Here is a 57,671-nt window from a genome sequence, read left to right on the forward strand (position 1 = left end):
GCGCTCCAATGGCTGCTTGCTCAGCGGAGCCATTGGTAAGTGAATGAGAATTTCGCGCCCTTGATTATGGGCTTTGACCGCCATTTCTCTGGCGTAGGGGGCATTAGGTAAAATTGCCACTGAAATAGGCAATGGCATCTGTAATATCTTGTTTTCGTTCTGGGGACGATAACCAAAGTCATCAATAACAATCGAAAGTTTGCCCGCCTGTGCGGCATTGGCGATGAGTAGGCTGCTTACTATGATAAACCGACGGGTATTGAAATAGCGCAAATCGTATTCCCTAACGTTGTTTCTATCTTCCTAACCAAGGTTGCGGATTAACAGCTTGCCCCTGACGGCGGATTTCGAAATAAAGTGATGGCTCGCCCTGACCGCCACTGGTGCCAACAAGAGCAATCGGCTGACCTGCTTTCACCTGCGCACCCACATTGACCAGCGCGCTTTGGTTGTAGCCATATAAACTCATATCCCCTTTGCCGTGCTCGACGACCACCACTAAGCCGTAGCCCTGTAGCCAGTCGGCCAACAGCACCCGCCCATCCGCAATAGCTTTAACTTCACTGCCTTCTGGCGCGGAAATAACCATACCTTTCCAGCGCAATTCACCTTGTAAAGCTTCGCCAAATCTATGGGTGACATTGCCACGGACAGGCCAGACAGCTTGCCCCCCCGGGCGACCCAGACCACCGGTTCTGGCCATCAGTGAGCGCTCACCCTCACTTGGTTTATAACTGGAACCGGTTTTCTTCGCTTGTTGTTCTTTGGCTTTGACTTGTTCGCGTACCCGGGCAGCTTCTTTGGCCTCCCGTTCCGCACGGGCTTTGGCTTCCCGCTCGGCTTTGGCGATTTGATCACGCAGACGCGATTCATTTAATTTTAACTCAGCCAGACCTTGCTGGTCTTTCTCCAGCGAGGCCTCCAACGACGTCAGGGTTTGCTTGCGTGCTGTACGTGCTTGCTCCAGCTTTTGCTGTTGCGTTTTCTGCTCATCTAACAACGTTTTTTGCTGATTTTTCTTTTGTTCCAGCGTTTTTTTCTCAGCAGACAGGTGGGTACGCGTCTGTTCTAAATCTTTAATAGATTGTTGGCGAGCTTCATTGAGATAACTGAAATAGGCCAAAATACGCTCACTGCGCTGGCTCTCTTCACCACTTAAAATCAGCGCTAACCCACTGTGCTGGCCTTGTTTAAAGGCGGCATCAAGTTGTTGTGACAGCATATCTTGCTGCTGAGATTGTTTGCTTTGTAGCTTTGTAATAGAGGCGGTGAGGCTGGAAATATCTTTGTCTAACTCAGTCAGAGTCCCTTGGGTTTCGCGCAGGCTGCGGCTGGCCTGAGCAATGGTATTCTCTTGTTGTTTGAGCTGATCGAGTAAAGAACTGCGTTGTTGTTTTTGTTGCTGAACACTTTTTTCTTTTTCGGCGATATCCTGCTGAAGTGTTTTCAGCTGGGTTTTATTCTCTGCCGTTTTCACGGCCGCCGGGGCATCAGCTGCATTGCTAACTAATGGGCACAGCAGGACGCCAGCGCAAAAAACGCTGGCGTACAGTGCTGACCACGGGCGACGCACCATTTGACCCGACAACTCAGAAAGAGCGTCTTTGTTGTCGGCGATGGTATGTTCCGTAACCATTGATATTGCAAATGATGCCTTTTCCTTCATAACGAAGGATTATTCCACGATGAACAGCGGCTTACCAGTCATCTCTTGCGGGATTTCCATTTCCATCAGTGACAGCATGGTTGGCGCGATGTCTGAAAGCTTGCCGCCTTCAACGGCTTTAACGTCTTTATTGCCGATGTAAATCAGCGGGACTGGCAGGCTGGTATGGGCTGTATGTGCTTGACCGGTAGCCGGGTCGCGCATCTGCTCAGCATTGCCGTGGTCGGCGGTGATGAGCAATTGGCCATCAACGGCTTTCACCGCGGCAACCACTTGTTCAATGCAATTATCCAGTGTTTCTACTGCTTTCACGGCAGCATCATAATCACCGGTATGGCCGACCATATCGCCATTCGGATAGTTACAAATGATCACATCATATTTACCGCTAGCTATCGCCCCGACCAATTTTTCAGTCAGTTCTGCGGAGCTCATTTCTGGTTGCAGGTCATAGGTCGCAACTTTTGGTGAGTTAATCAGAATGCGATCTTCACCTTTAAATGGCTCTTCAACGCCGCCGTTATAGAAGAAAGTGACGTGGGCATATTTTTCAGTTTCCGAAATGCGCAACTGAGTTTTGTCATGCTTCATTAACCACTCACCGAAGGTATTTTCCAGTGATGCGGGTGGGTAAGCACAAGCCACTTTGATATCCGCAGCATATTCAGTCAACATCACGAAATCGCCGAAGTTAACCACTTTATCGCGTTTGAATCCGTCAAAATCGGTACTAACAAAGGTGCGGGTGATTTGACGGGCGCGGTCAGCACGGAAGTTCATGAAGATTAATGCATCGCCGTCGTTCATCGCTGCATCGGGTTCGCCAGCCGCTTTAATGACAGTCGGTCTAACGAATTCATCATTTTCATTACGGGCATAAGCCGCTTGCAGACCAGCAACTGCGTTATCGACAGTGAACTCGCCTTTTGCCTGAGTCAGCAAATCGTAGGCCAGCTGTACACGATCCCAGCGGTTATCACGATCCATCGCGTAGTAGCGGCCAATAATAGAGGCAATGCGGCCTTTACCCAGCTCGGCAAATTTATCAGTGAATCGTTTCAGTGATGATTCAGCACTGCGCGGCGGGGTGTCACGTCCATCAAGGAATGCATGCAGATAAATAGCAGTCGCACCGCGTTTGGCGGCCAACTCAACCATCGCCATAATGTGGTCTTCGTGGCTGTGAACACCACCGGCAGACAACAGGCCCATAATATGAACCGCTTTGCCTGCTTTTACGGCGTTATCAATGGCGGCAGTCAGTGTTGGGTTCGTGAAAAAGTCGCCGTCTTTGATTTCTTTGTCGAGGCGGGTCAAATCCTGATAAACAATACGGCCAGCACCCAAATTGACGTGACCGACTTCAGAATTACCCATCTGGCCATCAGGCAGGCCGACCGCCAGACCTGAAGCGGCAATTAAGGTGTGAGGCTGTTGCTGCCATAAACGGTCCATAACGGGCGTTTTGGCATTCAGAATGGCGTTATCCTGCTGTTCTTCGCGGTGACCGTAGCCATCCAGAATAGTCAGAACCAGTGGTTTTTTCGTGCTCGACATTGCATAACCTCTTTCTTATATAAATCGAAGTGTCAAATAGCCACGAACATCAAATTGGATATGCGCGGCTATCGACACTCAAATATGTACTGCCCCGGTACAAAGGCGGTAATTTACTACAAAACCGGTTAAAAATAGCCCAAAGAGATCAACATTGGTGCGGGGTTTTGCGTAAAAATCATCAAAGCGGTGATAAAACTTCCCGAGATTGCTCGCAGTTTCTGCAATAGCGCTTGCATATTGGCTGTATTTGCCGCAACGCGCAGGTATACTCTGTGACCTTGAATATTATCCCCTAACTAACGGGAGTTTTTACCCCCATGTTGCAAGAAATTATGCAATTCATTAGCCTGCATCCAGTGTTGAGTCTGGCTTGGGTGGCGTTGTTCGTCGCCGTAATTTTCACCAGCTTTAAAGCGACACTGTCAAAAGTGAAAGAGATTACCCGTGGCGAAGCGACACGTTTGATTAATAAAGAAGATGCGGTTGTGGTTGATATCCGCACTCGTGATGATTACCGCAAGGGCCATATTGCCAGTTCTATCAATTTGCTGCCGGCCGACATTAAAAACGGCAGTTTGACTGAGTTGGAAAAGCATAAAGCGCAGCCTATTATTGTAGTTTGTGCCACAGGGACAACCTCTCGCGCCTCTGCCGAGTTGCTAAACAAAGCCGGTTTTGAGCGAGTGTATACCTTGAAAGACGGTATTGCGGGTTGGAGTGGTGAAAATCTGCCACTGGCACGCGGCAAGTAAGTTTTATAAAAACTAGTCATATCAATAGATTACTAATTTAACTGAGGTGCAATATGGCGAAGATTGAAATTTATACCAAAGCAACCTGCCCATTCTGTCATCGTGCTAAAGCACTGTTGAACAGCAAAGGCGCTGCTTTCCATGAGATCGCCATTGATAATGACCCGAACAAACGTGAAGAGATGATTGCTCGTAGCGGGCGGACGACAGTGCCTCAGGTATTTATTGATGGGCAGCATATCGGTGGCTGTGATGATTTACACGCCCTGGATGCGCGCGGTGGGCTTGACCCACTGCTTTAACTCGTTAGTGGGCCCATTATATTAATGGAAAGAACCCACGGCGGCTGTGCTGTTTAATAAAGGACGTCTAACTTTAGGGTATCTAGACACATGTCAGAACAAAATAACACCGAGATGGCTTTCCAGATCCAACGTATCTATACCAAAGATATCTCCTTCGAAGCACCAAAAGCTCCGCAGGTTTTCCAGCAGGATTGGCAACCAGAAGTTAAACTTGATCTTGATACTGCTTCAAGCCAACTGGCTGATGATGTGTATGAAGTGGTACTGCGTGTGACGGTAACGGCCTCTTTGGGCGAAGAAATTGCATTCCTGTGTGAAGTACAGCAAGGCGGCATCTTCTCCATCGCGGGTATTGACGGCACCCAATTGGCGCATTGTTTAGGTGCATATTGCCCGAACATTCTGTTCCCGTATGCCCGTGAATGCATCACCAGCTTGGTTTCTCGCGGTACTTTCCCGCAGTTGAATCTGGCACCGGTTAACTTTGATGCTCTGTTCATGAACTACTTGCAACAGCAGGCTGAAGGCGAAGGTGCTGAACAACGTCAGGATGCCTGATGAACACCACCCATGCTTCAATGACTGTAATCGGTGCCGGATCTTACGGCACCGCATTAGCCATTACGCTGGCGCGTAATGGCCATCAAGTTGTGTTATGGGGTCATGACCCCAAACATATCCAGATTTTACAACAAGATCGCTGTAACCAAGCTTTCCTGCCCGATGTACCTTTCCCGGATACTCTGCTACTGGAAACTGACCTGGCACGTGCGCTGGCAGCCAGCCGTGATGTGCTGGTGGTCGTGCCCAGCCATGTCTTTGGGGCGGTTTTAAATCAGTTAAAACCTCATTTACGCCCCGATGCCCGCATTGTCTGGGCGACTAAAGGGCTTGAGGCAGAAACCGGCCGATTGCTGGCGGATGTGGCGCGAGAAGTGCTCGGAGAAAGTATCCCACTGGCGGTGGTTTCCGGCCCAACCTTTGCCAAAGAGCTGGCCGCCGGTCTACCCACTGCGATTGCCCTGGCATCAACTGATGCGCAATTTAGTGAAGACCTGCAACAGTTATTGCACTGTGATAAAAGTTTTAGGGTTTACAGCAATCCTGATTTTATCGGGGTACAACTGGGCGGCGCGGTTAAAAACGTGATTGCGATTGGTGCTGGCATGTCCGATGGCATTGGCTTTGGCGCAAATGCCCGTACGGCCTTGATAACCCGTGGTTTGGCAGAAATGACCCGCTTGGGTGCTGCATTAGGCGCTGAACCCTCCACCTTTATGGGCATGGCGGGGTTAGGCGATTTGGTGCTAACCTGCACCGATAACCAGTCCCGTAACCGCCGGTTTGGTATCATGTTAGGTCAGGGATTAGGCGTACAAGAAGCACAGGACAAAATTGGTCAAGTGGTTGAAGGTTACCGCAATACCAAGGAAGTTTTGGCTTTAGCACAGCGCTATGGTGTCGAGATGCCAATAACCGAACAAATTTATCAGGTGCTGTATTGTCATAAAAATGCCCGCGAAGCGGCACTGACTTTGCTGGGTCGCAGCAAAAAAGATGAAAAAAGCGGCATTTGATCGGTTAGGTTGGTTGGCTGCAATAAAATAATAATGATATATCCAACGTCATAGGAGTTGCGATTCTATTGACGAGGGTATGAGTTGCTTCGGCCGTTCCCCGAGGTGGCTTGTTTATGGGCAGGAGTAGGTAATGTCGTCAGAAGAGTTAGAGCTGGTCTGGAGTAGCATTAAATCTGAAGCCAGAGCACTGGCAGAGTGTGAACCAATGTTAGCGAGTTTTTTTCACGCGACATTATTGAAGCATGAAAATTTAGGCAGTGCGCTGAGCTATATTCTGGCAAATAAGTTAGCTAATCCCATCATGCCAGCTATTGCAATCCGTGAGGTGGTAGAAGATGCCTATCGTATGGATGCACAGATGATAGTCTCCGCAGCGCGCGATATTTTGGCTGTGCGACTACGCGACCCTGCTGTTGATAAATATTCTACGCCATTGCTGTACCTGAAAGGTTTTCATGCTTTGCAGGCTTACCGCATTGGCCATTGGTTGTGGGCGCAAGATAGAAAAGCACTCGCAATTTACCTGCAAAATCAAGTATCTGTCGCTTTTGGTGTGGATATCCACCCCGCAGCGACCATTGGTTGCGGCATCATGCTAGACCACGCCACCGGTATTGTTATTGGTGAAACCGCAGTGGTCGAAAATGACGTATCCATCCTGCAATCCGTGACACTGGGCGGCACAGGCAAAACCAGTGGCGATCGCCACCCGAAAATCCGTGAAGGTGTCATGATTGGTGCCGGGGCGAAAATTCTGGGGAACATTGAAGTCGGGCGTGGCGCTAAAATTGGTGCTGGCTCCGTAGTATTACAGGCCGTCCCACCCCACACAACTGCCGCCGGAGTTCCCGCTCGCATTGTCGGCAAACCCGAAAGTGACAAGCCGTCATTGGATATGGATCAGCATTTTAATGGGGTTAGCCATGGGTTTGAGTACGGCGACGGTATCTAATTATACCCGTCGTCCTTGACGCCGCAGCGGTGTTAGCTGCCTTGCTGCAGCGCCAATGCCTTTGGGTATTGTAGGTATAAACCGCTTATATGGGGCAGCAAATCTGTTGCCACCGCCATTTATTCGCTATTCTTTCAGTAATGCACCTGGATAACCTAATTGCCGCCAGGCCTCATACACCACCACTGACACTGCATTTGACAGGTTCATACTGCGGCTATCGGCTTGCATTGGAATTCTAATTTTCTGTTGAGCAGGTAATGCATCCAGAACATTTGGCGGTAAGCCGCGGGTTTCAGGGCCAAACAACAAATAATCATTTATCTGATAGCTAACAGCACTGTGGGCGGGTGTCCCTTTAGTTGTCAGGGCAAATAAACGGGCAGATTCTGTACCCGTGGATTCGTTACTCACTGATTGCGCGCCATCGAGATTTTCACTATCCAGAAAAGCTTGATAATCATGGTGATGCTTAATGTTAGCAAACTCATGGTAATCAAGACCCGCGCGGCGTAAGCGTTTGTCATCCCAGGTGAAACCCAAAGGTTTAATCAGATGGAGCTGGCAGCCGGTATTCGCACACAACCGGATGATATTACCGGTGTTCGGCGGGATTTCGGGTTCAAATAAAACGATATTAAGCATATGTCCCCCAATAATAAGGGGCGCAGGATATCAGAAAGCCTCTCCCGGTGCAGCGGTTGACAACCCGTGAGGTCAAACAAAGATTCAATAGCAAGGAGCGGAGAGTAACCCTCGCGGCGATTTTATAGACTGCTTACCATCGTCAGTATTAATGGGGCATTCATCATGAAACCAGATAAAAATTTGTTAGACATGGCGCAAGACCCGCGTTGGGTGGCGATGAGAAATCGCGATAAAACGGCAGACGGCCAATTTGTTTATGCGGTGAAAACCACTGGCGTGTATTGCCGGCCATCTTGCGCCTCCCGCCAGGCCAGAGCAGAAAATATTGAAATTTTTGCTGATAACCACGCGGCTGAATTGGCTGGTTTTCGGCCTTGTCAGCGCTGTCGGCCGACTGAGTTGCCCCAAGGGCGACTGAATGCAGAAAAAATCAGTCAGGCGTGCCGTTTAATTGAACAAGCCGAAACACCTTTTAAGCTCAGTGAGTTAGCGGAAAAATTCAATCTCAGTGCTTTTCATTTCCACCGGTTATTTAAAGCGCTCACTGGGTTAACTCCGAAGGCTTATGCCACTGCCATCCGCAGTGCGCGGGTTCGCGCCCAACTGGCTGGGCCTTGCTCGGTGACCGACGCCATTTTTGAGGCCGGTTTTAACGCCAATGGCCGTTTTTATGAGCAATCTAACCAGTTATTGGGGATGACACCGACCCGCTATCGCCAAGGTGGGCGTGATGTCATATTACATTTTGCCGTGGGGGAAAGCTCTCTCGGGGCCATTTTGATGGCAAAAAGTGCACTGGGAATTTGTGCCATTTTATTGGGCGACTCACCCGCGCTGTTAGTGCAGCAATTGCAGGATATGTTTCCTCGGGCGCAGTTGATTGGGGGGGATTGTGAAGTAGAACAATGGTTCGCCCAGGTCGTCGGGTTCGTTGAGGCCCCAAAACTCGGGCTTGATTTGCCGCTGGATATTCGTGGCACTGCTTTTCAGCAGCGGGTTTGGCAGGCGTTACAGGAAATCCCTGTCGGGGAAACGGCCAGTTATGCCGATATCGCTGTTAAGCTGGGCTCACCCAACGCGGTGCGTGCTGTGGCTGGTGCTTGTGCTGCGAATATATTGGCGGTAGCCATTCCTTGTCACCGAGTCATTCGTCAGGATGGGGCATTATCCGGTTATCGTTGGGGTGTTGAGCGCAAAAAACGGTTATTGGAACAAGAAGCAGGGCGATTGGAAAACAGAGTCAGAGAGACGCCAAAAGATAACAGCCAGGATCTGCCCGATCAAGAGTGATCGGGCAGAAGGCGGTAAGCAGATAACCCTGTAATGGCGAAGGGCAATTACCCTTTAAGGGGGTGCAGGGGTAACCAAATCACCAAACGCAACCCACCTAATGGGCTATCTTCAGCCTTAACCCATCCACGATGCTGATTAACGGCAGTTTCGACAATCGCCAGCCCCAAGCCTGTCCCGCCAGACTCGCGGTCACGCGCTTCATCTGTACGGTAGAATGGCCGGAATATCTGTTCACGGTCATCCGGACTGACACCCGGCCCATCATCATCAACAATGATAGTAACACCCTGATTATCAGCGCTGAATGCCACGGCAATGTGATGGTGAGAATACCGCAGTGCATTACGCACGATATTCTCCAGCGCACTGTCCAGGGCTGCTGGATTGCCAAATAACGTCCACGGCCCCGGCGGTGCGGTGACTTCCAGCACTTTGCCCATTTGCTCTGCTTCAAACTGGGCGTTTTCCAGTACATCAGACCATAAATCATTTGCTTTAATCGGCTCGCGATGTAACTCATTTTTATGCTGACTACGAGATAACACCAGCAAGTCATTGATCATGCTGTCTAACCGCTGCGCTTCCATCTCAATACGTTCCAGTTCTTTCCCTTCTCCGTGGCGGCGGCGCATCAGCGCGGTAGCCAATTGCAGGCGGGTAAGTGGTGTCCGTAACTCATGAGAGATATCGGAAATCAGCCGCTGTTGGGCGACGACCATCCTGTCTAGCGCACTGATCATCTGGTTGAAACTGGCCCCGGTGGCTAAAAATTCTTGTGGCCCAGATTCCAGCTCAGGGTGCTGTTTCAGATTGCCTCGCGCCACGTCATCAGCTGCGTTTTTCAGCTTGCGCGCCGGTTTCGCTAAGCTCCAGGCCAGCCATAACAGCAGGGGAGCACTGATAAGCATGGTGGCAATCAACAGTAACAGCGGCCGGTCAAAGACCAGATTAATAACATCGGATTGCGGGCTATTGGCCGGGCGTAGCAAATAGAGCTGATAGTTGTCTTCCCCATCACGGATGGAGAAGGGGCCGAGCATCTCGATACGGCCATATTTTTTCTTTTTCGGCTGATCGGCGTTATCAGATTGCCCGATAAAATTACGGACAATTTGCATTTCTTGCCGTTGGGCACCAATGACTCGCCCCTCGGAGGTGACCAGCACTAAATGCTGACCCGGCGGCGCCCATTTCTCAATAGCGCGATATAGCCGCCGCCACCACATAAGGTCATTGGCCGGATCACTGGTGAGCTCCGCTTCGATATGTTGCTCCAGCATTGTTCCCTGACGCAATTCGCTATCGAGCAACGTGGTCATTTGGCGTGAATCGAGCTTGGGAACCATCAGCACCAGCATTAATACCAGTGCTAACGTAAACCAAAAAATCGCAAAAATTCGCGCCGTTAAGCTGTTAATCATGTTTCAGAGACCATCAGATACCCACGACCACGCAAGGTTTTAAACCAAGGTAGCCCGTCTTTGCGATCCGGCAATTTACGGCGCAGGTTCGAAATGTGCATATCAATCGCGCGGTCAAAAGGTGTTAATCGTTTACCCAGCACTTCCTGGCTGAGGTGTTCCCGCGAGACGACCTGACCGAGATGCTGGGCCAGCAGGTAGAGTAAGGTAAATTCAGTACCAGTTAACTCCAGCGATTGGCCTTCAAAGGTGGCTTCTTGACGACCCGGATTCAATTGCAGGCAATCCACGTCCAGTATTGGTGCGCCTTGATCGACATTTTGTTGCTGCTCACTCCAATTAGAGCGGCGCAAAATAGCGCGGATTCGTGCCACAAGTTCGCGGTCATTAAACGGTTTTGCCAGATAATCATCTGCGCCTAGTTCCAGTCCAAGTACCCGATCCAGCTCGCTGCCACGGGCAGTCAGCATAATCACCGGGGTCTGGTGGTGTTGGCGCAACTCTTTCAGTGTCTCGATACCATTTTTACGCGGCATCATAATATCAAGTAATAACAAGTCGATAGAGCTGTCCAGTAGGTTTAATGCCTGCTCACCATCATGAGCAACAACAACATTGAAGCCTTCCATTTCCAGTAATTCTTTCAACAGTGACGTCAGTTCGCGATCATCATCAACTAATAGGATTTTATGCATGATTGTTTCTCCTCTTGACGCAAAATACGTTATCAATTGCCGGTATTCCATGACTTTACTTAGCTTTACATGCTCTGACTCCAGTTTTACATCCACTGACGCTTGTTTGCAGCCAGGCCGATAGAATGCTTCTCATTGAATCGCATAGCAGTGAACCGCTTAGCAGATAAACCCAGGAGTTAATAATGCGCAAAGTAAATAAAGTAACAACGTTAATCATGGCGTCAATGCTAGTTCTCGGCTCTCAAGCCGCCTTCGCTGGCGATAAAACCGGGGCAACAGATAGCTGGTGCTACGGTGACGGCCCAATGATGAATAAGAAAGATGGTCGCGGCCACCATAACATGTTTGATGGCGTCAATCTGACTGAACAGCAACGCCAGCAAATGCGTGACCTGATGCGCCAGTCTCGCCAGAGCCAACCTCGCCTTGATATTGCTGACCGTGAAGCAATGCACAAGCTGGTCACCGCCGATAAATTTGACGAAGCCGCGGTAAGAGCACAAGCCGAGAAAATGTCCAAAGACAATATTGAACGTCAGGTCGAAATGGCCAAAGTACGTAACCAAATGTATAACTTGCTCACCCCAGAGCAAAAGACTGCCTTGAGTCAAAAGCACCAGCAGCGCATGGAAAAAATGCAGCAGGCGCCAGCAGCACAACCCTCTTCTGCCCAGAAGTAAGTAGTACCCAGTAACACCCTGTTTTCCTTGCTATAGACACCATCCCTGTCTTTTGCCCTCCATGATGGAGGGCTTTTTTTTGTCTCTTAAAAAATTATCCATTAAAAACAGTTTGTTGTAAAACTTACAACGTTCAGTAACGTTTTCAAATTTTGCCCAATGTGGACAGTTTGTGGACACTCTTAAGCCGCTAATCCGCCCTTCAATGGATTGAGTATAACGGCGTTTTGCAGATAATCTGGTGACAGGTTTGCATAAGCCATTGTTTGCTGGATATTGGCGTGTCCAAGTATCTGTTGTAGGGCGATAATATTCCCGCCGTTCATCATAAAATGGCTGGCAAAAGTGTGCCGTAATACATGGGTAGCCTGACCGCGCGGCAGGTCTGGTTTTGCCATTCGCAGCGTTTCACAGAATTTCCCGTAATCCACTTTGAAAAGCTTCCCACTGGCATTTGTCTTCACTTCTTCCTCCAACTCTGCGGATAACCCCGGCGAAACGGGCAAGGATTCCGCAAATACGGTTAGAGCTGGCGCAGCACGGTATCACGCCGGAGCGATGGGAGTTGCGGGCGTTGGTGCGTGGCGTGGCGGTGAATTATGACGGGCAAACATTCTCATATCCGCCGCAGGATGAATGGCCGGGTTTCTGCCAATAATTGCCATCAGCTAATAATGCTTTGCTATTATGCTCATGGCAATTACACACGTTAAATGCATGATAATTAGTTTATTAGAGGGATTATTTTGGAAAGATTAATTGTATTTGTATCACTTGCCTCGGCGCTGGCGTTTTTCATAGGTTTGATAAAGCCTCAATGGGTACGCATGCCCAGCAGGATGGGGTCTAGTGTTATTTATGGCATCATTTTTATTTGCGCATCAATGTTAGGGGCTGCTTTATATCCGGCAGAACAAAAAAACTCAGTAGTTGAGAGCGAGCCTAAAGTCGAAGCTCCGAAAGCCCCGGCGGTGTTTGAGCATGCGGATTTAAAACTTGTTGAGTACCGTCGGAAACCGCAAGCAGACCGTCACGAAATCGTCAGCGATTACGTTAAGTTTAAGGGGATACCGGCGAGCGATGGCGATGGATTCTACGCCTGCTTAAGTGAGTACAGCATCACTAAGTCAGAGGAGTTACCGCTCGGCGAAGTTCTTGGATGGTGTGATGCCGGTTATCAAAAAGACCCTAAATCGATGGCTGAATATACCAACCTTGACGCGTTTCAGAAGAATTTTAGTGGTTGGGATGGCTCGTATCGCCCGCTTGAGAAGTTGATTAAGAAAAGTATGAACGATGACTCATCGTATAAGCATGTCGAAACGATGTCGCGTCTTGTCCTTGGAAAAGACCCTCACGCAGTGGTTAAAACCAGATTTAAAGGGAAAAATGCCTATGGTGGTGTTGTTACCCAAACGGTGAGCGCGCGTGTGGATATTAAGACCGGTGATATTGTTAATATCATCGAAGAGTGAGTAATGCGGTAGAGGTAAAAAACGAGTAAATCTGTCTGCATTCTCGTGCATCATTCTGTATTTAATTTTCGAGTGTTGAAAGTGAGAGCCGCGCCAGTACTGACGCGGCTCTCACCGTTTCAGGCAACTGCATTAAAAACGACCCATGAAGCGGGCAGGCGTGGCGGGGATAGCATTGCGCGCAAGCCTGTATTTAATTATCAGAATTGACGGCGTCAGCGCGTTGCGGACAAAGACCCTTGCGGCCTTCTCTACGTCACCCACTGACCCGACGTTCTCCGGCTTACCGCTCATCAGTTGATATGCACCGGTGACGGCCGGGGGTAGCAAGTCTTTTGTCGATAACAGCGTCAACAACTTCCACGTCGGCAGTAACCATCCCGGCGGTGTCAGCGGGGCAGAAACCAAGCGGATGTTGCTGGAGGTGGTGGAAGAACGGGAGCGTAAACGCCGCGCGGCGCAGCGTTCAAATATGGCGACGGATTAAGGGATGTGCTGATGATGTTAATTCTCGGGCTGTTTGTGTTTCAGTTGCAGACGGTGCCCTATCAAACGCTGGCGCGCTCGGTGGATTATCGCTGGCCGTCGAACAGCCGGGTTGTCGGCGACCTAACTGCAACTCCAATTATTTAGGGTATATACTAACGGTCCTTAAATATCATTTGGGATGAGTTATGGATCCGCAATATGCGCGACTGGTTAAAGCTGCTGCGCTCTGTGCCACAGGGCTGGCATCAACCTTACTGATTATTAAAATTTTTGCCTGGTGGCATACCGGATCGGTGAGTTTGTTAGCGGCGCTAGTTGACTCGCTGGTGGATTTGGCAGCCTCACTGACCAACCTTTTTGTTATTCGCTATTCCCTACAACCTGCCGATGAAGAACATACTTTTGGCCATGGTAAAGCTGAATCACTGGCTGCATTGGCACAAAGCATGTTTATTTCTGGCTCGGCGTTATTCTTGTTCTTGACGGGTTTCCAGCATTTAGCTTCACCGGAGCCGCTGCAAGATCCTAGTATAGGTATCTGGGTAACGTTAGTCGCATTATTCAGTACACTGATATTAGTCACATTTCAGCGCTGGGTAGTAAAAAAAACTCACAGCCAGGCCATTCGTGCCGATATGTTGCACTATCAATCTGACGTCATGATGAATGGTGCTATTCTTATTGCATTGGCATTAAGTTGGTATGGCTTCCACCGCGCAGATGCATTATTTGCATTGGGCATAGGTGTTTATATTCTTTATAGCGCATTGCGTATGGGATATGAGGCGGTACAAGCCTTGTTGGATCGCGCCTTGCCTGATGTAGAGCGGCAGGAGATTATTGAAATTGTGATGTCATGGCCGGGTGTGATTGGTGCCCATGACTTACGCACCCGTCAATCAGGGCCGACACGGTTTATTCAACTTCATCTTGAAATGGAAGATATGCTGCCATTGATGGAAGCGCATGTTTTAGCGGAACAAGTTGAGCGGGCATTATTGCATCGTTTCCCAGGTGCAGATGTTCTTATCCATCAAGATCCCAGTTCGGTGGTGCCAAAAGATCGCCATGCGCATTGGGAGTTATAATTTCTTCATCAATCATTGCTACATTAGATAAGTAAAATCTGGTGACATAATGGATTGGTTATGAGGAAAATACCGCCAAATGGCATGACTTGAATCAATTCAGCTTGGTGTTTTTGCTATAATATTCGATATTAAGCTTATAAAGCTGATTTTCTGTACTGTTCACCTGTGCAAGTCATAATCGGCAAATAAAGAATTCTAAAAAATCGCATCTACAAGTTCAGAGGTAGTCATGGTCAAGAAAATCGGTGTACTCACAAGCGGCGGTGACGCGCCAGGTATGAACGCAGCCATTCGTGGGGTTGTTCGTGCAGCTTTGTCAGCAGGATTAGAAGTTTACGGTATTGAAGATGGCTATCTCGGCTTGTACGAAAATCGTATGAGAAAACTCGACCGCTATAGCGTGTCAGATATGATTAACCGTGGCGGTACCTTCCTGGGTTCTGCACGTTTTCCTGAGTTTCGTGACCCGGAAAAACGTCAAGTTGCCATAAAAAACATGAAAGACCGTGGTATCGATGGTTTAGTGGTTATTGGTGGTGACGGTTCTTACGCGGGTGCAGACTTGCTGACCAAAGAAGGCGGCATTCATTGTGTCGGCTTACCGGGTACCATTGATAACGACGTGGCCGGTACTGACTACACCATCGGTTTCTTCACCGCGTTGGGTACTGTCGTTGAAGCTATTGACCGCTTACGTGATACCTCTTCTTCACATCAGCGCATTTCTATTGTGGAAGTGATGGGGCGCTATTGCGGTGATTTGACTCTGGCTGCGGCTATCGCTGGGGGCTGTGAGTTTATTGCTATCCCTGAAGTTGAATTTAAACGTGATGATTTGGTTGAAGAAATCAAAGCCGGTATTGCCAAAGGCAAGAAGCACGCTATCGTTGCCATCACGGAAAAGCTGGACAATATCGATGAGCTGGCTAAATACATTGAAAAAGAAACTGGCCGTGAAACCCGTGGCACAGTATTGGGCCATATCCAACGCGGCGGTGCTCCGGTAGCTTATGACCGGATTCTGGCTTCCCGTATGGGCGCTTATGCGGTTGATTTGCTGTTACAAAATCATGACTATGCGCACGGCGGTTTCTGCGTAGGCGTACAGAATGAGAAAATGGTGCATGAATTAATCTCTGTTTGTATCGCACCAGAGAACAAGAAAAGTAAATTTAAAGAAGATTGGTACGACACGGCGAAAAAACTGTTCTAAAACAGCAATAGCCTGCAAAAAAAGCCTCCGCTTGCGGGGGCTTTTTGCATTTATCCCCATCCCCTTTCAAGTTGCAGTTGTATTGGTAACTTGCGGCCATCCGAATTATAGATTTATGCAAACTCATCAAGGCGCTCTCTGTGCTTTGACAGCGATTAGGTATCACCAGCTATATTTCGTATTGATATAACCGGAAGTTTTTTATTCTTTAATTGAACGGAAAGTTTCTGGCACGCTCTGTATCAAGCCAACCAATTAGGTTGATTACTGATTAACAATTTATGTTAAGAACAATAATTCTGGGGAGCGGGTCAATGCGTAAATGGGGTGTAGGTCTGTCATTACTGCTGTTGGCATCAGGTGCTATGGCGAAAGATATTCAATTGCTGAATGTGTCATATGATCCGACACGCGAATTTTATCAAGAATATAACCAGGCATTCAGTAAGCATTGGCAACAGCAAACCGGCGACAAAGTGACAGTGCGTCAATCACATGGCGGCTCTGGTAAGCAAGCGACCTCGGTGATTAATGGTATTGAGGCGGACGTAGTGACTCTGGCTTTGGCTTATGATGTCGATGCTATTGCTGAGCGCGGTCGTATTGATAAAAACTGGATTAAGCGCCTGCCGGATAACTCCGCGCCATACACTTCAACGATTGTATTTTTGGTACGAAAAGGGAATCCGAAGCAGATTCATGATTGGTCTGATTTAGTTAAACCGGGCATTTCGGTTATCACACCTAATCCTAAAACCTCTGGCGGTGCGCGCTGGAATTATCTGGCGGCTTGGGGTTACGCGTTAGAGCACAACAATAACGATCAGGCCAAGGCGCAAGAATTTGTCAAAACGTTGTATAAGAATGTCGAAGTGCTGGATTCTGGTGCGCGTGGCGCGACCAATACTTTTGTGGAACGCGGCATTGGTGATGTGTTGATTGCTTGGGAAAACGAAGCCCTGCTGGCGGTGAATGAAGTCGGTAAAGACCAGTTTGATATCGTGACGCCAAGTGTTTCTATTCTGGCGGAGCCCACAGTCTCGGTGGTGGATAAAGTGGTTGATAAGCGCGGCACTCGTGATGTCGCTGATGCTTATCTCAAGTACCTGTATTCGCCCGAAGGCCAGACGATAGCCGCTAAGAATTACTATCGCCCACGCGATGCAGCCGTTGCTGCTAAGTTTGCCAGTGAATTCCCACAACTGAAGCTATTTACCATTGATGAAGTCTTTGGCGGCTGGACGAAAGCACAGCAAGAACATTTTGCGACCGGCGGTATTTTTGATGAGATAAGCAAACGTTAAATAAAATACTCGTGGATGCAATGCCCGTGAGTTAACACTTGCGGGCATTTTGTTTTGTTGGTCATATTTATCCTTGATTAGTTTTCAGTATTATTTCCTTTCTTACAAATAATCCCCGTCCAATTCGCCTGGCTGTCTTAAATCCGCTATTTAATTATTTTGGCTAATAGAGTTTGGTCATTTATGTGGAGAAGATTATGCATATTGGAAATAGTCATAGGAGTTTAAATTCTACTCTTGAAGACAATGATGAAAATTGTTCTTTATTAAATACGCCATCAAATCGAAATCACCTGCCATTAGGGCATAGTATTGATGAGTCAGATTTTGAGGTATTAGCCTCCTTGAAGTGTGAAGGCCAAAAGGTAATCGATAATTACACTCTACCCATCATAGCGAATCTTAATGACGATGATATCAAACTTCCTGATAGTGCTACAAATATGAAAGAATTGATGGTGATACTATCAAAAGAAGTCAATCGTAATGGCAAGCCACCTCTATTCCTACGGCCATTAGGCGCGATACTTGCTTTCTTTGGGGTACATGGTTTTTTCCAAACTAATTGTGTCTCTTGCGCTACCTCGGTGATTGATAGCTTAGCGGATAGCGTCTTATATAGAGCAGTGCCGGAATTACGGGGTGCGAATGTTGCAGGAAATATGACTGAGTTACGTCAGTCAGGAAAATCTGCCACAGAAGTTATCAAATATTTAAGTAAATTAAATGAAAATGATAATTTAATTGGCCTGCTCGCTATTCATCGCCAACCCAGCTGGTGGCGCACATTATTGAGTTCGACAGAAGGGCACGCCTGTAATGTGATTAAGCTGACAGGCAGTAATACCGTTCATTTTCTTGATACTCAAAAGAAAATTTATTTTAGCTATGACCGAGATAAGATTACCGAAAGCAATCATGAGATAAAGAAATTCCTTGGCTCAATTGGCCCGAGAGGAATTGATCTATGGACAGGTAGGGCGAAAAATTAATATTAAAAAGCCGGAGCAATAACCCCGGCTTAATCAGTAACTAAAAAGCGAAAATTACGCGTTTTTAGCGGCTGCTGCGGCTTTCACGATAACGGCGAAAGCATCTGCTTTCAGCGATGCACCGCCAACCAGCGCACCGTCGATATCAGGCTGGGTAAACAATTCTGCGGCGTTTTTATCGTTAACAGAACCGCCGTACTGAATGATAACTTGTGCGGCAACAGCAGCATCAAGCTTTGCAATATGGTCACGGATGAATTTGTGAACCGCTTGAGCTTGTGCTGGAGTAGCTGATTTACCGGTGCCGATAGCCCAGATAGGTTCATAAGCAATAACTGCGCCTTCAAATGCTGCAACACCTAAAGTGTTCAGCACGGCATCCAGTTGTTTAGCGCAAACTGCTTCAGTTTGGCCTGCTTCGTTTTCTGCATCAGATTCACCAATACACAGCACTGGAATCAGACCGGCTTCTTTCAGCACGCCGAATTTCTTCGCGATGAATTCATCACTTTCTTTGTGATAAGTACGGCGCTCAGAGTGACCAATAATGATGTATTGCGCACCCACATCTTTCAGCATTTCAGCAGAGGTTTCACCTGTGAATGCGCCAGACAGATTCACATCAACATTCTGTGCGCCCAGAGCGATACGGCTGCCCGCTAATGCATGCTTAGCTTGGTTCAGGTAGATAGTTGGTGGGGCAATAGCAACACCACAACCTTCAACAGTGCTCAGTTCTTTACGCAGGCCAGCGATAAGCTCGTTAACCATGTGAGTGCTACCGTTCAGTTTCCAGTTACCCATAACTAATGGATGACGCATGTTTCTTCCTCCAACAAGGGGACGTGAGGGTCAATAAAAATGACTGCCCGACAGGCAGTTTACCTGTCCAACAGTATAGAGATGATTGGCGGTAATGGCTTTGCTTTTCGTCATTAATTACGGTGAGATTATGCTTCAGAGAGTGAAAGCTTAATCGGTTCAACAGCGAAAGTTAGCCCCTTTTCGCCATTATCTGCCACAACATAGCGAATTGCGCCGACAGGATGGGCGTAGAAAGACGAACCTTTACCTTGCACCAGCAGTTTCTGCACACTTTCGATACTTTGTTCTGTCGTGAGGGTGGGTTCAAACTGGCGCATTAGTGCCGCCATATAACTAATTGCGACTTTGCGAGCGGCTTTCTCTTCTGTTCCTTTGATAGGCAAATAGGTGATTTGTAAGGTCTTAATCTTCCCCGTGCCCTTCTCCAATGCGGTTGAAGCATAAAGGTTTTCATTAATTTTACTGGCTGCGCGAGTCAGTGGCGGGGCATTATCTTTTACGCTAATGGCATGAAATTCACTGATAGGTAATGCTGGATTGGCGTGATTGTAACGCTCGCGAAATTTTACCAGTGTTAACTCAAAAGTGGGCGCGCCAGAAAGCAGATAAGGCGCCGTTGGCTTGGCCTCTTCTGTTGGTTGCGCACTGCCATCGGTGGGATCGGCATGAGCGCGACTCACTGTTGCTATCAGCAGCAGTATTGCCAGCATTGCGGTGATTTCATTTCTCATGACTTACGCCGTGGTTCGAAGTGTATAGGGGATTAAAGCGGTAATCGGGGGTGATTGTCAAAATTCACTGCAAAGATTATCGGTTACTTGGGGTGTTAGGTTACACTTTGCCGCTGCCATATCAACTCTGGGTTATATCAGGTAAACGGATTGGATCATCGATGACAATACAGCAATGGTGTTTCTCGTTTAAAGGCCGTATCGGGCGACGAGATTTTTGGATCTGGATTGGCCTGTGGCTACTGGCAATGCTGGTTATTTTTACCTTGGCGGGGAAAGATTGGCTGCCTACTCAAACCGCAGCTTTTGCTGTCGTTTTTTTATTGTGGCCAACGGCTGCCGTGGTGGTCAAACGGCTGCATGATCGTAATAAGGCCGGTTGGTGGGCATTATTGGTGGTACTGGCCTGGATGCTAATGGCCGGTAACTGGCAGATGCTGGCCCCTATTTGGCAATGGGGCGTTGGGCGATTTATTCCCACCCTTATCCTGGTCATGATGTTGATCGACTGCGGCGCATTTCTTGGTACTGATGGCGAGAACCGTTTTGGTGCCGAAACAGTGGCAGTCAAGTTTTTGGCTGATAAAGCACAGTAAAACCAAAGGGCGCAATCGCGCCCTGTAATCTCGAATATCGCCAATCCTGCTTATTACCAAACTTACCAATACTGCTCGCTGGTCATATGCCCCGGCTTGCGGCGAAAATGTTTACGCATCTCGCGTTGGTCTTTCAGCAATTGCTGGGTATCTCGCACCATTTGCGGGTTACCACACAACATCACATGGCTATCTTGCGCATCAATTTTCAAGCCGACGGCTGCTTCCAGTGAGCCATTTTCAATCAGTGCTGGAACTCTGCCAGTTAATGAACCGGGGGATTTCTCGCGGCTCACAATGGTCTGGATCCGTAGTTTGCCGTTGTAATTTTGCTCAAGTTGTTGCATGAGTGGCAGGTAACTGAGGTCACGGGCAAAGCGGGCGGCATGTACTAACACGATATTTTTGAACCGCTCCAAATCGCGCCCTTCCTGCAAGATAGACAAATAAGGCCCAATGGCGGTGCCGGTTGCCAGCATCCATAACGTCTCGCAATCCGGCACTTCTTCCAAAACAAAGAATCCGGCGGCTTGCTTAGTTACCATCACTTCATCGCCGACCGCCAGTTGGTCCAGCCGTGGGCTGAGTTTCCCCTCTGGTACCGTCACCAGATAAAACTCCAGGTTATCGTCGCTCGGTGCGTTGACGTAGGAGTAAGCCCGCTGCACCCGCTCACCATTAATATCTAATGCCAGCTTGGCAAATTGCCCGGCGGTAAAGGGGTCGACGGGTGCATTAACCCGGATACTAAACAACGCATCTGTCCAGTGTTCGACGTGAGTAATCTTGCCACTAACCCATTCAGCCATAGTTATGGTCCCTGTTATTCAGTGATGCCAAAAGCGCAGGCGTATTTTAAGGGATCTTGTTGAAAAGTATTATCGATTAAATGTTATGCCCTGCGATAGCAGCAGTGGGCTACCTGACGATAATCTTCATAATTTTAGGTATGTGGCCCAATATCGCTCAATAGACCAACAAAACCGTGCTGCCCACAAATCTGGACACTTTACTTTACGAGGTTGGTGTTTTTATCTGCCAGTATACGATTTTGCAATATGTCGTGCTGGCTCGCTAAAAAATATGAATTTGTTAGCTTATGCGCCAATAGTGAGGTGTGCCCCAAAATGCAGCTTTTTCGCCGCGGGATGGGACACGAAGTCCGGCTAACAATTAGTTAAGATAATGAGAAAAATAGAGAATTTTCACCTGCTAGTCATGTTGATGTTATTGGTTGCTGTCGGGCAAATGGCGCAAACTATTTATGTCCCGATTATTGCGGATATCGCCCGTGATTTATCGGTTCGTACTGGTGCGGTACAGCGCGTGATGGCGGCATATTTGTTGACCTATGGCTGCTCGCAATTGATTTATGGGCCGCTTTCTGACCGAGTCGGACGTCGCCCGGTCATTTTGGCGGGGATGATGATATTTATGTTGGGCGCATTGGGAGCTTGGCTGGCAGAGAGCTTGACGATGCTGGTGGCCGCCAGTGCTTTGCAAGGGATGGGCACGGGCGTTGCCGGTGTGATGGCGCGCACAATGCCGCGAGATTTATATGCAGGTACGGAGCTACGTTATGCCAACAGCATGTTAAACATGGGGATTCTAGTCAGCCCGCTCTTGGCCCCGGTCATCGGTGGGGTGCTGGCCAGTCTGTTTGGTTGGCGTGCTTGTTATGCATTTCTGCTCCTTTTGTGTGGCGGTGTCGCATTTTGTATGTTCCGCTGGTTACCGGAAACCCGTCCGCAACATACTGAAAAACGGCGAATGTTAGCCAGTTTCCGTTTGTTATTATCTGACCGCGCGTTTAGCTGCTATTTAGTGATGCTGATTGGGGCGCTGGCGGGTATTGCGGTGTTTGAGGCCAGTGCTGGTGTGTTGATGGGCGGTGTGCTGGGGTTGAGTGGGGTGACGGTCAGTATCTTATTTATCCTGCCGATCCCTGCTGCGTTCTTTGGTGCGTGGTATGCCGGCCGTGATGGTAAAACCTTCCATCACCTGATGTGGCACTCAGTAATTAGCTGCCTGTTGGCGGGGGGGATGATGTGGATCCCCAGCTGGTTTGGCATCATGAATATCTGGACATTAGTGATACCGGCGGCGCTGTTCTTCTTTGGCGCGGGGATGCTGTTCCCGCTCGCCACTACCGGCGCTATGGAGCCATTTCCCTATCTGGCGGGTGCGGCTGGGGCTTTGGTCGGCGGGTTACAAAATGTGGGTTCAGGTTTAGCAACCTGGCTATCAGCCATGCTGCCACAAACCGGGCAGTTCAGTCTGGGGCTGTTGATGTTTGCTATGGCGTTGCTGATTTTACTGTGTTGGTGGCCATTATCCTTGCACATGCAACCGCAAGAGCACCGCGTTTAATTAACAGATAACACGGGCACCACTGACTTAGGTGCCCGTTTTTATTCCATTTTTACGTGTTGGCTTACAGCAAGAACTCATGCAATGCCGGGTCTTTGCGATCCAGGAAATGGGTTGAGCGGATACGGCGAATCGTGCGGGATTTACCCCGAATTAGTAGTGTCTCGGTGGTCGCCATGTTCCCTTTGCGATAAATACCCTCTAGCAGGTCACCTTTGGTAATCCCGGTGGCAGAGAAAATCACATTGTCATTGCGGGCCATATCACCCAGTAATAGCACTTTGCCTGCTTCTATTCCCATTGATTTACAACGAATTAATTCTTGCTCACCAATGCGACGATTATCTTCGTTATCACCTTTGACTTGATGGCGGGGCAATAAACGGCCTTGCATGTCACCGTCCAGTGCGCGGATCACGGCCGCAGAAATCACGCCTTCAGGTGCGCCACCAATGCAGTACATGACGTCCACGTCACTCTCTGGCATACAGGTCAAAATAGAGGCGGCAACATCGCCATCTGGCATGGCAAATACTTTGACGCCCAGTTGCTGCATGTCGGCGATGATATCGTCATGGCGCGGTTTAGCCAGTGTGATAACCGTGAGTTCGGTCAAAGGTTTATTCAGCTTGCTGGCAATATTGCGCAGGTTGAGCTCCAGCGGCAAGTTCAGGTCAATTGCCCCTTTAGCACTTGGGCCAACCACCAGTTTTTCCATATACATATCTGGCGCATGTAAAAATGTGCCTTTATCTCCCACCGCCAGCACTGCCAGTGCATTGGCCTGACCCATTGCCGTCATGCGGGTGCCTTCAATGGGGTCGACCGCGATATCAACAGCATCACCTTGACCGGTACCGACGCGCTCGCCAATAAACAGCATTGGCGCTTCATCGATTTCACCTTCGCCAATAACAATCTGCCCATCAATATTGACCTGATTGAGCATAATACGCATGGCCTGAACAGCAGCGCCGTCGGCAGCATTTTTATCGCCCCGACCCAGCCACTTATAACCTGCCAGTGCGGCAGCTTCAGTGACACGGGAAAACTCGATGGCTAATTCACGTTTCATGGTTAGACCTGTTGATTGCACAATGAATGGAAGAACTGAATATGGGCGGGAATTCTATCACCCTTCGTACTTGAAGTCGTAGGGCGTTCGCCACGCGACAGAGAGCCCAATAAAAAACGCGCCATCAGGGGAGTGACGGCGCGTGAGTGCAAAACAGGTTCAAGGTCGGTCAGGCTGAAGGTTACTCTTCGTGCTCTTCCCATGCTTGAGCGCGGGCCACGGCTTTCTTCCAGCCTTTATAGCGGACGTCGCGTTCAGTGGTTTCGATACCTGGGCGGAATTCGCGCTCAATGGTGGCTTTGCTTTTCACTTCTTCCAGGTCATTCCAGAAGCCCGTCGCCAGGCCGGCAAGGAATGCAGCACCCAATGCGGTACTTTCACGCACTGCCGGGCGCTCAACACGGGTACCCAGAATATCGGCCTGGAACTGCATCAGGAAGTTGTTCGCGACCGCGCCGCCATCAACACGCAGTGATTTTAGACGTTCGCCGGAATCAGCTTGCATCGCATCCAAGACATCACGAGTTTGATAAGCAATAGACTCAAGTGTTGCGCGAATAATATGGTTGCTGTTCACGCCACGGGTTAGGCCAAAAATAGCGCCACGGGCATACGGATCCCAATAGGGAGCACCCAAACCGGTGAAGGCGGGCACCACGTAAACGCCATTGCTGTCTTTAACTTTTGTAGCGAAATATTCAGAGTCGAAGGAGTCGCTAATCAGTTTCAGTTCATCACGCAGCCACTGGATGGATGCGCCGCCAATAAACACGGCACCTTCCAGTGCATAGTTCACTTCGCCACGCGGGCCGCAGGCGATGGTGGTTAACAGACCATTTTTGGATTGAACCACTTCAGTGCCGGTGTTCATTAGCAAGAAGCAGCCGGTACCGTAAGTGTTTTTCGCCATACCCGGCTGCACACACAACTGGCCGAACAGCGCCGCTTGTTGGTCACCGGCAATCCCGGCGATAGGAATACGAGTCCCACCTTTACCACCAATGTTGGTTTGGCCATAAACTTCAGAGGATGGGCGAACTTCAGGTAGCATAGCGCGCGGAATATTCAGCGCTTTCAGCATACGTTCATCCCACTCTTTGGTGCGGATATTAAACATCATGGTGCGTGATGCGTTGGTGTAATCCGTCACGTGTACGCGGCCCTGTGTCATGTTCCACACCAGCCAGGTATCCACTGTACCAAACAGCAACTCGCCACGCTCAGCACGGTCACGTGCCCCTTCAACGTTATCGAGGATCCACTTTACTTTGGTGCCGGAGAAATAAGGGTCTACCACCAAGCCGGTGTTATAGCGGATATACTCTTCCAGCCCTTCTTTTTTCAGTTTTTCGCAAATTTCGGCAGTTCGGCGGCATTGCCAGACAATGGCGTTATACACCGGTTTGCCGGTCACTTTATCCCAAACAATGGTGGTTTCACGTTGGTTGGTAATGCCGATACCGGCGATTTCATCAGAGCTGATACCGGCTTTGGCCAGCACTTCGACCAGCGTTGAGCTTTGGGTGGCCCAGATTTCCATTGGGTCATGCTCAACCCAACCGGCTTTCGGGTAAATTTGGGTGAATTCGCGCTGAGAAACACTCACGACATTGGCATCGTGGTCTAGCACTACAGCTCTGGAACTGGTCGTTCCTTGGTCTAGCGCGACAATGTATTTCTTTTGAGTAGTATTTTCAGTTGTCATAGTTAGCCTACTTTAAGTTGCCGTTTATTACAGTATCTAATATTTATGCTTTGCGTTCTGTGGTTGCTACCGTGGTTTCTTCATCATCCAAGGCGCACACGTCGCATGGCAAATGGCGGCCAATCAGGGCGCGATAACCAAAGGCCCCTAATAGTGCACCGACGATTGGCCCGAGGATTGGCACCAAGAAGTAAGGAATATCACGGCCGCCAGTGAAGGCGACTTCTCCCCAACCTGCGAAATAAGCAAAGAGTTTTGGACCGAAGTCACGCGCCGGGTTTAAGGCGAACCCCGTCAGTGGCCCCATAGAACCCCCAATCACGGCGATCAAAATACCAATCAGCAGTGGTGCCAGTGGGCCGCGTGGGATGCCGTTGCCATCGTCGGTCAGTGCCAGAATCAGACACATCAAGATAGCGGTAATCACAGTTTCAACCAAGAAAGCTTGGTAAACAGAAATATGTGGATTGGGATAAGTAGAGAAGATACCGGCCTGATTCAAGCTTTCTACACTACCGCGAGCTATCTGGTGGGTTTGTTCAAAATCGATAAACAGGTTGTAGTAAAGGCAATATACCAATGCTGCGGAACAAAATGCACCGGCGATTTGTGCCAAAATGTAGGGGAGAACTTTACGGCGGTCGAAGCAGGCAAATAACCACAGTGCAATGGTGACGGCCGGATTAAGGTGAGCGCCAGAAATTGCTGCGGTTAAATAGATGGCCATGGCAACACCCAAGCCCCAAATGATACTGATTTCCCACTGCCCATAACTGGCCCCAGCTAACTTTAATGCGGCAACACAGCCGACACCAAAAAAGATGAGTAGAGCAGTACCGAGAAACTCCGCGATACATTGGCCCTTCAAGGTCGAACTAGCGGTTTGGCTCATAGTAGATGTCCTAGAGACAGAGATTTATAGGGTATTTCTTATTTTTGCCCTTTGGACTGCAAAGGGAGTGATGTAAATTTATCGTTAACGAGCACAAACGAGAAATAGCGAAATCGAAATGTGTGTGGTTCGTCATAAAAATGAGCGAATTCGCGTTATTCGCGGCTGTTAAGGGACTTTGAAAGTGTGATCAGACCAGTGCTTTCTTTCCCAGTTGTTAAAGGCATGTATAACTCTACAGTATCGAATATAAGGGCTTTTAGGTTTTTCCTGATAGTTCCGGGCACGAAATTGCTACAGAGTGTGGTTTGTACGGGGATGGCGCTAGACAGGGGGGGGCTGGCTACATACAATCGCTTTACAAGGTCAGCGTTTTTATCAAGCGGCGTCGACTGTATGAAAAGACGTGTTAAAACCTAGCGCTTGTTGTATTGGTTTGACAAACATATAAGTTCGACGAACAAAAAAGTTCGACAAACAAATTAAGTTCGACAGACAAATTAAGTTCGACAAACAAATTAAGTTCGACAGACAAATTAAGTTCGACAGACAAATAGCGCGATAAGTATTCACCGTAGTTTCATCTGCTTAGTTGTTGCTTTAGTTCATGCCGCAATCAAAGCTAAGAATGATGACTACGACCAAAAAATGTACGCCTTGCTACTATAAGGGGACCGAAGAATGTCATTTGAAGTATTTGAGAAATTGGAAGTTAAAGTTCAGCAGGCGATTGATACCATCACTTTGTTACAGATGGAAATTGAAGAGCTGAAAGAGAAAAATAACAGCCTGTCCCAAGAAGTTCAGGATGCAGCTGGTGGCCGTGAAGCGCTAGTGCGCGAAAATGAACAACTGAAACAAGAACAGCATGTCTGGCAGGATCGTCTGCGGGCCTTGTTGGGAAAGATGGAAGAAGTCTGATTGTTGGTGTTTGAAGTGTGCCCTTTGAACTTGAAACCATAGGGTGAGCTCCAAGGATGAGACTCATTCCCCCAATGAGTTGAGATAACTCGGTGAGTTGGGGGAATGATAGTTGGCAATTATCTTGTCTCTGCAAAAGATCTGCATCAGTAAAAATGATGGATATTATTCAATATCCAAAGGTTCTTCTGACAGAATAATACCGGTGTTGTCTGCATACAAATGGTCACCGGAGAAGAAGGTCACGCCACCGAAGTTAACGCGAATATCACTCTCACCAATACCTTCATCTGCGGCACCGACCGGGATAGCCGCCATTGCCTGGATACCAATATCCAGTTCGGCCAATTCATCAACCTGGCGAACGGCACCGTAAACCACAATACCTTCCCACTCGTTTTTCAGAGCCAGGTCAGCTAATTCAGCATTGATTAAGGCACGGCGCACTGAACCACCGCCATCGACGACCAGAACACGGCCCAGACCATTTTCTTCAAGCAGGTCAAACAATAAGCCGTTATCTTCGAAACATTTTACAGTGGTTATCTTGCCACCAAATGAAGTACGTCCGCCAAAATTGGAGAACAGTGGTTCTACCACATTTACCTCTTCATGATAGATATCACAGAGATCGGAAGTATCATATTTCATAGGATTAACGTCTGGTTGCGGCTGGGATATTAAGTATATCCCTTTCTGGCTACTGTTGGCAAAAGCATCAATTGTTAAGTTTCTCCGGGCTGACGTTATTCTCTGTCACCCGGAGAAAAAAGAGGCGGGATTAGCTGAGTACCAGGCCGATGGCAAATAGGATATTGGTCAGTAGCGCGGCTTTAACCATATGTTCGAGCATGGGGCGCATACCCGCAGCAGTGGGGTCACGCAGCACAAACAGGGCATGTTTGACCAGCAACGGAACGGCCAGAATAAATATCCAACCAGTCCAACTATGCAGATGCAGCATACTAAACAATGCCAGACAGAAAATAGCCGCGGCAATTAATAATGCATGGTAATAACGTGCGACGACGGGGCCTAAACGCACTGCCAAGGTATTTTTGCCATTGGCTTTGTCATTTTCGATATCGCGCAAATTATTAATATTTAAAACAGCGGTGGCCAGCAAACCACACGCCGTGGCGGGGAGCATGACGATACTGTCAAAGTGACCGGCTTGAAGATAGTAAGTCCCGGCGACACTCAACCAACCGAAGAATACCAATACTGAAATATCACCCAAGCCCATATAACCATAGGGTTTTCTGCCCACGGTATAGGTAATTGCAGCAACAATTGCCATCAGCCCGAGCACTAAAAAGCCAAGAATATCGCTGGGTTTTTCACAAGCAACCGCGATAAGGGCAATCCCGGAAATAATCGTCAGGCTGACAGTGATAATCAGCGCGATTTTCATCTGGTGGCGGGTAATCATCCCTTTTTGCATACCGCGCAATGGCCCGATACGTTCTTCGGTATCACTGCCCTTTATGGCATCACCATAATCATTGGCGAGATTAGATAGAATTTGCAGTAGGCCTGCGGTTAATAAGGCGAGCAAGGCTACTGCGGGTTTAAAGCTACCGAGCCAGACAGCAAGAGCTGAACCGGTAACGATAGAGGCAAAAGCCAGTGGCAATGTTCGTGGTCGCAGGCTTTCCAGCCAAGCCCGGGTCTGGCTGGTGTTGGTTGATTGGCTCATTTTCCGCTTCATTTTATTATGTACCCTTCGGATTTGAAGCTGTAGGGGATTGCTGCCTACCTGCAACTCCAATGACTTTGGGTATTAGGAATCTGGTTCGCCCATTATCGGCGAGTTAAAAAACGATCATAGGATAAAAATAAGAATGGGAGGCTATGCCTCCCATTCTTATTTTGGCAAACCATTTTATCCAGCATAGGCTTATAAAGCGAATTATAGGATAAAACGACTTAAATCTTCATCTGCTACCAGCTCATCCAGGTGTTTACCTACATATGCCGCATCAATAGTGATGGATTGACCATTACTTTCGCTGGCGTCATAAGAGATATCCTCCATCAGGCGTTCCAGTACGGTATGCAAACGGCGTGCGCCGATATTCTCGGTGCGTTCGTTAACCTGCCATGCCGCTTCTGCAATCTTGCGGATACCTTCACGGGTAAACTCAACAGTTACCCCTTCGGTTGCCATCAGCGCTTTGTACTGCTCGGTCAATGAGGCACTTGGTTCTGTCAGAATGCGCTCAAAATCATCCGTGGTCAGTGCTTGCAGTTCGACACGGATTGGCAAGCGACCTTGCAGTTCTGGGATCAGGTCTGACGGGCTAGAGACCTGGAATGCACCGGAGGCAATAAACAGGATATGGTCAGTTTTCACCATGCCGTGCTTGGTGGATACCGTGCAACCTTCTACCAATGGCAGCAAGTCACGCTGCACCCCTTCGCGGGACACATCCGGGCCTGAAGTCTGGCCGCGTTTACAGATTTTATCAATTTCATCAATGAACACTATCCCGTGTTGCTCAACTGCATCAATTGCCTGCTGTTTCAGCTCTTCCGGATTAACCAGCTTCGCGGCTTCTTCCTCAATCAGCAGTTTGAATGCTTCTTTGATTTTGATTTTACGCGGTTTTTGTTTCTGGCCAGCAATGTTCTGGAACATGGATTGCAACTGGTTAGTCATCTCTTCCATGCCCGGAGGTGCCATAATCTCAACACCTACTGGTGAGGCAGCCAGATCGATTTCAATTTCTTTATCATCCAGTTGGCCTTCGCGCAGTTTTTTGCGAAATGCCTGGCGGGTAGCGGAAGGCTCTTGGTTTTCATCCGCCTGGCCCCAGTTATTTTTGGCCGGTGGAATCAGCACATCAAGAATGCGCTCTTCGGCTAATTCTTCTGCCCGATAGCGCATTTTTTCAATTGATTGTTGGCGAACCATTTTCACGGCAGCATCGGTCAGATCGCGAATAATAGAATCCACTTCTTTACCAACATAGCCCACTTCGGTGAATTTGGTTGCTTCAACTTTGATGAACGGCGCATTGGCCAGTTTTGCCAGGCGGCGAGCAATTTCAGTTTTACCCACACCGGTTGGGCCGATCATCAGAATATTTTTAGGGGTAACTTCGTGGCGCAGCTCTTCGTTAAGCTGCATCCGACGCCAGCGGTTACGCAGGGCAATTGCCACAGCACGTTTGGCTTTATCTTGGCCGATGATATAGCCATCAAGTTCGCTGACGATTTCGCGTGGGGTCATTTCAGACATGTCACTCTATCCTTACGCTCTGTATGTTAATAACGTTTAGTACGTTAATTCTTCAATGGTTTGGAAGCGGTTGGTATAGATACAAATATCTCCCGCAATGCTCAGAGATTTCTCAACGATATCTCGTGCACCCAATTCGGTATTTTCCAGCAGTGCGCGCGCTGCGGATTGGGCATAAGGCCCACCAGAGCCGATAGCAATCAAGTCATCTTCAGGCTGAACTACATCGCCGTTACCCGTGATGATAAGTGACGCAGTTTCATCTGCGACGGCTAACAGCGCTTCAAGTTTGCGCAGCATACGGTCAGTTCGCCAATCTTTCGCTAATTCAACGGCAGCTTTCGTCAGGTGACCTTGGTGCATCTCCAGCTTGCGCTCAAACAGTTCAAACAGTGTGAAGGCATCAGCCGTACCGCCAGCAAAACCAGCAATCACTTTATTGTTATAAAGGCGGCGTACTTTTTTAGCATTGCCTTTCATTACGGTATTACCCAGAGTGACCTGGCCATCACCACCGATAACGACATGACCATTACGGCGTACACTTACAATTGTTGTCACGAGCGGACCCTCGTTGCAGACTGAATGAGTCCCCATACTGTCTTTCAGAAAAACAGTATGGGGCATATTGAGATTATAAATGGGGGAGGATTACGACTTTTCAACCCCCCACAGAGAGGGGAATGCATCCTGATTGACCTGCGCTTTTCAAACGCTGCAAGGCATTATCTGCAGCGGCCTTGGTGCTATAAGGGCCGAGCACCACGCGATTCCAGCCACCACCAGAGGTGATGCGGCTTTCAATACCCCCAAATGCTAATTGAGCACGAATGGATTCGGCCTGATCAATTGCCTTGAATGAACCACATTGCACCATCCACCGTTGCGATTTTTCTTTCTCTTTTTCCGGTTTCGGCGGTGTCACTACCGGTGCAACCTGAGCTGTTGGTTGTTGCGTCCGGGGTGGAGTAGCTACCGGCTGTTGCACTTCTGCTTGTGGTGCTCGCGTCGGTTGTTGCACCGGAGCCGCCGTTTGGCGCGAAGGCGTTAACGATGGTTGCTGCTCATTGGTCACGGGCGGTTTGATGGTCACCGCAGAACGTGGCACCGGCATCCCTTGATTGTAGGGCACCTCAGATAATTGAGTCGGTTGCTGGCGCATATCTGCTTGCATCTGCTCAAGCAGTTGGCGTTGCTCGTTGGTCAGCTGTGTCTTAGAGTTCGCTTCACCACCGGCCGTGGGTTCTGTTGGGGTTGATACGCCCATCTGCCGGTTTTCCAGCTCTTTAATATAGCGCCAACGCTCTTCTGGTTTTGGCGGTAATCCATTGCCTGTGCGAGGGTCGTGGCTCGGCAGTAGCGGAAGCTCACCCGGTTTGTTGTGAGTGATGAAATAAAGGCCACCAACAAATACCACTAATAGCGCGACGGCCAATGCCATCACGGTTTTAGATACTGCTGGAACACTGCTTTTTTTTCGGCTGGTGCTTTTACGCCGCGCCCCTGAGCGCCCTCGGCTTACATAATCTCTTTGTGCCACTATCGTTTCGCTGCGTCGTGATGATGGAATAAGTCCGTCATGTTACTGAACCCCTGAATATTTGCCTAGCATTTAGGCGCAGCAGTACTTTCCCTGATGATTAATTCGGTGTCTAGCAAGCGGGAACCACTTTGTACTGAATGCCCTTGTAACTGCTCAAGTAATAGTAACATGGCTTGCTGACCAATTTGATACCGAGGTTGTGCCACGGTAGTCAATGGAGGGTCACAATACTGTGACAGCTTCAGGTCGTCAAAGCCAACTACTGAGATATCCTGCGGGACGCGTAGCCCCATTCTCTTCGCCTGCCACATCACGCCTATCGCCATGACATCATTGTGACAAAATATTGCAGTAGGCGGCACCGGCAATGCCATCAGCGCAATCACCGCCTCAACCCCGGCTTCGTAGCTAAAATCGCCACGTTTAATATAGTCGCTGTCTACGGCCATACCATTACGGCGCAGTGCCTGAATATAACCTTGTAAACGATAATGACTCAGCGGCAAACTCTCTGGCCCCGCCACACAAGCAATACGTTTGTGCCCTAACTCATGCAAATAGTTTACGGCCTCATAGGTTGCGGTCAGATTATCGATATGCACCGTGGGTAATTCCAGCTCGGGTGCAAATTCGTTGGCCATGACCATCGGCGGTAAATTGCGTTGTTCTTCTTTGCTGGCATCAAAGGGGAGGTTAGAGCCTAACAACAGCATGCCATCAATTTGCTTGGTAATAATCAAGTTGACGAAAGTGCGCTCTTGTTGCGTTTGTTGTGCGCAATCGCCAATCAATATCAGATAGCCTTGCTGGGCCGCCGCATGTTCAATGCCCTGAATGATATCAGCAAAAAATGGGTCACTGATATCAGGTACAATGACCAGGATAGTGCGCGATTCGTTACGTTTAATATTACGAGATAAAGCATGAGGAGAGTAACCCACAACCAGAACTGCTTGCTCTACTTTTTGCCGGGTTACTGCTGAAACCTTCTCTGGGTTCATCAATGCCCGCGATACGGTCGCAGTAGAAACACCCGCCATTTCGGCAACGTCTTTCATGGTGGCCATCGTGAAATCTTTCTTATGTTCCAACGCCTGTCTCCTTGCTCTTGCTCTGAACCCGACTGTAAGTGTTTGAGGTCGCAGAGTTGTTAGCGGTGTTCACTCACCGGAATGGCTGACTGAGTCAGCTCATTGGGGTTCCTTCCCTTGCTGCCTTGATGCAATGCCAATTTCTTTGGATATTGCATTGATATTTGAGATATACCCATAGCCAATGGCCTCGAGCATTAACGGGGTATCACACGGAAACCGGCAATTCAGGTAACCGCACTCATCCCCATTCATGGCAGTTTGGTTTCGGGTAAATATAAACTTTCCAACATTCTATACAGATAGTGCGGGTAATTTGTTACCTAATTTGCATTAAAAGTGTGACATAAGTAGCTTTTTTCGCACTGGCTCGCATAAAGCAGAGTAAACGATTGCTTTGGTTTGCAAATCAACAAAGAAATCACCTCGTTATCCCTAAAATAACGCATGTTGCAGCAAGGCCGTAAACGAATAAGTCCAGGCGAATTGACTCAAGTCAGTGATGTGGGCGATAAATCTTCTGCGCGCTGATTTGGCCTTGGTTTGTAGCCGTAAAGCCGATGGCAGGCACCAGTAATGAGACTCGGTAATCCTGCAGTGATATTAATTGGGATGAAATTTAGCTATCGATGGGGTCAACATCCAACGTCCATTTTACTTTTCGCGCCTGCGGTAAAGTATTGATGAGCGGCTGAGACGTTTTAATTAGCCGTTGCAGTAATTGCCGAGAGGGGTGCTGCAATAACAACTGCCAGCGGAAGCGGCCACCACGTTTCGCCTGCAATGCTGGCACCGGCCCCATAATCCACAGTGCATCGTCTTTTAGCGGGCTGGCTTCTAATAAATTGCGTAATTGTTGCAAGAACAGCGCCGATTGCTGGTTATCGTGGTCTTCACTGCGCACGATGATATGACTGGTATAAGGCGGTAAAAAGACACTTTTTCGTTCGGCCAATGCTTGTTTGGCAAAGGCATCGTAGCCCTGTTGTAGCAAGATTTGCAGCAGTGGATGTTCCGGGTGGTGCGTTTGCAAAATTACCTCGCCCGGCTTGCCCGCACGCCCGGCACGGCCTGATACTTGAGTGTAAAGTTGTGCAAAACGTTCTGCTGAGCGGAAATCTGCCGAGAACAGTGCGCCGTCAACATCCAACAATGCCACCAGTGTGACATCCGGAAAATGATGGCCTTTTGCCAGCATTTGCGTACCAATCAATATGCGTGCGCCTCCTTGATGGACATCCGCAAGGTGCTGTTCCAGTGAACCTTTACGGCTGGTGGTATCGCGGTCAATACGGGTTATTGGGGTGTCGGGGAATAGCGGCGCTAGCTCATTTTCCAACTGTTCAGTACCGACACCTACAGAAACTAAATGCGTCGAGCCGCATTTCGGGCACTGTTGCGGCACCGGTCGCTGACTGTCGCAATGATGACAGCGCAGCTGGCGGTAATTTTGATGGAAAGTGTAATAGTGGTCGCAGCGCTGGCATTCAGCAATCCAGCCACATTCATGACACAATAGCGCGGGTGCATAACCACGGCGATTGAGGAACAAAATCACCTGGTTGTCTGCCTGTAAATGCGTTTTCATGCGTTTTAGCAGTGGCTGAGACAGGCCGACTTTCAGTGGCAGCCCTTTGAGATCTAACAAGTGCTGCACTGCGGGTTTAGCATTCCCCGCCCGCTTCGACAGTGTGAGCTGGCGATATTTCCCAATCTGCACGTTATGCAGCGTTTCCAATGCCGGCGTGGCTGTCCCCATCACGATAGGAATGTTTTCTTCACGGGCACGAAACACGGCTAAGTCTCTGGCGTGATAGCGCCAGCCTTCTTGCTGCTTATAGGAGCTATCATGCTCCTCATCAATAATGATGACGCCCAAGCGGGCAAACGGCGTAAACAGCGCCGAGCGGGTACCAATCACAATGGCGGCTTCGCCGTTACGCGCTCGCAGCCAAACAGCTAAGCGTTCGCTGTCATTTAAGCCGGAATGGAGCACTTCAACTGGCGCATTGAACCGCTCGCGAAAACGCGCAATAGTTTGCGGTGTCAGGCCAATTTCGGGTACTAGAACCAGCGCCTGACGGCCCTGCGCCAGGATATTTTCCAATACACTGAGATACACTTCGGTTTTACCAGAGCCAGTCACCCCGGCCAGCAACCAGGCGGCAAACTGGGTATCTTCACTGCGGATAGCCCCGACGGCAGTGGCCTGCTCGGTATTTAGCCGTAGTCGTTCGCCTAACACTGCAAAGCCATTGCGCCAGTCGGTGGTTGCCACTTCTTGCGCGCGCAGGTCAATCAACCCTTTGCTGCGTAATGCTTGCAACGCACTTTCCGTTAAGGCCATTTCATTAACTTGATGGCGATAAACCGGTTTTTGTAATAATGCGGCCAGAGCTTGTTGCTGTTTGGGGGCGCGTTTTAAACTTTCTGGCGGTGTGGCGCGGCCAAGTTCTGTAGCAAACCATTGCCATAAAGGTGCGGATTGCGCCGGTTTCCCTTGGCGCAGCAAGATGGGCAAGGCGTGGAATAGCACTTCGCCGATGGGATAATGATAATATTCGGTTGCCCAGCAAAGGATGCGCCACAAGCTGGGGGAGAATAAGCTGTGGTTATCTAACACGGCATCAACAGCTTTGAGTTGTTCAAGGGGAAATGCGCTGGTATCACTGATACCCACCACAATCCCGATGGCTTTACGTTTACCAAATGGCACACTGACGCGCGCACCGACCACCGGGCAGGCCACGGCACTGTCCAGACGGTAGTCAAAGGTTCGGCTCAGAGGTACGGGTAATGCCACTTGAACAACCAACATGTGTTGTTATCCTGAATAAAAACGAGCTTGAATAAAAAAAGATTGAATAGTTTACACCGGGTGCTTCAGAATGTACGGATTCGATTGCGCGGTTTGGTCAAATTCTGTATGATTCGCCGCCTTTGATATAATTCGATATCAAATCCTGTTAACAGCCGTTGCTTACTTTATCAGCGATAGTTAGTTATCAATAAAATTATTATTTTTCAATCGTGTGGTGTCTGGCGGAACAGGGCTGGATAGCGACACGGCCTAAATATAGAGGTTTTTCCATGAAAAAAGGTATCCACCCTAAATACGATCTGGTTACTGCTTCTTGTTCTTGCGGTAACGTTATCAAGATCAACTCAACTGTTGGTCATGACCTGAATCTGGACGTGTGCGGCGAATGCCACCCGTTCTATACTGGCAAGCAGCGTGATGTTGCTACCGGTGGCCGTGTTGACCGCTTTAACAAGCGTTTCAGCGTGCCGGGTGCTAAGAAGTAATTATTGCCCGTCAGATGAAAAAGGCGCCTTTGGCGCCTTTTTTGTTTTTGGCAAAAGATGATGTTATTTGGGGGGAAACAGAGTGTATTGATGAAGTGCTGGGTACTTATCGGGCGGGGTGTAATGGTAAGAATGTTCAACCAAACCACACTTGAGCATATACCCATCAGCGTCTATTTTTACAGATAATACATCTCTGCCATTGTTATCTTTGATATTGAGATAATTGCCATCGGAATCAATCAGAGAAATGTTACTTTTATAGCCCGGTGCGGCGAACTCTTCCAATTTTTTGCAAATACTTTCAATCTCTTCCCTGGTCGTCTTACCATCAAGGTGATGCAGATCAAAAATGCATTGCAGCGCTTCCTCTTTATGAGTCAAACAGAAAAAGTCTTTTATTTTTTCCCAAAGGCTCAGGTGAGGGGGGCTACCGTCCAGATGCATACCGTTAATATGTGACTGGCTGATCCCGGAGGTAAAAAGAGGAAAAGATCCAACGAGAAACGACATAAAATTCACTCCACTTTTATTAATTAGTTAGAAGCATAATTAAAGTGAATAAGTGGAGTGGTGGATATCATGTTAATGGTGAATTTATCAATATTCCCAAGTGTCGGGATCAACACCCAACTCACGCATTAAAATCTTCGCGGCTTCCGGGATTTCATCGCTGCGCTCTTTACGCAGGTCTTCGTCGTTCGGCAGCGGCTGACCGGTAAATGCATGCAAAAAAGCCTCACACAACAATTCACTGTTGGTGGCGTGGCGCAGGTTGTTTACCTGACGGCGAGTCCGTTCATCGGTGAGGATTTTTAACACCTTCAGCGGAATGGATACCGTAATTTTTTTGACCTGCTCGCTTTTCTTACCGTGTTCAGCGTAAGGGCTGACATACTCGCCGTTCCACTCAGCCATGGGACACCTTAAATTTGTCGGAAAATACACAATTCTGAAAACCGGCCAATTATGCCCGATCTTCGCTGTTCTCACTAAATAAATGTCAACTTTACTAGACTAAGGTCACTGAAATGACCCTTTTTGCTCTTTATTGATAGCTATCGCCTTTTTATACCATCTTTATGACTCAACAAAACCTTATCAAAACCTGATTGGCATCATTAAGATATCTAAAACCTCTATAATTTTAGCGGTTATTATTCCATTGCTCAATCTATACGCAAAGAAGTTTAGATGTCCAGATGTATTGACGTCTGTAATTTGTGCGTCTACTCTGGCGTAACATTTTCTCGATCCCGGCTGGTGGAAATCAATATGACGCGTAAACAGGCAACGATAGCAGTCCGTAGCGGGTTAAACGATGACGAGCAATACGGCTGCGTCGTTCCCCCGATTCACCTCTCCAGTACCTATAATTTTATCGATTTTAATCAGCCACGCGCCCATGATTATTCACGTCGCGGTAATCCGACGCGTGATGTGGTGCAGCGGGCATTGGCTGAATTGGAAGGGGGAGCCGGTGCGGTAATGACCAGCAGCGGGATGTCAGCGATTCATTTGGTTTGCACCACATTTTTGAAACCCGGCGATTTGCTGGTGGCACCTCACGATTGCTACGGTGGCAGTTACCGTTTGTTTGATAGCCTAAGCAAGCGCGGCGCGTACCGGGTACTATTTGTTGACCAAGGTGATGACGTGGCATTGAGCCAGGCATTAGCTGAAAAACCTAAGCTGGTCTTGATTGAAACCCCAAGTAACCCGCTATTACGTGTGGTTGATATCGCCGCGATTTGTCAAGCCGCGCATGCCGTCGGCGCTCTCACTGTTTGTGACAATACCTTCCTAAGCCCTGCATTGCAGCAGCCGCTGTCTTTAGGTGCGGATTTGGTCGTGCATTCCTGTACTAAATATCTGAATGGCCATTCTGATGTGGTCGCCGGTGCGGTGATTGCTAAAGATCCTGACCTGGCAGTTGAACTGGCATGGTGGGCGAATAATATCGGCGTTACCGGTGCTGCGTTTGATAGCTATCTGTTATTACGCGGTTTACGCACTTTGTCGCCTCGTATGGCTCAACAGCAGCGAAACGCGGATGAAATTGTTCGTTATTTACAGCAGCAGCCTTTAGTGAAAACCCTGTATCATCCTTCTCTGCCACAACATCCCGGCCACGAAATTGCTTGCCGCCAGCAGTCAGGTTTTGGTGCGATGCTCAGCTTTGAGCTTGATGGCGATGAACAGGTATTGCGCCGTTTCCTCTCTGCCCTTGAATTATTTACCTTGGCAGAATCTTTGGGAGGCGTCGAAAGCTTAATTTCTCATGCCGCGACCATGACCCATGCCGGTATGGCACCAGAAGCGCGCATTGCCGCAGGTATTACTGATAGCTTGCTGCGTATTTCCGTGGGTATTGAAGACAGCGAAGATTTGATTGCCGATTTGGAAAATGCTTTCCAGTTGGCGGGAACGAGGTAAGCATGAATGCAACAGCGCTAGCAGCGGCGGTCACTGGCCGTCAACTGCATAAATTTGGTGGTAGCAGCCTGGCAGATGTGAAGTGTTACCTGCGGGTGGCCAATATTATGGCCAACTACAGTCACCCCGGCGATCTTATGGTGGTGTCTGCGGCGGGTAGCACCACCAACCAGCTGATTAGCTGGTTGAAACTCAGTCAAAGTGATCGTCTTTCTGCCCATCAAGTGCAGCAAAATTTACGTCGTTACCAACACGACCTGATCAGCGGTTTATTACCACCAGAAATAGCCGAGCCGCTGATCAGTGAATTCATCCATGATTTGGAGCGCCTGGCCGGTCTGCTGGATAACAAAATTGACGATGCCATTTATGCGGAAGTCGTCGGTCATGGTGAGATTTGGTCAGCTCGCTTGATGGCTGCGGTACTGAATAAGCTGGATATGGATGCCACCTGGCTTGATGCGCGCAGCTTCCTGCGTGCTGAACGCGCAGCCCAACCACAGATTGATGAAGGCCGCTCTTACCCGCTGTTGCAGCAATTAATGGCGCAACATCCCCACCAACGTTTGGTGGTGACAGGGTTTATCTCGCGCAATAATACTGGCGAAACCGTGTTATTAGGGCGTAACGGCAGTGACTATTCAGCGACACAAGTCGGTGCGTTGGCAGGTGTCGAGCGCGTTACCATCTGGAGTGATGTTGCCGGGGTATACAGTGCTGACCCGCGCAAAGTAAAAGATGCTTGCTTGCTGCCCTTGTTGCGGTTGGATGAAGCCAGTGAATTGGCTCGTCTGGCGGCCCCGGTGTTGCATACCCGCACCCTGCAGCCGGTTTCCGGCAGCGATATTGATTTACAGCTGCGTTGCAGTTATCAGCCGGAACAAGGTTCAACTCGGATTGAGCGCGTATTGGCCTCTGGCACCGGTGCCAAAATCGTCACCAGCCATGATGATGTTTGCCTAATCGAATTACAGATTGCCAGCCACCACGATTTCTCGCTGGCACAGAAAGAGATTGATTTACTTCTCAAACGCGCGCAAATCAAGCCGCTGGCGACGGGGATTCACCCGGATCGCAACCTATTACAACTTTGCTATACCTCCGAAGTGGTTAACAGCGCACTTAGAGTGCTGGAAGACGCCACCCTGCCGGGGAAATTATCCTTACGCGAGGGGCTGGCACTGGTGGCACTGGTGGGCGCGGGGGTGAGTAAGAACCCGCTACATAGCCACCGTTTTTACCAACAACTGAAAGACCAGCCGGTGGAGTTTATCTGGCAGGCCGAAGACGGGATCAGCATGGTTGCGGTTCTGCGTCTTGGCCCGACTGAACATCTGATTCAGGGGTTGCACCAGTCGTTATTCCGCGCCGAAAAACGTATCGGCCTAATGCTGTTTGGTAAGGGCAATATTGGTGCGCGCTGGCTGGAGCTGTTTGCCCGTGAGCAAAAAAATATTTCGGCCCGCAGTGGTTTTGAATTTGTGCTTGCTGGGGTGGTGGATAGCCGCCGCAGTCTGTTGAGTTATGACGGGTTGGATGCTAGCCGAACACTGGCATTTTATGATGACGAAGCCAAAGAGCAGGACGAAGAATCGCTGTTTTTATGGATGCGGGCGCACCCGTTTGATGATTTGGTGGTGCTGGACGTCACAGCCAGCGAGTCACTCGCGGAGCAATATCTGGATTTCGCCAGCTATGGTTTCCACGTCATCAGTGCGAATAAATTAGCTGGGGCGTCGAGCAGCAATAATTACCGCCAAATTCGTGATGCGTTTGCTAAAACCGGCCGTCATTGGCTGTATAACGCCACTGTTGGCGCGGGCTTGCCGGTTAACCACACGGTGCGAGATCTACGAGATAGCGGCGACAGCATTCTGGCGATCAGCGGTATTTTCTCCGGTACTTTGTCTTGGCTATTCCTGCAATTTGACGGCACGGTGCCTTTTACCGAGCTGGTGGATCAAGCTTGGCAACAAGGGTTGACTGAGCCAGATCCTCGTGTGGATCTCTCCGGTCAGGACGTCATGCGCAAGCTGGTTATCCTCGCCCGTGAAGCCGGTTATGACATTGAACCAAACCAAGTGCGGGTGGAATCACTGGTACCCGCCGGTGCAGCCGCTGGGTCAGTCGATCAATTCTTTGAAAATGGCGATGCATTGAATCAGCAAATGATTCAGCGCTTAGAAGCCGCCAATGAGATGGGTCTGGTGTTACGTTACGTCGCCCGCTTTGATGCTAATGGCAAGGCGCGGGTGGGGGTTGAAGCGGTACGTGCTGACCATCCATTGGCCTCATTACTGCCGTGTGACAACGTCTTTGCCATTGAGAGCCGTTGGTATCGCGACAATCCATTGGTGATTCGTGGCCCAGGGGCGGGTCGTGATGTTACCGCCGGAGCAATTCAGTCGGATTTAAACCGGCTGTCTCAACTGTTGTAATCTGCCTTTATTCGCCTCTTCGGCCCCGCGCGGGGGAGGCGAAATTTCCCCGCGCCCCTAATCCCCGAAAAACGGGGTATGACAGCTAACACCCCTGTGGTTTCAAGGGCTCAGGAGCTACATGAATTTTCTTCATGTTGCCTGTGAAGATTAATCATCGTCATCAACTTATTTAAAAGTTGACTCTTTAGCTAACTTCGGTCATTTTCTATTTAGACGTCTAAACGTATAGACGCTCATAATGAGCAGTAACATATAACATAAGTCGTCAAAACGACAATAATCGGTAATGGAGTGACAGGGTATGAGTTTTTTTCACGCAAACCAGCGGGAAGCGCTAAATCAAAGTCTGGCAGAGCTGCAAGGCCAGATTAATGTTTCTTTTGAGTTTTTCCCGCCGCGTACCAGCGAGATGGAAGACACCCTGTGGAGCTCGATTGACCGCCTGAGCACCCTGAAACCGAAATTTGTCTCAGTCACTTATGGCGCTAACTCTGGTGAGCGTGACCGCACCCACAGCATCATTAAAGGGATTAAAGAGCGCACCGGTCTTGAAGCCGCGCCGCATCTGACTTGTATTGATGCTTCCCCAGCACAATTACGTGATATTGCGACGGATTATTGGAATAGCGGTATTCGTCATATTGTTGCTTTACGTGGTGATTTGCCACCAGACAGTGGCAAGCCGGAAATGTATGCCTCGGATTTGGTCACTTTACTGAAAGATATTGGCGATTTTGATATTTCAGTTGCGGCTTATCCAGAAGTACATCCAGAAGCCAAAAGTGCACAGGCAGACCTGATTAACCTGAAACGTAAGATTGATGCCGGGGCAAACCGTGCTATCACTCAGTTCTTCTTTGATGTTGAGAGCTACCTGCGTTTTCGTGATCGCTGTGTTGCCACTGGTATTGATGTGGAGATAGTTCCTGGTATTTTACCGGTTTCTAATTTTAAGCAGCTTAAGCGCTTTGCTACCATGACCAATGTTCGGGTTCCTCATTGGATGAACACGATTTTTGAAGGGCTGGATGAAGACCCTGAGACACGTAAAATGGTGGGTGCGTCGGTAGCTATGGATATGGTGAAAATTCTGAGCCGTGAAGGGGTGAAAGATTTCCACTTCTATACCTTGAATCGCGCTGAATTGAGTTATGCAATTTGCCATACCCTAGGGGTGAGGCCTTAGTTTTTAAAAGGGGCGCTAGCTCGTGCCCCTCATTAAATCCCCGCACTTGCACGAAATATTACCCTACGGCCAGCCCTGGCGATTATTCGAAAATACAGTGAAATTATTACCCACTATAGGTTGTGGGGTGCTGCTATTCATGGTTAGGTAACCTCAAAGACACGATTGAGTTTCATCACCATCAAGCCCGCAATAAGTGCCAAAATTACATGTTTATTGAATTACTATCACAGAAACTATTATGCGAAGCATACTCTTTATTGAAGTCATCCCATTACCAATATATAACAAAATGGTAACACCTGAATGAGCGTTCAGAGCCTACACCTGCTCAGCGAAGCGGCTATGTCGGCATCGGAGATCTACAAAAGGACGGATACATCAATATGACAGATATAAAATTAACGGATGTCGCATCGGTCGAAAGTACAGTTATAGCCGCACAATCAGTACAGCTCACAGAGAAGGAAGATACCCGGCAAAGAATTAGGGCTATTGTCGGTGCTTCTTCGGGTAATTTGGTTGAATGGTTTGATTTCTATGTTTATTCTTTCTGTGCACTCTACTTCGCTCCTCTTTTTTTTCCTAGTGACAATCCTACAACACAATTAATTCAAACTGCCGGGGTTTTTGCTGCGGGTTTTTTAATGCGACCCATTGGTGGTTGGTTATTTGGTTATATTGCAGATAAGCATGGCCGTAAGCTCTCGATGCTTATTTCGGTTTATATGATGTGTGCCGGTTCACTGATGATTGCCTGCTTACCTACCTATGCCTCAATTGGTAGTTTGGCACCTATTTTATTATTAGTAGCGCGCTTATTCCAGGGACTATCGGTCGGTGGGGAATATGGAACCAGTGCAACTTATATGAGTGAAGTAGCAGTGAAGGGGCGTAAAGGTTTTTATGCTTCTTTCCAATATGTCACACTCATCGGTGGTCAATTATTGGCGCTATTGGTACTGGTTTTATTACAACAAACGTTGTCATCTGAAGTATTACATAGTTGGGGATGGCGTATTCCATTTGTATTAGGCGCTCTACTGGCTGTGGTAGCACTTTATTTACGCCGTTCACTGAATGAAACCTCGGATGAAAAAACGCGCAGTAAAAAAGATGCGGGTAGTTTGAAAGGGTTATGGAAGAACCGCCGTGCATTTATGATGGTGTTGGGCTTCACTGCGGGGGGCTCTCTTTCCTTTTATACTTACACCACCTATATGCAAAAATATTTGGTTAATACCGCAGGTATGGATGTAAAAACTGCCAGTTTGGTGATGACTGCCGCCCTATTTATTTTTATGATAATCCAACCATTATTTGGTGCATTATCTGACCGTATTGGTCGGCGTACATCAATGCTTATTTTTGGTATGTTATCGATGTTGCTGACAGTGCCAATTTTATATGCCCTAAAAGGGGTTACCAGTCCATACATTGCCTTTATATTGATTGTCACCGCACTTATTATCATCAGTTTTTATACTTCTATTGGTGGGTTACTGAAAGCAGAAATGTTTCCTCCAGAGGTTCGAGCGCTAGGTGTAGGTTTATCTTATGCGGTAGCCAATGCCCTTTTTGGCGGCAGTGCCGAATATGTGGCGCTCTCACTTAAATCTTTTGATATGGAGAGCAGCTTTTTTTGGTATGTCTCAGCAATGTGTTTAGTCACCTTCTTGGTTTCCTTGCGCTTACATCGTAAAGGGCAAGAAGTAGAGTTATAAATTAAATAACAGCTATTTTTGATAACTTATGGACGCCACAATAATGTGGCCTCCGTAAGTATTGGGTAATAATTGATAGTTAGGGCGATGGATGTTTATTTTACTGGCGCTGGCTCGTTAAGCCCGAAAGACGCAGAAAGTATACCCGCCGGGCAAAAGTTCGCGCCAGCGCGGGATTTTACAAGGGTGCGTGTTCGCACCCTTTAGCGGTTGTTTCATCGGAGATGAGGTGAACTCGGTACTTTAACAACCGAAACAATAAATTGAATCGGTTCTAACATCCGAACCTATCACTCACCTTCACGCCATGTGAAAAACCAAAATCTAACCTGTATTCCGCATCCCTGCCGCAACACCGGCAATGGTCACCATCAATGCTTGCTCAACGCGGGCATCTGGGTGTTCTTGCTGGCGCGAACGGTGTAATAGCTCGGCTTGCAGGACGTTTAATGGGTCGGTATACACATTACGTAATGCGATAGATTCGGCAATCCACGGCAAATCAGCCATTAAATGGTCATCGTTGGCAATGGCCAACACCACTTTAATATCAGCGGCTAATTGGTCGCGCAATTGCTGACCTAACGGCCACAATGATTTATCCACCAAGCGCTGATCGTAATATTCAGCCAGCCACAAATCCGCTTTAGCGAAGACCATTTCCAGCATGCCAATGCGAGTAGAGAAGAACGGCCAGTCCCGACACATCGTGGCTAAGACGTCTTTCTTACCGGCATCGATAGCTTTCTGCAAACCTGCACCGGCACCCAACCAGGCGGGCAGCATCAGGCGGTTTTGTGTCCAGGCGAAAATCCAAGGGATGGCACGCAGGCTCTCTACTCCGCCGTTCGGGCGGCGTTTTGCCGGGCGAGAACCCAATGGCAATTTACCTAGCTCCAGCTCTGGTGTGGCGGCCCGGAAGTAAGGGACGAACTCTGGATTCTCTCGCACATAACCACGATACATTTCGCAAGAGGCTTCAGACTGCAAATCCATCACCTCAATCCATTCTTTCTTCGGTTCTGGCGGCGGTAATAGATTGGCTTCAAGAATAGCACCGGCGTACAGCGCCAAACTGCTGATAGTGACTTCCGGCAAACCAAATTTAAAGCGGATCATTTCGCCTTGTTCGGTGACCCGTAAGCCACCTTTCAGGCTACCCGGAGGCTGAGAGAGCAGGGCTGCATGAGCAGGTGCGCCCCCGCGACCAATAGAACCGCCACGGCCGTGGAACAATGTCAGGGAAATACCGGCTTTCTCACAGGTTTTGATTAAGGCATCTTGCGCACGATATTGCGCCCAAGAGGCCGCCATCACGCCGGCATCTTTTGCCGAGTCAGAATAACCAATCATCACCATTTGCTTGCCTTGGATCAGGCCGCGATACCAGTCAATACTCAGCAACTGGGTCATTACTTCGTCGGCGTTGTTTAGATCATCAAGGGTTTCGAACAATGGCGCGACGGGCAGAGTGAATGGGCAACCGGCTTCTTTTAGCAGCAAATGCACCGCAAGCACGTCTGATGGCACTTTGGCCATCGAGATAACATACGCGGCGATAGAGCCTTGCGGTGCTTCAGCAATGACCCGGCAGGTTTCCAGCACTTCTTGGGTATCGGCGCTCGGTTCCCATTTCAGTGGCACCAATGGGCGCTTAGAGTTCAGCTCGCGGATCAGGAAGGCTTGTTTATCGGCCTCAGACCAGCTTTCATAGTCACCAAGGCCCAGATAGCGGGTCAATTCAGCAATGGCATCGGTGTGACGGGTACTTTCCTGGCGCACATCGATACGCACCAATGGCACACCAAAACAGCGCACGCGGCGCAAGGTATCCAGCAATTGGCCGTTGGCGATGATTTCCATGCCACAGGATTTCAGTGATTGATAACAGGCGTAGAGCGGATCCCACAGTTGGTCATTGCTGACCAGCAAATCAGTTGGCGGCAACACGCGCTCGCCTTTCAGGCGGCTTTCCAGATAGGTTTGAGTGTTGGTCAACTGGGTGCGCACGCGCTTCATCAGTTCACGATAAGGCTCGAGCACCTCTTCGCCGCCAGCCAGTTTGCGCAGTTCTGGTGTACATTCCGACATTGACAGCTCGGATACCAACACCTGAATATCGCGCAGGAACAAATCAGTCGCCTTCCAGCGGCTCAGTAACAACACGTGGCGGGTAATTTCTGCGGTAACATTTGGGTTACCGTCGCGGTCACCGCCCATCCATGAGGTGAAGCGAATTGGCACGGCTTCTACCGGTAAGCGGTAATCAAGAGAATTTTGTAGCTGTTCGTTAAACTCGCGCAGGAAAGCAGGAACCCCCTCCCACAAGCTGTTTTCAACAACCGCAAAGCCCCATTTTGCTTCATCAATAGGGGAAGGGCGAATTTTACGAATTTCGTCAGTATGCCATGATTGTGCTACTAACTGCCGTAAACGACGCATGATCTTGTTGCGTTCGTAATCGGCCAAATCATTGTGATCCAACTGGCTCAGGCAGGTATTCACTTCTACCAGTTTATGGATCAAAGTACGGCGGGTGATTTCGGTCGGATGAGCAGTTAATACCAGTTCGATGGATAACTCATCAACCGCGTTGCGCATATCTTGTTCGCTCAGCTTTTTGTCTTTTAAGCGGGTGAACAGTTGGGCCAGGGCTTCTGGATTACTTGCGGCTTCGCCATGTGGCGAAATGCTGTGATATTGCTCTGCTGTATTGGTCAGATTGAGAAATTGGCTAAAAGCACGGGCTACTGGCAGCAGTTCGTCGTTGGACAGATTTTGCAGCGTCGTCAGCAATTCCTGACGGCTGGCTTCATTCCCGGCACGCGAAGATTTAGATAATTTACGGATGGTTTCTACCCTATCAAGAATATGCTCGCCTAGCGCTTCCTTGATTGTGTCTCCGAGTAGTGTGCCGAGCATACTGACGTTACTTCGCATTGCGGAATATTGTTCGTTCATATGACCCCTGACCCATATCCCCTTCGCCCTTGACGCCGCAGAGTTGTTAGCGGTGCTCACTCACCAGAATCACTGACCAGTGTCAGTTCATCGGGATTCGTTCACTTGCTGCCTACCTGCAACGCCAATGACTTTGGGTATAAATTTTTATGGTTTCTTTTTGTAAATTAATTTCATCCAAAAGGCTGAGATGGGTGATTCCACTCGCCACGTTCAATTCCATACCCCAATTGACACTATTTTTAGCAAAAAAACATCATTTTTAGGGATATTGCTGAAATTTAATTACCAAGGTCAGGTTATCAGTCTGGCTAATAGGTAACTTTGATCCCTCTACCCCAATGGGGTTATTTCTGCTGGCAGAAGTGGTCAACTAACTGACCAATCAGCTCACGAGTTGGCTCGATAAAGGCCATATCGATAAATTCATCCGGCTGATGGGCTTGATTGATAGATCCAGGCCCCAAGACCAATGTTGGGCAGACTTGCTGAATAAATGGCGCTTCAGTGCAGTAGTTAACCACCGCAGTGCGCTCGCCCAGTAATTTCTCGATAACCCCAACCATATGATGATCTGTCGGACATTCATAGCCTGGAATAGGGGGATGCAGCTCGTCAATACTCAGGCGGCCCGGCCAGCGCTCACTGACAGGTGCCAGTGCTTCAGTCATCAATTCATCCAAATCACTTAATGTCAGCCCCGGCAATGGGCGGATATCCATATGTAATTCACAACAAGCACAGATACGGTTTGCTGCATCACCACCATTGATATGACCGAAGTTCATGGTCGGATAAGGAATGGTAAATGCCGGATTGTGGTAGCGCTCTTGCAGTGCGGTGCGCAGTTTCATCAACTGGGTAATGGATTCATGCATTAAATCAATGGCATTCACCCCTCGGGCGGGATCACTGGAATGGCCAGATTGCCCGGTAATGCGAATAGCATTGGAAATATGCCCTTTGTGGGCTCGCACCGGTTGCAGTGAGGTTGGCTCACCAATGATGGCGAAGTCAGGGCGCAATTGGGTAGAGGCGGCAAAGTAACGCGCACCTGCCATTGTGGTTTCTTCATCAGCAGTGGCCAGAATATACAGCGGCTTACTTAATTTGCTGGCATCTATATCGCGCACCGCATCCAGAATAAAGGCAAAGAAGCCTTTCATGTCGGCAGTACCCAAACCATACAATTTGTTGTCATGCTCGGTCAGAGTAAAAGGGTCACGAGTCCAGCGGCCTTCATCGTAAGGCACGGTGTCGGTATGGCCGGCCAGTAGCAATCCACCCTGACCTTCGCCAATAGAGGCCAGCAGGTTAAATTTGTGGCGCGTCTCTGGAACCGGTTGGATCTCGACCCGAAAACCTAGCTCGGCAAACCATTCAGCCAGCAAATTGATTAGCGCCTCATTGCTTTGATCAAGAGCACTATCGGTTGCGCTGATCGATGGTGTGGCAATTAACGCCCGATACAGCTCAATAAATGGAGGTAATTTCATCTTCACTGTTGACAGCCTTTAGTTAGGATAGTATCAATATTCATGCAGTAATTATGAATAAAAATACATTAAGCTTGAGCGTAAGGGAACCTTAAAACACCCTTAGATTTACGAAAATGTCAATGCTCAATCACGTGGGGGAACAGTAAACCTTGCTGAGAACCCGGATAACGGTTTTGAGTATTTATGTCTTTAAACGCATAAATACAATTTAGTCAGAAGGTGAACTAAACCCATGTTGAATACGCTGATTGTTGGGGCCAGTGGCTATGCCGGAGCGGAGCTTACGGCTTACCTAAATCGTCACCCACATATGAACATAACCGCTTTAGCGGTTTCAGCGCAAAGTGCAGATGCAGGAAAATTACTTTCTGACCTGCATCCGCAACTAAAAGGCATTATTGATCTTCCGCTGCAACCCTTGGTGGATGTGGCTTTGGCGGCAAAAGGTGTTGATGTGGTGTTCCTCGCCACGGCACATGAAGTTAGCCATGATTTAGCTCCGCAATTCTTGGCGGCGGGCTGTGTGGTGTTTGATCTCTCCGGCGCATTCCGGGTGAAAGATGCCGAGTTTTACCGCCAATATTATGGTTTTGAACATCAGCACGCCGACTGGCTGGATAAAGCAGTTTATGGGCTGGCTGAATGGCAGGCCGAAGAAATTAAACAGGCGCAACTGATTGCGGTGCCGGGGTGTTATCCCACGGCCTCACAACTGGCGCTTAAGCCATTAGTTGATGGCGGCTTGCTCAATGATGCGCAGTGGCCGGTAATTAATGCCGTCAGTGGTGTCAGCGGTGCTGGGCGTAAAGCCAGTATGGGTAACAGTTTCTGCGAAGTGAGTTTGCAGCCCTATGGTTTGTTTACTCACCGGCATCAACCAGAAATTGTCTCTCACCTTGGTACGCCCGTGATTTTCACCCCACACTTGGGGAATTTTGCTCGCGGTATTTTGGCGACCATCACTTGCCGCCTGAAGCCGGGAGTCACGGCATCCGATATTACTGAAGCATATCGCCAAGCCTATCAGGATAAACCCTTGGTGCGGTTATATCAGCAAGGTGTACCGGCCCTTAAAGCCGTGGTGGGGTTACCTTTCTGTGATATTGGTTTCTCGGTGCAGGGCGAGCATTTAATTATTGTCGCCACAGAAGATAACCTGCTGAAAGGTGCAGCGGCGCAAGCTGTTCAGTGCATGAATATACGTTTTGGTTTTGCGGAAACCCAGGCTCTGTTGTAAGCAAATAACGTGCAAATAAACAGAACTGTAAGGCAGCAGAGCTGGAACCGGCAAATTCTGACATTTTATTATTGAGGCAAAAACATGATGAATCCGTTGGTCATTAAATTAGGTGGCGTTTTGCTGGACAGCGAAGAAGCGCTGGAACGCCTGTTTACTGCATTGGTGACCTATCGTGAGAAGCATGAGCGCCCGCTTGTGATTATGCACGGTGGTGGCTGTTTAGTTGACGAGCTAATGAAAAAACTCGCTTTGCCGGTGGTGAAGAAAAACGGCCTGCGAGTTACCCCGGCTGATCAGATTGATATTATTACTGGCGCATTAGCGGGCACAGCCAACAAAACGCTGCTGTCCTGGGCGGTGAAACACCAGATTAATGCGGTTGGTTTGTGTCTGGGTGATGGCAATACCGTCGAGGTCACGCCATTGGATGCAGAACTGGGGCATGTGGGTAAAGCGATGCCAGGTTCACCGACCTTGGTACAAACGTTACTGGCGGCGAATTACATGCCCATCATCAGCTCTATTGGTATTACCAAAGATGGCGAATTGATGAATGTAAATGCGGATCAAGCCGCAACAGCACTGGCCGCTACGCTGGGCGCAGACTTGATTTTGCTGTCAGATGTCAGTGGGATTCTGGATGGCAAAGGCCAAAGAATTGCCGAGATGACCGCGCAAAAAGCCGAGCAATTAATTGCACAAGGCATCATTACTGACGGTATGGTTGTTAAGGTGAATGCCGCGCTGGATGCGGCCCGTGCATTGGGTCGCCCGGTGGATATCGCCAGTTGGCGTCACGCGGATCAGTTGCCCGCGTTGTTTAATGGTGTGCCAATGGGTACACGTATTTCAGTCTAATATTTTTTACTATAAAGTGAGACCCAAAGTCATTGGAGTTGCAGGTTGGCCGCAAGTGAACAAACTAAAATTAACGCGATAAAAATCAGTTGGTTTGGTGAGTTAATATCACTAGCGCGCCTGTGGCTTCAAATCCGAAGGGTATAAAGGGAATAAGATTATGGCATTGTGGGGCGGACGGTTCAGTCAGGCGGCAGATCAGCGTTTTAAGCAATTTAATGATTCCCTGCGGTTTGATTACCGACTGGCAGAGCAGGATATTATTGGTTCTGTTGCCTGGTCGAAAGCACTGGTCACGGTGGGTATTTTAACCGCCGATGAACAGCAACAACTTGAGCAGGCGCTCTCTGTTTTACTGGAACAAGTACAGGCTGATCCACACGCCATTTTGGCCAGTGATGCGGAAGACATCCATAGCTGGGTAGAAACCCAACTTATTGATAAAGTCGGCGATTTAGGCAAAAAACTGCATACCGGTCGTAGCCGTAATGATCAGGTCGCCACTGATCTGAAATTGTGGTGCAAGTTCCAGATTACTGAGCTGAAATCCGCGGTGCGCCAATTACAGCAGGCGCTGGTTATTACCGCAGAAGCCAATCAGGATGCGGTGATGCCGGGTTATACCCACTTGCAACGCGCGCAACCTGTCACCTTTGCTCACTGGTGTTTAGCTTATTCAGAAATGCTGTCACGCGATGAAAGCCGGCTGCAAGACACCCTTAAACGTCTGGATGTTAGCCCATTAGGCAGTGGCGCACTGGCGGGGACGGCTTATGCCATCGATCGCGAGCAATTGGCGGGTTGGTTAGGTTTCGCCTCTGCAACACGCAACAGCCTGGACAGTGTTTCCGACCGTGACCACGTGCTGGAATTACTGTCCGATGCCAGCATCGGCATGGTGCATTTATCTCGTTTTGCAGAAGACCTGATTTTCTTCAACAGTGGCGAAGCCGCTTTTGTTGATTTATCTGATCGCGTCACCTCAGGGTCTTCCCTGATGCCGCAAAAGAAAAATCCAGATGCATTGGAATTAATCCGTGGCAAGTGTGGCCGGGTACAAGGCGCATTGACCGGAATGATGATGACGCTGAAAGGTTTGCCTCTGGCTTATAACAAAGACATGCAGGAAGACAAAGAAGGGCTGTTTGATGCGCTCGATACCTGGCTTGATTGTTTGCATATGGCAGCACTGGTGTTAGATGGCATTCAAGTAAAACGCCCACGTTGCAAAGAAGCGGCTGAACAAGGCTACGCCAATGCTACAGAACTGGCGGATTACCTGGTCGCCAAAGGGGTGCCTTTCCGTGAAGCTCACCATATTGTAGGTGAAGCCGTGGTGGAAGCCATTGCTCAGGGCAAAGCATTAGAGGCCTTATCGCTGAGTGATTTGCAGAAATTCAGTGCAGTTATTGGCGACGATGTGTACCCCATTCTGGCATTGCAATCTTGCCTGGATAAGCGGGTTGCCAAAGGCGGTGTTTCACCACAACAAGTGGCATCAGCCATTGCTGAGGCTAAAACGCGCTTATTTTAATTAGCCGCGTTTTATATTGCGTGACGGGCCACAAGTAAAGTGGCCCGTTTTGCGTTAAATGCCCTTATATATAAAGTTGTTTTTCTACTCATTAATAACATCAAATTATTTAGGCCTATATTCCTATTATTACTCTTTTTTATGAAATACTTTAATTTGAGTAACAGGAGCCGCTATTTATTTATTCATTATATCCGCTATAAATCCAATGCTCCTCAAAGACATACTGTTTTGTGCTTAATATGGCATTGAGTTTATAACCAAAAATGATTATGATAATCATTATCAAATAATGGCGTTTTAGTAAAACCTCTACTAGCATTGAAAAATAAAATATATCTAATTTTGTTGAATTAATGGTGTATTTTATTTAAGCATATTACCTTACCCTCTAATAAAGTAATGTCTTATATTTCTACTTTAACTAACCATTTATTTGATGAAGTAACTTATTTTTTATAGCCAATAACATAACATTCATCACCAAATTATTATTATTTGGCGGTGCACCTATTGCTAAATTATATGTAAAAACTCGATTAAGTAATGGCTAATTATTAATTCATATATTTCTTTTATATAAATAAGGATGAAAACTCATAAGTGAATAATATGATTAGAGATAAAAGAACCAGAATAAAATCAATAAATAAAGTCACATTGGGTCTATTTATAGCACTCAGTTCTCAGGGGTATTCAGAGCGAGTGAATGCTGAATCAGCCAAAGAAAATGACATGCTGTTAGATGAACTTAAAGTGGAGGGAACCAGTGACTCCCATGAAGGAGATTGGGTTTATGATGAGCTCCACTCAGTCAGTGAAATATCCCGCGAACAACTGGATAATCGCCCAGCTCGCCATGTAGCAGATATCTTAGAGCAAACCCCGGGTGTGTACTCCAGTCTTAACCAGCAAGACCCTGCGCTTTCAATTAATATCCGTGGTGTGCAGGACTATGGCCGCATCAATATGAATATTGACGGCATGCGCCAGAACTTTATGAAAAGTGGGCATGGTCAGCGCAATGGAGTGATGTATATTGACCCAGAAATATTGAGCAGTGTAGTGATTGAAAAAGGGGCAACCAGTGGCATGGGGAGCGCGGGTGTTATTGGCGGTATCGCGACCTTTAATACCATTAATGCCAGTGATTTTCTGGCACCGGGGAAAGAAATTGGCGGGAAAATTCGGGCAATAACCGGTGATAACGGCACACACTTTATTGGCAGTACGGCACTGGCAATAGGTAATGAATATGGCGACCTGTTAATTGCTGCCAGTGAGAGAAACCTAAAAGATTATTGGCCGGGTGATAAAGGCTCTCTTGGTGAAGTACGTATTGGTGCGAAACCCGGTGCTAATAAAGAGAATAAATTTAGCACTGATATTAAGAATAATAAAATCTTGTTCACCAACTATAAAATGCGCTCGCGTTTAGCCAAAATAGGTTGGAATTTACCCGCCCATCAGCGTTTATCACTCAGCTATTTACAAACACAAATACACAGCCCTAATGCCGGCATGTTTACCATATTATACGATAAAGCAATACCCGGTGTTTTCACCTATGGTTGGCTAAGCAGCAGTGTCAGTGATGTAATGAACCGCAATATCGGGCTGGATTATAGCCTAAAGCCAGAACATATTTCCTGGTTAGATTTAACCGCTAAAATTTATTACGTTGATACCCAGGATGAAACCGATGTTCACAATGCCAATACCGTTTTTCGCAAAAAATATTGGACCAAAACCCGCCTAACCACTCAGGGTTTTCAACTGCAAAATACCAGTTTATTTACCCCAGCAGACCACCATCAGGTGCGCATTCAATATGGGCTGGAGTGGTTTAGTGACCGTTCCCGGGGCCGCACTACCAATGACTATATATCTGAACTGAGTCCGACGAATAAAGGAACCAACGGCCTTACCCCACCGGGGACACGCACCATAACCAGTACTTTTGCCCAATTTAATTACGATTATAATGACTGGCTACGACTGGAAGGGGGGCTGCGTTTTGACCAGTTCCATATACAAGGCGATACCTGGATGTATACCCGTGATTATCGTGCACCTTACACCCGTGAAAGCCCCTGCGACCCAAGACGGCACGAACAATCAGAAAGAAAACGTACGCAGTGTACCAATAACGCATTGTCACTTATGACCTGGAATGTGGACCACCGTGAGCAGCAATTTTCGCCTACGGCAGCAATTGGTATTAAGCCCGGTGTACCCTGGCTGGAATTTTTTGGTAATTACGGTAAATCCTGGCGGCCACCGGCCATGACAGAAATGTTGGTTACTGGCAGCGCGCATGGTCATGGTTGGATGATGCCTAACCCCTTGGCGGCGGCAGAACGCTCTAAAACCTGGGAAGTCGGCACCAATATTCAACACAGGGGTCTGTTTATCAATGACGATCGCTTTGCTGCCAAATTAGCGTATTTTGATACCCGTGTGAGTAATTATATCAATCTTGCATTATCCATGAAAAAGCCAAAATTTGGCGATTCTTCCTTTGCGAATGCAACATATATAAATAACTTATTACAAACACAGTTTCGTGGGCTTGAATATCAATTAAGTTATGATGCGGGGGTGTTTTACGCCAGCCTAAATTATACCAAAATGATTGGTGAAAATAATTTTTGTATAAAAAGAGCTTGGTTAGGTGGTGTTCAACAGAGTGTTTGGATAAAGCAAGGCTATCCTTATGGTCTTTATCCTTCTTATCCTGTTAATGATGACAGACAGAATAATACCATTAAATGTTATACGGCCAATATGTTATTTGGTTCATCGGCCTATTTGCCCGGTGACCGGGGGAGTTTAACCTTGGGCGGAAGAATATTTGATCAAAAGCTAGATTTCGGCACTATTATCCGTTATAACAAAGGTCACCAAGATAAGTCAGTGCTTAATAGTTATGGATTTCCCAATACAGCCTATGTGGCCGATTGGCCGAAATATACTATATTTGATCTTTATGCCAGCTATCAGGTAACTAATAATTTAATCTTACGCGCTTCAATAGAAAATATGAATAATAGGGCGTATTTAATAAGTTATGGCGATACACTTTCTTTTGCCCCGAATCGCGGTAGAACTATTCAGGGTGGTTTTGAATATAAATTTTAAAGTCTGTAGATAAATATATTATTTATCTATTGGTCGAATAGCTAACAAGCTATTCATTGGAGTAATAATCATTAATTAAAAGGATATTATTATGAGTGTAACAATTAAATATAACGAGAATTTTGCAAATACCAGTATCTCTTCTTATCTTAATGAATGGGCTGAAGGGTTTGGTGATATTAATCAAGCCGCAACAAAAATACGGGGTGATTTTGCTGGCGGCGGATGGTTTAATGGTACTCAATATTCAGTGAAAAGCTCCTATGATACAAATGTGGCAATGATTACTGAAGGGACGTTAACATATTCCTTTATGCCGCAGCACACTTTCTTTGGTCAAATGGACAGTATCCAGTTTGGTAAGGATCTCATTCCTAATCCTAGCGGTACGGATGATAAAGTTTTGGAAAATTTACAGCTTAGCTTTAATGATGTAGATATTTCTGGCACATTTGATCCTACCAAAGAAGTAGAAGTAAATCGTGATGGCGATTTGCATAAATCGGTACATGGTCTTATGCGCGCCAATCCAGAACCTTTCCTGGAGCTACTGAAAGCCAAAGGAATTGATGTGGATATCCCACTGAAAGATATGGCCATTGCCAGCCAATACGATATTATGGCTGATGCACCAATTATCGATACTGTTGGGGCATATGATGGTGCAGAAATATTAATGGCTGCTTAATAACGGTAATTATACATTAACGTTATGGCTATATAATATAAATAGAAAAACACCACCGCCATTCTCTGGTTACTCTGGCACGCTCTACTGGCGGTGGTTCCAATTAATATATTGTTTCTTCTGTGAATTAATATAACTAAATGACTAGTTATAGCCTATAATTAAAAGGATATTATCATGGCAGTAGAAATAAAGTATCAGGCAGCAATTGAAAAAGAAAGTATATCGTCATACACCCATAAATGGGCGGCGAAATTTGATGATATGGTTATAGTATCGGAATTAACCGGAGACTACGGCAGTTACTACTTCCCCCATCAGATGATTAATAGACCGACTACTGAAGACTTTAATAGCCAAAAGGCCGCGTATAGCAGTTTCCATGAAAATGGAGCCGCGATAATTTTTCAAGGGGATTTATTTGGATTTGGTAAACCTGCTGTCCCTGACCGTGGTCATATAGGAAATATCGAATTTGGTAAACTTGTAATAGCTGCTATGGATAATCCAGATATGCATCTACAAGATGCACAGATGAAAATAAGCGGTTTAGATATTAAAGGCGATTATTATAACTCAGTCTGTTCAATGTCACGTGCCTTAAATGCTGAACCAGAAAACCCTTATCAGGGCGGAGCAGGTCAGGGGGTCTATAATTTATTGCGCGGCAATGCCGACCCCATGCTAGATATCCTGAAAGCCCAAGGTATTGACGTGGATACACCACTTAAAGATATGGTTATTGCCAGCCAATATACTGACAACGCAATAACCATCAGCGCACCTATTATAGAAACGACGGGCTCATCTGAGAGTACAGAAGTACTTAGCGCGGCTTAATCGTGCGAGTTACAAATTAACGCTATATAAATAGAATAACACCACCGCTATTTATCTGGTTACTTTGGCATACTTTACTGGCGGTGGTTCTAAAATAATCCGCACTCAGATGAATACGCGACTTTCAGTATGGAAATGGATGCCATGAAATCATATAAAATACCCGAGCTTGCATCGGCCACGCCAACGATTCTCTCTGTCTTAGCCGATCATAAAAAAAGCCTTTGGGGTATCGGATTATTCACAGCAATAATCAATCTTCTTATGTTGGCTCCGGCCATTTATATGTTGCAAGTATATGACCGTGTTCTTGCTTCAGCGAATACCATGACATTATTAATGCTCACTATTATGGTACTGGGCATATTTGTATTTATTGGTTTACTTGAATGGATCCGCAGTGCGGTCGTTATCCGTTTGGGTACACGTATTGATATGCAACTTAATCAACAAGTGTTTAATGCAGCATTTGACTCCCAACTTAGCGGTAATAAAGCGCCCGCGGCTCAAGCCTTAAATGACCTGACCTCTTTGCGCCAGTTTGCTACTGGTAATGCGCTGTTTGCTTTTTTTGATGCCCCGTGGTTCCCGCTATATTTATTGGTGATTTATATCCTCCACCCTTGGTTAGGCGTATTGGCAACTCTTGGTGCTGGTGTACTGATTGTCTTGGCCTGGCTGAATCACGGGTTATGCAAAAAACCG

Annotated in this window: 50 protein-coding genes and 2 pseudogenes (2 of these 52 cut by a window edge); 28 read left to right on the top strand and 24 right to left on the bottom strand. The window is 48.0% G+C overall.

Translation table 11 applies throughout. The features are described 5' to 3' along the window. The 3 genes in view from YROHD0001_RS10285 to gpmM are tightly spaced (at most 22 nt apart) and all read right to left on the bottom strand, a layout consistent with a single transcriptional unit that may run on beyond the window. Window positions 1–273, bottom strand: partial view of a divergent polysaccharide deacetylase family protein gene (locus tag YROHD0001_RS10285; protein ID WP_004714388.1) — the start only. The gene continues 753 nt to the left of window position 1, outside the view; the window shows 273 of its 1,026 coding nt (coding positions 1–273); the start codon lies at window positions 271–273; its stop codon lies beyond the left edge, outside the window. Window positions 274–295: 22 nt separating this feature from the next. Next, window positions 296–1,666 carry a murein hydrolase activator EnvC gene (gene envC / locus YROHD0001_RS10280; protein ID WP_032816698.1) on the bottom strand — a complete coding sequence of 457 codons (1,371 nt, stop codon included), beginning with the start codon at window positions 1,664–1,666 and terminating at the stop codon, window positions 296–298. Between the two features lie 9 nt (window positions 1,667–1,675). Continuing rightward, complete coding sequence (gene gpmM / locus YROHD0001_RS10275) at window positions 1,676–3,223, bottom strand: 2,3-bisphosphoglycerate-independent phosphoglycerate mutase (protein ID WP_004714390.1); 1,548 nt, start codon at window positions 3,221–3,223, stop codon at window positions 1,676–1,678. Window positions 3,224–3,543: 320 nt separating this feature from the next. Here gpmM and YROHD0001_RS10270 point away from each other — a divergent pair, with 320 nt between their 5' ends. The 5 genes from YROHD0001_RS10270 (at window position 3,544) to cysE (ending at window position 6,815) form a co-directional block, all read left to right on the top strand. Next, window positions 3,544–3,978, top strand: coding sequence for a rhodanese-like domain-containing protein (locus YROHD0001_RS10270; RefSeq protein ID WP_004714391.1), 435 nt, complete (start codon window positions 3,544–3,546; stop codon window positions 3,976–3,978). Window positions 3,979–4,031: 53 nt separating this feature from the next. Then, the gene (grxC, locus tag YROHD0001_RS10265; RefSeq protein ID WP_004714392.1) at window positions 4,032–4,280 is read left to right on the top strand and encodes a glutaredoxin 3; all 249 of its coding nucleotides are present in this window, start codon (window positions 4,032–4,034) and stop codon (window positions 4,278–4,280) included. Between the two features lie 90 nt (window positions 4,281–4,370). After that, window positions 4,371–4,841 (top strand): protein-export chaperone SecB, encoded by a 471-nt coding sequence (gene secB / locus YROHD0001_RS0117760; protein WP_032816700.1) that lies wholly within the window; start codon window positions 4,371–4,373, stop codon window positions 4,839–4,841. Then, on the top strand, window positions 4,841–5,860 hold the full coding sequence (gpsA, locus tag YROHD0001_RS10260) for an NAD(P)H-dependent glycerol-3-phosphate dehydrogenase (protein ID WP_004714393.1): 1,020 nt from the start codon (window positions 4,841–4,843) through the stop codon (window positions 5,858–5,860). The genes secB and gpsA overlap by 1 nt, the downstream gene beginning before the upstream one ends. A 133-nt stretch (window positions 5,861–5,993) precedes the next feature. Continuing rightward, entirely contained in the window at window positions 5,994–6,815 is an 822-nt protein-coding gene (gene cysE / locus YROHD0001_RS10255) for a serine O-acetyltransferase (protein WP_004714394.1), read from the top strand. 126 nt (window positions 6,816–6,941) lie between these two features. Here the strand turns inward: cysE and trmL are convergent, their stop codons facing one another. Then, window positions 6,942–7,460 carry a tRNA (uridine(34)/cytosine(34)/5-carboxymethylaminomethyluridine(34)-2'-O)-methyltransferase TrmL gene (gene trmL / locus YROHD0001_RS10250; RefSeq protein ID WP_004714395.1) on the bottom strand — a complete coding sequence of 173 codons (519 nt, stop codon included), beginning with the start codon at window positions 7,458–7,460 and terminating at the stop codon, window positions 6,942–6,944. 165 nt (window positions 7,461–7,625) lie between these two features. Between trmL and ada the strand changes: the two genes are divergently transcribed. Continuing rightward, a complete protein-coding gene (gene ada, locus YROHD0001_RS10245; RefSeq protein ID WP_004714396.1) occupies window positions 7,626–8,753 on the top strand; it encodes a bifunctional DNA-binding transcriptional regulator/O6-methylguanine-DNA methyltransferase Ada in 1,128 nt (375 codons plus the stop codon). 47 nt (window positions 8,754–8,800) lie between these two features. Here ada and cpxA read toward each other — a convergent pair whose 3' ends face one another. Together cpxA and cpxR are read right to left on the bottom strand one after the other, a co-directional pair. Beyond that, the gene (gene cpxA, locus YROHD0001_RS10240) at window positions 8,801–10,177 is read right to left on the bottom strand and encodes an envelope stress sensor histidine kinase CpxA (protein ID WP_032816701.1); all 1,377 of its coding nucleotides are present in this window, start codon (window positions 10,175–10,177) and stop codon (window positions 8,801–8,803) included. Next, window positions 10,174–10,872 carry an envelope stress response regulator transcription factor CpxR gene (cpxR, locus tag YROHD0001_RS10235; protein WP_032816703.1) on the bottom strand — a complete coding sequence of 233 codons (699 nt, stop codon included), beginning with the start codon at window positions 10,870–10,872 and terminating at the stop codon, window positions 10,174–10,176. The genes cpxA and cpxR overlap by 4 nt, the downstream gene beginning before the upstream one ends. 185 nt (window positions 10,873–11,057) lie before the next feature. Here cpxR and cpxP point away from each other — a divergent pair, with 185 nt between their 5' ends. Then, window positions 11,058–11,555: a cell-envelope stress modulator CpxP gene (gene cpxP / locus YROHD0001_RS10230; RefSeq protein WP_004714399.1), complete on the top strand. Its 498-nt coding sequence runs from the start codon at window positions 11,058–11,060 to the stop codon at window positions 11,553–11,555. 182 nt (window positions 11,556–11,737) lie between these two features. On the opposite strand, the pseudogene YROHD0001_RS0117765 reads toward cpxP, so the two are convergent. Continuing rightward, window positions 11,738–12,043 (bottom strand): annotated as a pseudogene (locus YROHD0001_RS0117765) (tyrosine-type recombinase/integrase); the annotation flags it as partial. 258 nt (window positions 12,044–12,301) lie between these two features. On the opposite strand from YROHD0001_RS0117765, the gene YROHD0001_RS10225 reads away from it, so the two are divergent. The 6 genes and pseudogenes from YROHD0001_RS10225 (at window position 12,302) to YROHD0001_RS19285 (ending at window position 18,119) form a co-directional block, all read left to right on the top strand. Next, window positions 12,302–13,030: a hypothetical protein gene (locus tag YROHD0001_RS10225; protein ID WP_004714402.1), complete on the top strand. Its 729-nt coding sequence runs from the start codon at window positions 12,302–12,304 to the stop codon at window positions 13,028–13,030. Between the two features lie 498 nt (window positions 13,031–13,528). After that, a pseudogene (locus YROHD0001_RS19645) lies at window positions 13,529–13,630 on the top strand (phage tail protein); the annotation flags it as partial. A 74-nt stretch (window positions 13,631–13,704) separates the two neighbouring features. After that, window positions 13,705–14,607 carry a CDF family cation-efflux transporter FieF gene (gene fieF / locus YROHD0001_RS10220; RefSeq protein WP_004714406.1) on the top strand — a complete coding sequence of 301 codons (903 nt, stop codon included), beginning with the start codon at window positions 13,705–13,707 and terminating at the stop codon, window positions 14,605–14,607. Window positions 14,608–14,839: 232 nt separating this feature from the next. Continuing rightward, window positions 14,840–15,823 carry a 6-phosphofructokinase gene (pfkA, locus tag YROHD0001_RS10215; RefSeq protein WP_004714407.1) on the top strand — a complete coding sequence of 328 codons (984 nt, stop codon included), beginning with the start codon at window positions 14,840–14,842 and terminating at the stop codon, window positions 15,821–15,823. A 314-nt stretch (window positions 15,824–16,137) separates the two neighbouring features. Further along, on the top strand, window positions 16,138–17,127 hold the full coding sequence (locus YROHD0001_RS10210) for a sulfate ABC transporter substrate-binding protein (RefSeq protein ID WP_004714408.1): 990 nt from the start codon (window positions 16,138–16,140) through the stop codon (window positions 17,125–17,127). 197 nt (window positions 17,128–17,324) lie between these two features. After that, window positions 17,325–18,119 (top strand): hypothetical protein, encoded by a 795-nt coding sequence (locus YROHD0001_RS19285; protein WP_050413246.1) that lies wholly within the window; start codon window positions 17,325–17,327, stop codon window positions 18,117–18,119. A 54-nt stretch (window positions 18,120–18,173) separates the two neighbouring features. Here YROHD0001_RS19285 and tpiA read toward each other — a convergent pair whose 3' ends face one another. Together tpiA and YROHD0001_RS10195 are read right to left on the bottom strand one after the other, a co-directional pair. Then, window positions 18,174–18,941 carry a triose-phosphate isomerase gene (gene tpiA, locus YROHD0001_RS10200; RefSeq protein ID WP_004714410.1) on the bottom strand — a complete coding sequence of 256 codons (768 nt, stop codon included), beginning with the start codon at window positions 18,939–18,941 and terminating at the stop codon, window positions 18,174–18,176. Window positions 18,942–19,069: 128 nt separating this feature from the next. After that, the gene (locus YROHD0001_RS10195; protein WP_004714411.1) at window positions 19,070–19,675 is read right to left on the bottom strand and encodes a DUF1454 family protein; all 606 of its coding nucleotides are present in this window, start codon (window positions 19,673–19,675) and stop codon (window positions 19,070–19,072) included. Between the two features lie 161 nt (window positions 19,676–19,836). Between YROHD0001_RS10195 and YROHD0001_RS0117770 the strand changes: the two genes are divergently transcribed. Next, the gene (locus tag YROHD0001_RS0117770; protein WP_032816736.1) at window positions 19,837–20,271 is read left to right on the top strand and encodes a DUF805 domain-containing protein; all 435 of its coding nucleotides are present in this window, start codon (window positions 19,837–19,839) and stop codon (window positions 20,269–20,271) included. A gap of 62 nt (window positions 20,272–20,333) precedes the next feature. On the opposite strand, the gene fpr is transcribed toward YROHD0001_RS0117770, so the two are convergent. After that, window positions 20,334–21,080, bottom strand: a complete 747-nt coding sequence (gene fpr / locus YROHD0001_RS10190) for a ferredoxin--NADP(+) reductase (RefSeq protein WP_004714413.1) — start codon at window positions 21,078–21,080, stop codon at window positions 20,334–20,336. Between the two features lie 376 nt (window positions 21,081–21,456). On the opposite strand from fpr, the gene emrD reads away from it, so the two are divergent. Beyond that, window positions 21,457–22,641 (top strand): multidrug efflux MFS transporter EmrD, encoded by a 1,185-nt coding sequence (gene emrD / locus YROHD0001_RS10185; RefSeq protein WP_032816706.1) that lies wholly within the window; start codon window positions 21,457–21,459, stop codon window positions 22,639–22,641. A 64-nt stretch (window positions 22,642–22,705) separates the two neighbouring features. Here emrD and glpX read toward each other — a convergent pair whose 3' ends face one another. The 3 genes from glpX to YROHD0001_RS10170 all read right to left on the bottom strand — a co-directional run bounded on the left by glpX (window position 22,706) and on the right by YROHD0001_RS10170 (window position 26,313). Next, window positions 22,706–23,716, bottom strand: a complete 1,011-nt coding sequence (gene glpX, locus YROHD0001_RS10180) for a class II fructose-bisphosphatase (RefSeq protein WP_004714415.1) — start codon at window positions 23,714–23,716, stop codon at window positions 22,706–22,708. A gap of 181 nt (window positions 23,717–23,897) precedes the next feature. Beyond that, a complete protein-coding gene (gene glpK, locus YROHD0001_RS10175; RefSeq protein WP_004714416.1) occupies window positions 23,898–25,421 on the bottom strand; it encodes a glycerol kinase GlpK in 1,524 nt (507 codons plus the stop codon). Window positions 25,422–25,464: 43 nt separating this feature from the next. Beyond that, window positions 25,465–26,313, bottom strand: a complete 849-nt coding sequence (locus YROHD0001_RS10170; protein ID WP_004714417.1) for an MIP/aquaporin family protein — start codon at window positions 26,311–26,313, stop codon at window positions 25,465–25,467. Between the two features lie 681 nt (window positions 26,314–26,994). On the opposite strand from YROHD0001_RS10170, the gene zapB reads away from it, so the two are divergent. After that, on the top strand, window positions 26,995–27,234 hold the full coding sequence (gene zapB, locus YROHD0001_RS10165) for a septal ring assembly protein ZapB (RefSeq protein ID WP_004714418.1): 240 nt from the start codon (window positions 26,995–26,997) through the stop codon (window positions 27,232–27,234). A gap of 165 nt (window positions 27,235–27,399) precedes the next feature. Here the strand turns inward: zapB and rraA are convergent, their stop codons facing one another. The 7 genes from rraA to priA all read right to left on the bottom strand — a co-directional run bounded on the left by rraA (window position 27,400) and on the right by priA (window position 35,930). After that, on the bottom strand, window positions 27,400–27,885 hold the full coding sequence (rraA, locus tag YROHD0001_RS10160) for a ribonuclease E activity regulator RraA (RefSeq protein ID WP_004714419.1): 486 nt from the start codon (window positions 27,883–27,885) through the stop codon (window positions 27,400–27,402). Between the two features lie 130 nt (window positions 27,886–28,015). Continuing rightward, window positions 28,016–28,933 (bottom strand): 1,4-dihydroxy-2-naphthoate polyprenyltransferase, encoded by a 918-nt coding sequence (locus YROHD0001_RS10155; RefSeq protein ID WP_032816708.1) that lies wholly within the window; start codon window positions 28,931–28,933, stop codon window positions 28,016–28,018. Between the two features lie 213 nt (window positions 28,934–29,146). Then, window positions 29,147–30,478 carry an ATP-dependent protease ATPase subunit HslU gene (gene hslU, locus YROHD0001_RS10150; RefSeq protein WP_004714421.1) on the bottom strand — a complete coding sequence of 444 codons (1,332 nt, stop codon included), beginning with the start codon at window positions 30,476–30,478 and terminating at the stop codon, window positions 29,147–29,149. A gap of 36 nt (window positions 30,479–30,514) precedes the next feature. Then, on the bottom strand, window positions 30,515–31,039 hold the full coding sequence (gene hslV, locus YROHD0001_RS10145; protein ID WP_004714422.1) for an ATP-dependent protease subunit HslV: 525 nt from the start codon (window positions 31,037–31,039) through the stop codon (window positions 30,515–30,517). Window positions 31,040–31,139: 100 nt separating this feature from the next. Continuing rightward, the gene (gene ftsN / locus YROHD0001_RS10140) at window positions 31,140–32,018 is read right to left on the bottom strand and encodes a cell division protein FtsN (RefSeq protein ID WP_004714423.1); all 879 of its coding nucleotides are present in this window, start codon (window positions 32,016–32,018) and stop codon (window positions 31,140–31,142) included. 65 nt (window positions 32,019–32,083) lie between these two features. Continuing rightward, complete coding sequence (gene cytR / locus YROHD0001_RS10135) at window positions 32,084–33,112, bottom strand: DNA-binding transcriptional regulator CytR (protein ID WP_032816710.1); 1,029 nt, start codon at window positions 33,110–33,112, stop codon at window positions 32,084–32,086. Between the two features lie 619 nt (window positions 33,113–33,731). Then, window positions 33,732–35,930, bottom strand: coding sequence for a primosomal protein N' (priA, locus tag YROHD0001_RS10130; RefSeq protein WP_004714426.1), 2,199 nt, complete (start codon window positions 35,928–35,930; stop codon window positions 33,732–33,734). A 272-nt stretch (window positions 35,931–36,202) separates the two neighbouring features. Here priA and rpmE point away from each other — a divergent pair, with 272 nt between their 5' ends. Continuing rightward, the gene (gene rpmE / locus YROHD0001_RS0117775) at window positions 36,203–36,418 is read left to right on the top strand and encodes a 50S ribosomal protein L31 (RefSeq protein WP_019080282.1); all 216 of its coding nucleotides are present in this window, start codon (window positions 36,203–36,205) and stop codon (window positions 36,416–36,418) included. Window positions 36,419–36,481: 63 nt separating this feature from the next. Here the strand turns inward: rpmE and YROHD0001_RS10125 are convergent, their stop codons facing one another. Continuing rightward, window positions 36,482–36,931, bottom strand: a complete 450-nt coding sequence (locus YROHD0001_RS10125; protein ID WP_032816714.1) for a hypothetical protein — start codon at window positions 36,929–36,931, stop codon at window positions 36,482–36,484. A gap of 87 nt (window positions 36,932–37,018) precedes the next feature. Beyond that, window positions 37,019–37,336, bottom strand: a complete 318-nt coding sequence (gene metJ, locus YROHD0001_RS10120; protein ID WP_004392248.1) for a met regulon transcriptional regulator MetJ — start codon at window positions 37,334–37,336, stop codon at window positions 37,019–37,021. A gap of 357 nt (window positions 37,337–37,693) precedes the next feature. On the opposite strand from metJ, the gene metB reads away from it, so the two are divergent. From metB to YROHD0001_RS10100, 4 genes are all read left to right on the top strand, one after another. Continuing rightward, the gene (gene metB, locus YROHD0001_RS10115) at window positions 37,694–38,854 is read left to right on the top strand and encodes a cystathionine gamma-synthase (RefSeq protein ID WP_032816717.1); all 1,161 of its coding nucleotides are present in this window, start codon (window positions 37,694–37,696) and stop codon (window positions 38,852–38,854) included. Window positions 38,855–38,856: 2 nt separating this feature from the next. Continuing rightward, window positions 38,857–41,292 (top strand): bifunctional aspartate kinase/homoserine dehydrogenase II, encoded by a 2,436-nt coding sequence (locus tag YROHD0001_RS10110; RefSeq protein ID WP_004714430.1) that lies wholly within the window; start codon window positions 38,857–38,859, stop codon window positions 41,290–41,292. A 304-nt stretch (window positions 41,293–41,596) separates the two neighbouring features. Next, window positions 41,597–42,481: a methylenetetrahydrofolate reductase gene (gene metF / locus YROHD0001_RS10105; RefSeq protein WP_004714431.1), complete on the top strand. Its 885-nt coding sequence runs from the start codon at window positions 41,597–41,599 to the stop codon at window positions 42,479–42,481. A 386-nt stretch (window positions 42,482–42,867) separates the two neighbouring features. Beyond that, a complete protein-coding gene (locus tag YROHD0001_RS10100; RefSeq protein ID WP_004714432.1) occupies window positions 42,868–44,205 on the top strand; it encodes an MFS family transporter in 1,338 nt (445 codons plus the stop codon). Between the two features lie 324 nt (window positions 44,206–44,529). Here YROHD0001_RS10100 and ppc read toward each other — a convergent pair whose 3' ends face one another. Both ppc and argE read right to left on the bottom strand, forming a co-directional pair. Next, window positions 44,530–47,166, bottom strand: a complete 2,637-nt coding sequence (gene ppc / locus YROHD0001_RS10095) for a phosphoenolpyruvate carboxylase (RefSeq protein WP_004714433.1) — start codon at window positions 47,164–47,166, stop codon at window positions 44,530–44,532. Between the two features lie 347 nt (window positions 47,167–47,513). Further along, window positions 47,514–48,662 (bottom strand): acetylornithine deacetylase, encoded by a 1,149-nt coding sequence (gene argE, locus YROHD0001_RS10090; protein ID WP_004714435.1) that lies wholly within the window; start codon window positions 48,660–48,662, stop codon window positions 47,514–47,516. Window positions 48,663–48,897: 235 nt separating this feature from the next. On the opposite strand from argE, the gene argC reads away from it, so the two are divergent. The 7 genes from argC to YROHD0001_RS10055 all read left to right on the top strand — a co-directional run. Further along, the gene (gene argC / locus YROHD0001_RS10085) at window positions 48,898–49,902 is read left to right on the top strand and encodes an N-acetyl-gamma-glutamyl-phosphate reductase (protein ID WP_004714436.1); all 1,005 of its coding nucleotides are present in this window, start codon (window positions 48,898–48,900) and stop codon (window positions 49,900–49,902) included. Between the two features lie 87 nt (window positions 49,903–49,989). Next, complete coding sequence (gene argB, locus YROHD0001_RS10080; RefSeq protein ID WP_032816738.1) at window positions 49,990–50,763, top strand: acetylglutamate kinase; 774 nt, start codon at window positions 49,990–49,992, stop codon at window positions 50,761–50,763. A 160-nt stretch (window positions 50,764–50,923) separates the two neighbouring features. Continuing rightward, window positions 50,924–52,297, top strand: coding sequence for an argininosuccinate lyase (argH, locus tag YROHD0001_RS10075; RefSeq protein ID WP_004714438.1), 1,374 nt, complete (start codon window positions 50,924–50,926; stop codon window positions 52,295–52,297). Window positions 52,298–52,900: 603 nt separating this feature from the next. Next, the gene (locus YROHD0001_RS10070; protein ID WP_032816720.1) at window positions 52,901–55,438 is read left to right on the top strand and encodes a TonB-dependent hemoglobin/transferrin/lactoferrin family receptor; all 2,538 of its coding nucleotides are present in this window, start codon (window positions 52,901–52,903) and stop codon (window positions 55,436–55,438) included. Between the two features lie 91 nt (window positions 55,439–55,529). Further along, window positions 55,530–56,126 carry a heme acquisition protein HasA gene (locus YROHD0001_RS10065; RefSeq protein ID WP_004714440.1) on the top strand — a complete coding sequence of 199 codons (597 nt, stop codon included), beginning with the start codon at window positions 55,530–55,532 and terminating at the stop codon, window positions 56,124–56,126. A gap of 177 nt (window positions 56,127–56,303) precedes the next feature. Continuing rightward, window positions 56,304–56,966 carry a heme acquisition protein HasA gene (locus tag YROHD0001_RS10060; protein ID WP_004714441.1) on the top strand — a complete coding sequence of 221 codons (663 nt, stop codon included), beginning with the start codon at window positions 56,304–56,306 and terminating at the stop codon, window positions 56,964–56,966. Window positions 56,967–57,095: 129 nt separating this feature from the next. After that, window positions 57,096–57,671, top strand: the 5' portion of a protein-coding gene (locus YROHD0001_RS10055; RefSeq protein ID WP_004714442.1) for a type I secretion system permease/ATPase. It continues 1,245 nt past the right edge of the window; 576 of the gene's 1,821 nt are visible here — the first part of the coding sequence; its start codon is at window positions 57,096–57,098; its stop codon lies beyond the right edge, outside the window.

Source organism: Yersinia rohdei ATCC 43380 (assembly GCF_000173775.1).
Lineage (GTDB): Bacteria > Pseudomonadota > Gammaproteobacteria > Enterobacterales > Enterobacteriaceae > Yersinia > Yersinia rohdei.

What these genes read in the sequence shown, in the direction of transcription:
- YROHD0001_RS19285 (WP_050413246.1), top strand. Translation starts at nt 17,325, where the DNA reads ATGCATATTGGAAATAGTCATAGGAGTTTAAATTCTACTCTTGAAGAC.
- YROHD0001_RS10270 (WP_004714391.1), top strand. Translation starts at nt 3,544, where the DNA reads ATGTTGCAAGAAATTATGCAATTCATTAGCCTGCATCCAGTGTTGAGT.
- YROHD0001_RS10100 (WP_004714432.1), top strand. Translation starts at nt 42,868, where the DNA reads ATGACAGATATAAAATTAACGGATGTCGCATCGGTCGAAAGTACAGTT.
- cysE (WP_004714394.1), top strand. Translation starts at nt 5,994, where the DNA reads ATGTCGTCAGAAGAGTTAGAGCTGGTCTGGAGTAGCATTAAATCTGAA.
- fieF (WP_004714406.1), top strand. Translation starts at nt 13,705, where the DNA reads ATGGATCCGCAATATGCGCGACTGGTTAAAGCTGCTGCGCTCTGTGCC.
- YROHD0001_RS10155 (WP_032816708.1), bottom strand. Translation starts at nt 28,933, where the DNA reads ATGAGCCAATCAACCAACACCAGCCAGACCCGGGCTTGGCTGGAAAGC.
- fpr (WP_004714413.1), bottom strand. Translation starts at nt 21,080, where the DNA reads ATGGCTGAATGGGTTAGTGGCAAGATTACTCACGTCGAACACTGGACA.
- gpsA (WP_004714393.1), top strand. Translation starts at nt 4,841, where the DNA reads ATGAACACCACCCATGCTTCAATGACTGTAATCGGTGCCGGATCTTAC.
- glpX (WP_004714415.1), bottom strand. Translation starts at nt 23,716, where the DNA reads ATGAAACGTGAATTAGCCATCGAGTTTTCCCGTGTCACTGAAGCTGCC.
- YROHD0001_RS10060 (WP_004714441.1), top strand. Translation starts at nt 56,304, where the DNA reads ATGGCAGTAGAAATAAAGTATCAGGCAGCAATTGAAAAAGAAAGTATA.
- metB (WP_032816717.1), top strand. Translation starts at nt 37,694, where the DNA reads ATGACGCGTAAACAGGCAACGATAGCAGTCCGTAGCGGGTTAAACGAT.
- YROHD0001_RS10065 (WP_004714440.1), top strand. Translation starts at nt 55,530, where the DNA reads ATGAGTGTAACAATTAAATATAACGAGAATTTTGCAAATACCAGTATC.
- argB (WP_032816738.1), top strand. Translation starts at nt 49,990, where the DNA reads ATGAATCCGTTGGTCATTAAATTAGGTGGCGTTTTGCTGGACAGCGAA.
- YROHD0001_RS10170 (WP_004714417.1), bottom strand. Translation starts at nt 26,313, where the DNA reads ATGAGCCAAACCGCTAGTTCGACCTTGAAGGGCCAATGTATCGCGGAG.
- metJ (WP_004392248.1), bottom strand. Translation starts at nt 37,336, where the DNA reads ATGGCTGAGTGGAACGGCGAGTATGTCAGCCCTTACGCTGAACACGGT.
- rpmE (WP_019080282.1), top strand. Translation starts at nt 36,203, where the DNA reads ATGAAAAAAGGTATCCACCCTAAATACGATCTGGTTACTGCTTCTTGT.
- argH (WP_004714438.1), top strand. Translation starts at nt 50,924, where the DNA reads ATGGCATTGTGGGGCGGACGGTTCAGTCAGGCGGCAGATCAGCGTTTT.
- YROHD0001_RS10195 (WP_004714411.1), bottom strand. Translation starts at nt 19,675, where the DNA reads ATGAGAAATGAAATCACCGCAATGCTGGCAATACTGCTGCTGATAGCA.
- envC (WP_032816698.1), bottom strand. Translation starts at nt 1,666, where the DNA reads ATGAAGGAAAAGGCATCATTTGCAATATCAATGGTTACGGAACATACC.
- glpK (WP_004714416.1), bottom strand. Translation starts at nt 25,421, where the DNA reads ATGACAACTGAAAATACTACTCAAAAGAAATACATTGTCGCGCTAGAC.
- cpxR (WP_032816703.1), bottom strand. Translation starts at nt 10,872, where the DNA reads ATGCATAAAATCCTATTAGTTGATGATGATCGCGAACTGACGTCACTG.
- metF (WP_004714431.1), top strand. Translation starts at nt 41,597, where the DNA reads ATGAGTTTTTTTCACGCAAACCAGCGGGAAGCGCTAAATCAAAGTCTG.
- emrD (WP_032816706.1), top strand. Translation starts at nt 21,457, where the DNA reads ATGAGAAAAATAGAGAATTTTCACCTGCTAGTCATGTTGATGTTATTG.
- hslU (WP_004714421.1), bottom strand. Translation starts at nt 30,478, where the DNA reads ATGTCTGAAATGACCCCACGCGAAATCGTCAGCGAACTTGATGGCTAT.
- YROHD0001_RS10210 (WP_004714408.1), top strand. Translation starts at nt 16,138, where the DNA reads ATGCGTAAATGGGGTGTAGGTCTGTCATTACTGCTGTTGGCATCAGGT.
- zapB (WP_004714418.1), top strand. Translation starts at nt 26,995, where the DNA reads ATGTCATTTGAAGTATTTGAGAAATTGGAAGTTAAAGTTCAGCAGGCG.
- tpiA (WP_004714410.1), bottom strand. Translation starts at nt 18,941, where the DNA reads ATGCGTCATCCATTAGTTATGGGTAACTGGAAACTGAACGGTAGCACT.
- cpxP (WP_004714399.1), top strand. Translation starts at nt 11,058, where the DNA reads ATGCGCAAAGTAAATAAAGTAACAACGTTAATCATGGCGTCAATGCTA.
- YROHD0001_RS10125 (WP_032816714.1), bottom strand. Translation starts at nt 36,931, where the DNA reads ATGTCGTTTCTCGTTGGATCTTTTCCTCTTTTTACCTCCGGGATCAGC.
- argC (WP_004714436.1), top strand. Translation starts at nt 48,898, where the DNA reads ATGTTGAATACGCTGATTGTTGGGGCCAGTGGCTATGCCGGAGCGGAG.
- argE (WP_004714435.1), bottom strand. Translation starts at nt 48,662, where the DNA reads ATGAAATTACCTCCATTTATTGAGCTGTATCGGGCGTTAATTGCCACA.
- trmL (WP_004714395.1), bottom strand. Translation starts at nt 7,460, where the DNA reads ATGCTTAATATCGTTTTATTTGAACCCGAAATCCCGCCGAACACCGGT.
- cpxA (WP_032816701.1), bottom strand. Translation starts at nt 10,177, where the DNA reads ATGATTAACAGCTTAACGGCGCGAATTTTTGCGATTTTTTGGTTTACG.
- grxC (WP_004714392.1), top strand. Translation starts at nt 4,032, where the DNA reads ATGGCGAAGATTGAAATTTATACCAAAGCAACCTGCCCATTCTGTCAT.
- ppc (WP_004714433.1), bottom strand. Translation starts at nt 47,166, where the DNA reads ATGAACGAACAATATTCCGCAATGCGAAGTAACGTCAGTATGCTCGGC.
- YROHD0001_RS0117770 (WP_032816736.1), top strand. Translation starts at nt 19,837, where the DNA reads ATGACAATACAGCAATGGTGTTTCTCGTTTAAAGGCCGTATCGGGCGA.
- ada (WP_004714396.1), top strand. Translation starts at nt 7,626, where the DNA reads ATGAAACCAGATAAAAATTTGTTAGACATGGCGCAAGACCCGCGTTGG.
- pfkA (WP_004714407.1), top strand. Translation starts at nt 14,840, where the DNA reads ATGGTCAAGAAAATCGGTGTACTCACAAGCGGCGGTGACGCGCCAGGT.
- secB (WP_032816700.1), top strand. Translation starts at nt 4,371, where the DNA reads ATGTCAGAACAAAATAACACCGAGATGGCTTTCCAGATCCAACGTATC.
- rraA (WP_004714419.1), bottom strand. Translation starts at nt 27,885, where the DNA reads ATGAAATATGATACTTCCGATCTCTGTGATATCTATCATGAAGAGGTA.
- YROHD0001_RS10110 (WP_004714430.1), top strand. Translation starts at nt 38,857, where the DNA reads ATGAATGCAACAGCGCTAGCAGCGGCGGTCACTGGCCGTCAACTGCAT.
- priA (WP_004714426.1), bottom strand. Translation starts at nt 35,930, where the DNA reads ATGTTGGTTGTTCAAGTGGCATTACCCGTACCTCTGAGCCGAACCTTT.
- gpmM (WP_004714390.1), bottom strand. Translation starts at nt 3,223, where the DNA reads ATGTCGAGCACGAAAAAACCACTGGTTCTGACTATTCTGGATGGCTAC.